Source organism: Amycolatopsis rifamycinica, assembly GCF_000695625.1.
Taxonomy (GTDB): Bacteria; Actinomycetota; Actinomycetes; order Mycobacteriales; family Pseudonocardiaceae; genus Amycolatopsis; species Amycolatopsis rifamycinica.
Genome location: NZ_JMQI01000043.1, coordinates 56644 through 114110, shown reverse-complemented (window position 1 = coordinate 114110; position 57467 = coordinate 56644). Strand labels below are relative to the sequence as shown.

55 protein-coding genes, 1 tRNA gene and 1 pseudogene (2 of these 57 only partly in view) are annotated in these 57467 nt (G+C 71.2%); 36 read left to right on the top strand and 21 right to left on the bottom strand.

The annotated features are described in order from the left end of the window. Nucleotides 1–886 carry the 5' portion of a right-handed parallel beta-helix repeat-containing protein gene (locus tag DV20_RS20210; RefSeq protein ID WP_043782499.1) on the bottom strand. It extends 674 nt beyond the left edge of the window, so only the first 886 of its 1560 coding nucleotides appear in the window; the start codon lies at nt 884–886; its stop codon lies off the left edge, out of view. Between the two features lie 167 nt (nt 887–1053). Between DV20_RS20210 and DV20_RS20205 the strand changes: the two genes are divergently transcribed. After that, nucleotides 1054–2097 carry an aminotransferase class I/II-fold pyridoxal phosphate-dependent enzyme gene (locus DV20_RS20205; RefSeq protein WP_043782498.1) on the top strand — a complete coding sequence of 348 codons (1044 nt, stop codon included), beginning with the start codon at nt 1054–1056 and terminating at the stop codon, nt 2095–2097. Here DV20_RS20205 and DV20_RS20200 read toward each other — a convergent pair. From DV20_RS20200 to DV20_RS20165, 8 genes are all read right to left on the bottom strand, one after another. Beyond that, nucleotides 2094–2840 carry a FadR/GntR family transcriptional regulator gene (locus DV20_RS20200; RefSeq protein WP_152603739.1) on the bottom strand — a complete coding sequence of 249 codons (747 nt, stop codon included), beginning with the start codon at nt 2838–2840 and terminating at the stop codon, nt 2094–2096. The genes DV20_RS20205 and DV20_RS20200 overlap by 4 nt on opposite strands. Then, a complete protein-coding gene (locus DV20_RS20195; RefSeq protein WP_043782497.1) occupies nt 2837–3607 on the bottom strand; it encodes a hypothetical protein in 771 nt (256 codons plus the stop codon). The genes DV20_RS20200 and DV20_RS20195 overlap by 4 nt, the downstream gene beginning before the upstream one ends. After that, nucleotides 3604–5241: an FAD-dependent oxidoreductase gene (locus tag DV20_RS20190; protein WP_043782495.1), complete on the bottom strand. Its 1638-nt coding sequence runs from the start codon at nt 5239–5241 to the stop codon at nt 3604–3606. Before DV20_RS20190 ends, DV20_RS20195 begins: the two co-directional genes overlap by 4 nt. After that, nucleotides 5238–6671 (bottom strand): MFS transporter, encoded by a 1434-nt coding sequence (locus tag DV20_RS20185; RefSeq protein WP_051736057.1) that lies wholly within the window; start codon nt 6669–6671, stop codon nt 5238–5240. Before DV20_RS20185 ends, DV20_RS20190 begins: the two co-directional genes overlap by 4 nt. 202 nt (nt 6672–6873) lie before the next feature. After that, complete coding sequence (locus tag DV20_RS20180; RefSeq protein ID WP_043782493.1) at nt 6874–8085, bottom strand: cytochrome P450; 1212 nt, start codon at nt 8083–8085, stop codon at nt 6874–6876. Between the two features lie 28 nt (nt 8086–8113). Beyond that, nucleotides 8114–10018 carry an asparagine synthase (glutamine-hydrolyzing) gene (gene asnB, locus DV20_RS20175; RefSeq protein ID WP_235190892.1) on the bottom strand — a complete coding sequence of 635 codons (1905 nt, stop codon included), beginning with the start codon at nt 10016–10018 and terminating at the stop codon, nt 8114–8116. A 51-nt stretch (nt 10019–10069) separates the two neighbouring features. After that, nucleotides 10070–11941 carry an AfsR/SARP family transcriptional regulator gene (locus DV20_RS20170; RefSeq protein WP_160169742.1) on the bottom strand — a complete coding sequence of 624 codons (1872 nt, stop codon included), beginning with the start codon at nt 11939–11941 and terminating at the stop codon, nt 10070–10072. Nucleotides 11942–12600: 659 nt separating this feature from the next. After that, nucleotides 12601–12673, bottom strand: a tRNA-Thr gene (locus DV20_RS20165). A gap of 179 nt (nt 12674–12852) precedes the next feature. Between DV20_RS20165 and DV20_RS20160 the strand changes: the two genes are divergently transcribed. The 8 genes from DV20_RS20160 (at nt 12853) to DV20_RS20125 (ending at nt 22839) form a co-directional block, all read left to right on the top strand. Then, nucleotides 12853–14352, top strand: a complete 1500-nt coding sequence (locus DV20_RS20160) for a threonine/serine exporter family protein (protein ID WP_043782491.1) — start codon at nt 12853–12855, stop codon at nt 14350–14352. Between the two features lie 79 nt (nt 14353–14431). Then, on the top strand, nt 14432–15874 hold the full coding sequence (locus tag DV20_RS20155; protein ID WP_043782490.1) for an alpha,alpha-trehalose-phosphate synthase (UDP-forming): 1443 nt from the start codon (nt 14432–14434) through the stop codon (nt 15872–15874). 37 nt (nt 15875–15911) lie between these two features. Continuing rightward, nucleotides 15912–18443 (top strand): trehalose-phosphatase, encoded by a 2532-nt coding sequence (gene otsB / locus DV20_RS20150; protein ID WP_043782489.1) that lies wholly within the window; start codon nt 15912–15914, stop codon nt 18441–18443. Nucleotides 18444–18532: 89 nt separating this feature from the next. Continuing rightward, entirely contained in the window at nt 18533–19060 is a 528-nt protein-coding gene (locus DV20_RS20145; RefSeq protein ID WP_043782488.1) for a hypothetical protein, read from the top strand. 93 nt (nt 19061–19153) lie between these two features. Beyond that, nucleotides 19154–19720, top strand: coding sequence for an ArsR/SmtB family transcription factor (locus DV20_RS20140; protein ID WP_043782487.1), 567 nt, complete (start codon nt 19154–19156; stop codon nt 19718–19720). A gap of 47 nt (nt 19721–19767) precedes the next feature. Continuing rightward, a complete protein-coding gene (locus DV20_RS20135) occupies nt 19768–21051 on the top strand; it encodes an alpha/beta hydrolase family protein (protein WP_043782757.1) in 1284 nt (427 codons plus the stop codon). Between the two features lie 89 nt (nt 21052–21140). Continuing rightward, nucleotides 21141–21734, top strand: coding sequence for an RNA polymerase sigma factor (locus tag DV20_RS20130; RefSeq protein WP_043782485.1), 594 nt, complete (start codon nt 21141–21143; stop codon nt 21732–21734). Next, entirely contained in the window at nt 21727–22839 is a 1113-nt protein-coding gene (locus DV20_RS20125; RefSeq protein WP_043782484.1) for a hypothetical protein, read from the top strand. The genes DV20_RS20130 and DV20_RS20125 overlap by 8 nt, the downstream gene beginning before the upstream one ends. A gap of 164 nt (nt 22840–23003) precedes the next feature. On the opposite strand, the gene radA is transcribed toward DV20_RS20125, so the two are convergent. Both radA and DV20_RS20115 read right to left on the bottom strand, forming a co-directional pair. Next, nucleotides 23004–24362, bottom strand: a complete 1359-nt coding sequence (gene radA / locus DV20_RS20120; RefSeq protein WP_043782483.1) for a DNA repair protein RadA — start codon at nt 24360–24362, stop codon at nt 23004–23006. Nucleotides 24363–24401: 39 nt separating this feature from the next. Further along, nucleotides 24402–25094 carry a copper chaperone PCu(A)C gene (locus tag DV20_RS20115; RefSeq protein ID WP_043782481.1) on the bottom strand — a complete coding sequence of 231 codons (693 nt, stop codon included), beginning with the start codon at nt 25092–25094 and terminating at the stop codon, nt 24402–24404. A 286-nt stretch (nt 25095–25380) separates the two neighbouring features. Here DV20_RS20115 and DV20_RS20110 point away from each other — a divergent pair, with 286 nt between their 5' ends. The 15 genes from DV20_RS20110 to DV20_RS20040 all read left to right on the top strand — a co-directional run bounded on the left by DV20_RS20110 (nt 25381) and on the right by DV20_RS20040 (nt 36706). Continuing rightward, nucleotides 25381–25872, top strand: coding sequence for a CarD family transcriptional regulator (locus tag DV20_RS20110; protein ID WP_004559016.1), 492 nt, complete (start codon nt 25381–25383; stop codon nt 25870–25872). A gap of 53 nt (nt 25873–25925) precedes the next feature. Then, a complete protein-coding gene (locus DV20_RS20105) occupies nt 25926–26540 on the top strand; it encodes an IspD/TarI family cytidylyltransferase (protein ID WP_043782480.1) in 615 nt (204 codons plus the stop codon). After that, complete coding sequence (gene ispF, locus DV20_RS20100) at nt 26537–27022, top strand: 2-C-methyl-D-erythritol 2,4-cyclodiphosphate synthase (RefSeq protein ID WP_043782478.1); 486 nt, start codon at nt 26537–26539, stop codon at nt 27020–27022. The genes DV20_RS20105 and ispF overlap by 4 nt, the downstream gene beginning before the upstream one ends. Before the next feature lie 28 nt (nt 27023–27050). Then, nucleotides 27051–27446, top strand: a complete 396-nt coding sequence (locus tag DV20_RS20095) for a PPOX class F420-dependent oxidoreductase (RefSeq protein ID WP_043782477.1) — start codon at nt 27051–27053, stop codon at nt 27444–27446. An 11-nt stretch (nt 27447–27457) separates the two neighbouring features. Next, nucleotides 27458–27844 (top strand): PPOX class F420-dependent oxidoreductase, encoded by a 387-nt coding sequence (locus DV20_RS20090; protein ID WP_043782475.1) that lies wholly within the window; start codon nt 27458–27460, stop codon nt 27842–27844. Nucleotides 27845–27865: 21 nt separating this feature from the next. After that, nucleotides 27866–28552 (top strand): HAD family hydrolase, encoded by a 687-nt coding sequence (locus DV20_RS20085; RefSeq protein ID WP_043782474.1) that lies wholly within the window; start codon nt 27866–27868, stop codon nt 28550–28552. A 43-nt stretch (nt 28553–28595) separates the two neighbouring features. Then, a complete protein-coding gene (gene cysS, locus DV20_RS20080; RefSeq protein WP_043782473.1) occupies nt 28596–29984 on the top strand; it encodes a cysteine--tRNA ligase in 1389 nt (462 codons plus the stop codon). Nucleotides 29985–30013: 29 nt separating this feature from the next. Beyond that, the gene (gene rlmB / locus DV20_RS20075; protein ID WP_043782471.1) at nt 30014–30970 is read left to right on the top strand and encodes a 23S rRNA (guanosine(2251)-2'-O)-methyltransferase RlmB; all 957 of its coding nucleotides are present in this window, start codon (nt 30014–30016) and stop codon (nt 30968–30970) included. Nucleotides 30971–31023: 53 nt separating this feature from the next. Next, the gene (locus DV20_RS20070; protein WP_043782470.1) at nt 31024–32457 is read left to right on the top strand and encodes an MBOAT family O-acyltransferase; all 1434 of its coding nucleotides are present in this window, start codon (nt 31024–31026) and stop codon (nt 32455–32457) included. 13 nt (nt 32458–32470) lie between these two features. Further along, entirely contained in the window at nt 32471–32824 is a 354-nt protein-coding gene (locus DV20_RS20065; RefSeq protein ID WP_043782468.1) for a hypothetical protein, read from the top strand. 55 nt (nt 32825–32879) lie between these two features. Continuing rightward, nucleotides 32880–33485 carry a histidine phosphatase family protein gene (locus tag DV20_RS20060; protein ID WP_043782467.1) on the top strand — a complete coding sequence of 202 codons (606 nt, stop codon included), beginning with the start codon at nt 32880–32882 and terminating at the stop codon, nt 33483–33485. A 73-nt stretch (nt 33486–33558) separates the two neighbouring features. Then, a complete protein-coding gene (locus DV20_RS20055) occupies nt 33559–34140 on the top strand; it encodes a transglutaminase-like domain-containing protein (protein WP_043782465.1) in 582 nt (193 codons plus the stop codon). Between the two features lie 183 nt (nt 34141–34323). Further along, nucleotides 34324–35337 (top strand): hypothetical protein, encoded by a 1014-nt coding sequence (locus tag DV20_RS20050; protein ID WP_043782463.1) that lies wholly within the window; start codon nt 34324–34326, stop codon nt 35335–35337. Between the two features lie 2 nt (nt 35338–35339). Then, nucleotides 35340–35978, top strand: coding sequence for a hypothetical protein (locus tag DV20_RS20045; RefSeq protein ID WP_043782461.1), 639 nt, complete (start codon nt 35340–35342; stop codon nt 35976–35978). A 74-nt stretch (nt 35979–36052) separates the two neighbouring features. After that, nucleotides 36053–36706, top strand: a complete 654-nt coding sequence (locus DV20_RS20040) for a hypothetical protein (RefSeq protein ID WP_043782460.1) — start codon at nt 36053–36055, stop codon at nt 36704–36706. Here DV20_RS20040 and DV20_RS20035 read toward each other — a convergent pair. The 3 genes and pseudogenes from DV20_RS20035 to DV20_RS20030 form a co-directional block, all read right to left on the bottom strand. Next, nucleotides 36703–37353, bottom strand: a complete 651-nt coding sequence (locus tag DV20_RS20035) for a class II aldolase/adducin family protein (RefSeq protein WP_043782458.1) — start codon at nt 37351–37353, stop codon at nt 36703–36705. The two genes, DV20_RS20040 and DV20_RS20035, sit on opposite strands and share 4 nt — an antisense overlap. Nucleotides 37354–37435: 82 nt before the next feature. Next, nucleotides 37436–37525 (bottom strand): annotated as a pseudogene (locus DV20_RS47395) (transposase); the annotation flags it as partial. A gap of 184 nt (nt 37526–37709) precedes the next feature. After that, nucleotides 37710–38627, bottom strand: coding sequence for a coiled-coil domain-containing protein (locus DV20_RS20030; RefSeq protein ID WP_043782457.1), 918 nt, complete (start codon nt 38625–38627; stop codon nt 37710–37712). Nucleotides 38628–38790: 163 nt separating this feature from the next. Here DV20_RS20030 and DV20_RS20025 point away from each other — a divergent pair, with 163 nt between their 5' ends. Both DV20_RS20025 and DV20_RS20020 read left to right on the top strand, forming a co-directional pair. Beyond that, nucleotides 38791–39963: a DUF445 domain-containing protein gene (locus DV20_RS20025; protein WP_051736069.1), complete on the top strand. Its 1173-nt coding sequence runs from the start codon at nt 38791–38793 to the stop codon at nt 39961–39963. Between the two features lie 40 nt (nt 39964–40003). Beyond that, nucleotides 40004–41212 carry a DUF445 domain-containing protein gene (locus DV20_RS20020; protein ID WP_043782452.1) on the top strand — a complete coding sequence of 403 codons (1209 nt, stop codon included), beginning with the start codon at nt 40004–40006 and terminating at the stop codon, nt 41210–41212. On the opposite strand, the gene DV20_RS20015 is transcribed toward DV20_RS20020, so the two are convergent. From DV20_RS20015 to DV20_RS20005, 3 genes are read right to left on the bottom strand one after another with little or no spacing between them, the layout of a single operon-like run. Continuing rightward, nucleotides 41209–42090 (bottom strand): metal ABC transporter permease, encoded by an 882-nt coding sequence (locus DV20_RS20015; protein WP_043782449.1) that lies wholly within the window; start codon nt 42088–42090, stop codon nt 41209–41211. The two genes, DV20_RS20020 and DV20_RS20015, sit on opposite strands and share 4 nt — an antisense overlap. A gap of 3 nt (nt 42091–42093) precedes the next feature. After that, complete coding sequence (locus DV20_RS20010; RefSeq protein WP_043782447.1) at nt 42094–42939, bottom strand: metal ABC transporter ATP-binding protein; 846 nt, start codon at nt 42937–42939, stop codon at nt 42094–42096. A 2-nt stretch (nt 42940–42941) separates the two neighbouring features. Further along, a complete protein-coding gene (locus tag DV20_RS20005; protein ID WP_043782445.1) occupies nt 42942–43853 on the bottom strand; it encodes a metal ABC transporter solute-binding protein, Zn/Mn family in 912 nt (303 codons plus the stop codon). A 177-nt stretch (nt 43854–44030) separates the two neighbouring features. On the opposite strand from DV20_RS20005, the gene DV20_RS20000 reads away from it, so the two are divergent. The 5 genes from DV20_RS20000 (at nt 44031) to DV20_RS19980 (ending at nt 48619) form a co-directional block, all read left to right on the top strand. After that, nucleotides 44031–45131, top strand: coding sequence for a LacI family DNA-binding transcriptional regulator (locus DV20_RS20000; protein WP_043782444.1), 1101 nt, complete (start codon nt 44031–44033; stop codon nt 45129–45131). Between the two features lie 99 nt (nt 45132–45230). Continuing rightward, nucleotides 45231–45722: a beta-class carbonic anhydrase gene (locus DV20_RS19995; protein ID WP_043782442.1), complete on the top strand. Its 492-nt coding sequence runs from the start codon at nt 45231–45233 to the stop codon at nt 45720–45722. 41 nt (nt 45723–45763) lie between these two features. Further along, a complete protein-coding gene (locus DV20_RS19990; RefSeq protein WP_043782441.1) occupies nt 45764–46714 on the top strand; it encodes a glycosyltransferase in 951 nt (316 codons plus the stop codon). Between the two features lie 9 nt (nt 46715–46723). Then, a complete protein-coding gene (locus DV20_RS19985; RefSeq protein ID WP_043782439.1) occupies nt 46724–47599 on the top strand; it encodes an HhH-GPD family protein in 876 nt (291 codons plus the stop codon). Nucleotides 47600–47662: 63 nt separating this feature from the next. Next, a complete protein-coding gene (locus DV20_RS19980) occupies nt 47663–48619 on the top strand; it encodes a peptidoglycan recognition protein family protein (protein WP_043782437.1) in 957 nt (318 codons plus the stop codon). 130 nt (nt 48620–48749) lie between these two features. Here DV20_RS19980 and DV20_RS19975 read toward each other — a convergent pair whose 3' ends face one another. Beyond that, a complete protein-coding gene (locus DV20_RS19975) occupies nt 48750–49496 on the bottom strand; it encodes an alpha/beta fold hydrolase (RefSeq protein WP_043782435.1) in 747 nt (248 codons plus the stop codon). 74 nt (nt 49497–49570) lie between these two features. Here DV20_RS19975 and DV20_RS19970 point away from each other — a divergent pair, with 74 nt between their 5' ends. After that, nucleotides 49571–50977 (top strand): M1 family metallopeptidase, encoded by a 1407-nt coding sequence (locus tag DV20_RS19970; RefSeq protein ID WP_043782434.1) that lies wholly within the window; start codon nt 49571–49573, stop codon nt 50975–50977. On the opposite strand, the gene DV20_RS19965 is transcribed toward DV20_RS19970, so the two are convergent. After that, complete coding sequence (locus tag DV20_RS19965; RefSeq protein ID WP_043782432.1) at nt 50963–52351, bottom strand: AAA family ATPase; 1389 nt, start codon at nt 52349–52351, stop codon at nt 50963–50965. The two genes, DV20_RS19970 and DV20_RS19965, sit on opposite strands and share 15 nt — an antisense overlap. A 239-nt stretch (nt 52352–52590) precedes the next feature. Here DV20_RS19965 and DV20_RS19960 point away from each other — a divergent pair, with 239 nt between their 5' ends. Both DV20_RS19960 and DV20_RS19955 read left to right on the top strand, forming a co-directional pair. Further along, entirely contained in the window at nt 52591–52902 is a 312-nt protein-coding gene (locus DV20_RS19960) for an antibiotic biosynthesis monooxygenase family protein (RefSeq protein ID WP_043782430.1), read from the top strand. 5 nt (nt 52903–52907) lie between these two features. Then, on the top strand, nt 52908–53711 hold the full coding sequence (locus DV20_RS19955) for an SIR2 family NAD-dependent protein deacylase (RefSeq protein WP_043782755.1): 804 nt from the start codon (nt 52908–52910) through the stop codon (nt 53709–53711). On the opposite strand, the gene DV20_RS19950 is transcribed toward DV20_RS19955, so the two are convergent. Further along, a complete protein-coding gene (locus DV20_RS19950) occupies nt 53712–54728 on the bottom strand; it encodes an endonuclease/exonuclease/phosphatase family protein (protein ID WP_043782427.1) in 1017 nt (338 codons plus the stop codon). It lies immediately after the preceding gene. A 104-nt stretch (nt 54729–54832) separates the two neighbouring features. Between DV20_RS19950 and DV20_RS19945 the strand changes: the two genes are divergently transcribed. Next, nucleotides 54833–55810: a daunorubicin resistance protein DrrA family ABC transporter ATP-binding protein gene (locus DV20_RS19945; RefSeq protein ID WP_043782426.1), complete on the top strand. Its 978-nt coding sequence runs from the start codon at nt 54833–54835 to the stop codon at nt 55808–55810. Next, nucleotides 55807–56613, top strand: coding sequence for an ABC transporter permease (locus DV20_RS19940; RefSeq protein WP_043782424.1), 807 nt, complete (start codon nt 55807–55809; stop codon nt 56611–56613). The genes DV20_RS19945 and DV20_RS19940 overlap by 4 nt, the downstream gene beginning before the upstream one ends. Before the next feature lie 82 nt (nt 56614–56695). Here DV20_RS19940 and DV20_RS19935 read toward each other — a convergent pair whose 3' ends face one another. Beyond that, on the bottom strand, nt 56696–57467 hold the end of the coding sequence (locus tag DV20_RS19935; RefSeq protein ID WP_043782423.1) for a BTAD domain-containing putative transcriptional regulator. It continues 2390 nt past the right edge of the window; 772 of the gene's 3162 nt are visible here — the last part of the coding sequence; its start codon lies beyond the right edge, outside the window — the gene reads right to left on this strand; it ends in the stop codon at nt 56696–56698.

The following is a 57467-nucleotide window of genomic DNA, read 5'->3' as shown; positions in this document are numbered from 1 at the left end:
ACGCGCTCAGCGCGGCGGTGTACGACGGCGCCCGCTCGGCCCAGCCGCGGAAGACGTTGCCCTCGACGACCGCGTCGGTCGCGTTGTAGACGCCGACCGCGTCGCCGCCGATGTCCTCGCCGAGGTTGCCGGCGATGCGCACCCGGGTCAGCGCGACGTAGGTGGTGCCGCGGCCGCCGGGGTACTGCGCCCGCCGTTCCCAGTCGGACGACGTCGCGATGCCCTGCCGGTCGACGTGCCGGAGCGTGTTGCGCTCGACGACGACGTCGTCGAAGCCGCTCGGCGTCGTCGTGCCGCCCGCCTTGAACACGATGCCGCCGCTGACGGTCGGCGTGTGCGGGTTGCGGCAGTCGCAGCCGTTGACGTCGTGGACGTCGACGCCCGAGACGGCGATGTGGTGCGCGATGCCGAAGTCCTCCAGCAGCACGTAGACGCCGATGCGCAGCTCGGACTCGCCGGGCGGCGGGCCCTGGTCGGTCAGGTCGAGGTCGCGCAGCTCCCAGCCTTCGACGTTGTGCAGCAGCACCGCCGCGAGCGCGCCGTGGGCGTCGATGCCCGGCTTGGCGCCCGGCCCGTAGCCACCGGTGGTGATCGGCCGCGTGGGCGTGCCGGAGCCCTTCGGCGCGAACGTCCCGTCGCAGCGGGTCCCGCGTTTGAAGGTGATCCGGCTGCCGGGCGCGAAGGTCACGGAGTTCACCTTGGCCAGGGTCTTCCACGCCTGTGCGGCGCTGAGCCCGGACGCGGCGTCGCTGCCGCCGGCGCAGTCGACGTAGTACTGGGCCCCCCACCGGTTCGCGGTGTCGGCCAGCGCGGCCGGGGTACTGGCACCGGCGGCGGTCAGCACCGCGACGGCGAGGGTGAGCCTGCGAATCCACGCAGCGGTCATCGTGAATCCCTTCCTGGTTGCGGCGGGGTCACCCGGATGGTCACCACGCGTGCTCGGGCGGAACTCGGAACGGCCTGGATTCGCGGGACGCGCCAGCCGCGTTCGAGCCGGGTTGGATCGGCCGCTGCCACGGTGGGGAACCCTGACCCAGCAGAAGGCGGAAACTGATGAAAAGTCTTTCCGAGGACGCCATCCACCGGCAGGGCGGAGACCTCCGGGGCCTCGCCGGTGACACCTACCTCGACCTCGGCACCTGCGTCAACCGGTACGGGCCGCCGTCGGCGGTGCGGGTCGCGCTGCGGGAGCTCGACGTCCAGCGGCTGCGCGCTCACCCGTACGAGGCCGACTCGCTGTTCCGGGCCACCTACGCGAACTACCTTTCGGTGGACCCCGAGCTGCTGGTGTCCGGGCGCGGCATCACCGAGTTCATCCGGGTGCTGGCGCGGCTGCTGCCACCGTCCGAAGTGGCCGTGGTGACGCCGGACTACACCGACAGCATCCGCTGGTTCCGCAACCACCTGCCGCCGTCGGACGGCGGGATCGACACCGTCGCGACGCGGCTGGCGCGGATCGCCGAGGGCATGGCGCGCTACTCCTACGTCGTGGTGTCCAATCCGAACAACCCGCTCGGCCTGCACATCCCGCCGGCGGACCTGGCGGAGGTGTGCCGCGCGAACCCGTCGTCGACGCTGATCGTCGACGAGGCGTACGTGGACTTCCTCGGCGGCGGGCGGCGGCAGTCGATGGCGTGGGCCGGGCTGTCCAATGTGGTCGTGCTGTCGTCGCCGAACAAGCTGTTCGGTATCGCGGGCGCCCGGACCGGAGCGATGTGGACAGCGAACGCGCAGCTGCGCACGGCGGTCGCGGCCCAGCGGCTCAACTGGCCCTTGTCCTATGTGGACTCGGTGGTGGCGATCGCGGCCCTGCGCGAGACCGGCTGGGCCGAGCGCACCCTGACGCGGCTGCTGGCCAACGCGGAGGCGATGGAGGGCCTGCTGGCCCGCCGCTACGAGGGTGTGGTGCGCGGGGCGCCGGTGCACTACCGGTTCGTCGCCTCGGCGGACCCCCAGCGCGACTACGACGAGCTGGTCCGCGCGGGCGTGGTGGTCCGCGTCTTCGGCGAGGACCAGGCGGGCCGCGTTCCCGGCCTGCGCATCACGGCGCCGACCGACGACGAGTTCCCGCTGCTGGCCGCGGCGCTGGCCGGTTAGGAGCCCGGGTGCCGGGGCGTGCCCGGATCCGCCCCGGCACCCGTCCCACTCGTCCGCAGCAGCGAGGCTGTTTCCTCGACGTGCTCGGCCATCGCCGCCCGCGCCGCGACCGGGTCGCCCGCCAGGATCGCCTCCACGATGCGAGCGTGCTGGGCGTCCGACCGGTCCCGGCGCCCCCGGCTCACCGGGTTCTCGTCGAGCACGCCGGCGATCCGCATCCGGACGTCCGCGACGGCCGTGGTCAGCGAGCCGGACGCGGTCACCTCCGCGATGGCCAGGTGCAGCCGGGAATCGCGGCGCCGGTAGTCCAACGGGTCCGCCGCGGCCGCTTCGGCGGAGGTGGCGGCCAGGTGCTGCCGGGCCGCCGAACTCAGCCGCCGCGCCGCGGCCAGCTCCGCCGCGCCCGGCTCCAGGATCCGCCGCAGGCACAGGACATCCTCCAGCTCGGCCGCCCCGGGCCGCTCGATCCGCCGCGGCGCGGGCAGTGTCTCCACGACGAACGTCCCGCCGTACCGGCCACGCCGCGATTCGACGTAGCCGGCGGCCGCCAGCTCCCGGAGCGCCTCCCGCAACGTCACGCGGCTGACCGACAGCCGCTCGGCCAGCTCGCGTTCCGACGGCAGCCGCGCGCCCGCTCCGACGATCCCCAGCCGCACCAGCTGCAGCAGCCGGTCCAGGGTCTCCTCGACCGCCCGGCCCGACCGCACCGGCCGGAACACCGCGTCGAACTCCGGGGTGTTCACGGCCGCGGCCGGCAGCGCAGCAGCAACGGCTTTCCCCCGGCCACCGCGAACTCCGCGGTCACCGGAACCGCGAGCCGCCGGGCGATCGAGACGGCGAGCGCCCCGATCTCCTGCAGCACCTTCACCCGCAGCACCGGCGCGCGCCGCCGCAGCTGCCCGATCTGCTCGGTGCGGCTGCCGCCGTCCGCGGCGACCGTGGCCGTCGGCTTGTCCGCCACCCGGTACTCGTGGACGGCCAGCTGCGGGCCCACCAGCACGACCAGGTCCGGGTACAGGGGCTCGGCGAGCTGCTCGGCCAGGCCGAGGAACGCCTGCGCCCGCACGCGTTCGCCGTCCGGTGCCGCCTGCGCGAGCACCGTCGCCTCCGCCGCCGTGAACCGCTGCAGCGAGAACGCCAGCCGCGGGAACTCCGGCGGGCCGTCCTCCGCGAGCGCGAGCAGCTCCAGCATTCCTTCGGTGACCGTGCCCGGGCCGAGGTTGACGAAGACCGGCCCCACCGGCACGTCGTCCGCTCCCGGGCGGACCCGCCACGCTCGCAGGGATACCGGTTCCTCGACCAGGCTCGCGTATTCCGCCAGCGGGTCGGGCCGCCGCCGGGCCAGGTCCCGCCAGTGCGGGAGCGGTGCGGTCAGCACCACCGTTTCGGGCACCGCGGCCAGGTCGGCGGCCCGGTGGAGCGCGCTGATGCCCGGGCCGGCGAACCGGTCGTCACCGCAGCGCTCGTCCGTGACCGGCAGCCACCGCACCGCGTCCTCGTCGCGCGTCATCGGCCGGCGGAACGGACGCGTTCCCCGTTCAGCGCGAGCACGCGGCACAGCGCGTCACGCAGGTCGTGCTCCGGGTTTTCGGGCAGCTCACGGGCCCGCCACGCGACGAACCCGTCCGGCCGGACGAGGACCGCGCCCCGGGAGGTGACCCCGTACGCCGTGGCCCACCGGTCTTCCGGATCGTCGAACTCGAAGCCGATGCGGTGCACGTCCAGCGCCAGGCCGAGCCCGGCCGCGGCCGCCTTCGCGGCGGCGACCCAGCCGACTCCGTCCGGGCCGGCCAGCACGGTGAACGCGCCGGTGAACAAGTCCAGTGTGGACAGGGCCGTGCCGCCCTGCTCCAGCCGCACGTGCGGGGCCCGCAGCCCCGGCTCGCCGCGGGGGACGCGCGGGTCTTCGACCGGACGGCCGGTCCCGGCGAGCACCGCCGCCGACGTGTAGCGGTAGCCGAAGATCATCGCCAGGTCGTCGGTCTTCGGGTGGTCGCCCGCGCCTTCGTGGCGGTCGTGGAGCAGCTGCATCGCGGCTTCCAGCGTCACCCGGGCGACCGGGCGCCGCTCGTCCTCGTAGGTGTCCAGGAGCGCGTCGCCCGCTGCGCGCGTCAGCACGGCGGCGAGCTTCCACGCGAGGTTGTGCGCGTCGGCGATGCCGGTGTTCGCGCCGTACGAACCGGACGGCGGCACGACGTGCGCCGCGTCGCCGGCGAAGAACACCCGCCCGGCCCGGAACCGGCGGGCCACCCAGCCGCCGATCGTCGTGGTCGACACGATCCGGTCCGCCCCCGGCATCGACGGGACGAGCCGGACGTCGGCGTCCGGGATCCCGATGGCCTGCCTGGCCAGCTCGGCGCAGCGCCGCTCGGTGAAGTCCGCCGGGCTTTCGCCCCGCTCGGGGCGGTAGGGCACGGACAGCGCCCACCGGCCGAACTCCCGCAGCGGGATCAGCGTCGAGCCCTTCACCGGCCGGTCCAGGTAGGCCAGCAGGAACCGGCGGCCCCGCAGCGCGGCCCCGAGGTCGGCGTCGAAGACGAAGTTCGCGACCCGCAGCAGCACGCCGGGCCCGTCGGCGCCGATGCCGAGCCGCTCGCGGACGCCGGCGCGGTGACCGTCGGCGGCGACGACGTACGCGGCGCGGATCCGGTTGTGCGCCCCGGTTTCCAGGTCGCGCACCACCGCCGTGACCCCGTCGCCGCGGTCGGTCAGCGCGACCAGTTCGGTGCCGAACCGCACGTCCGCGCCGCTGTCCTCGGCGTGCGCGCGCACGATCCGCTCCAGCTCGTCCTGGTCGATCATCTCCCAGTCCGCCGGGCTGAGGGACGCCGGCGGCCGGGCCTTGGCGAGCACGTCGAACCGGAAGTGCTCCCGCCCGGCCAGCGTCTCCGCACCGATCATGTCGGGCATGTCGGTGAGGATCGACGTCCGCTCCCGGATGGCCGCCGCGAGCCCCAGCGCGCGGTAGATCTCCATGGAACGCGGGTTGAACGCCCGCGCCTGGGGCAGCACGGCGGTGGAGGGATGCCGTTCGACCAGGATCGGGCGAACCCCGAGCCGGGCCAGGAAGAGCGCCGTGGACAGGCCGGTGATGCCGCCTCCGACGATCAGCACCGGAGTCTCGTGGTTGCCCGATCCGGTCATCGTGCCGACGCCTCGGCGTGCTCGCCGGTCTTCTCGGCGGCCTGGGCCGCCTGCTTCTTGCCCGGCAACGCGGTCGTGAACAGCAGCGCCAGCACCAGCACCCCGGCGCTGACGGCGATCGCGCTGACCGTCGCGTACTCGAACCCGGTGCCCAGCCGCGAGAAGAACACCGTGCCGAACAACGCGATGCCGGTGGCGGTGCCGAGCTGGACCGTGGTGTTCACGAGCCCGGACGCGGCGCCGGCCTGCTGCATCTGGATCTCCGACATCGACACGCCGAACAGCGAGTTCAGCACCGCGCCCATCCCCAGCCCAAAGCCGATCACCGGGGCCAGCAGCGCCCAGATGTTCAGGTCCTTGCCCAGCACCTGGACGACGATCGCGATCGCGACCAGGCTGGCCAGCAGCACCACGATCGAGACGGCGGTGAACGCGCGGCCGAGCTTGGGGGCCAGCTGCATGCCCATGACGTTGCCGGCCACGATGCCGATCGTCGACGGCGCGAACGTCAGTGCCGCCTCCAGCGGGGAGAACCCGAGGCCCAGCTGCAGGTGCAGGGTCAGGATGAAGAACACGCCGACCGCGGTGTTGATGCAGAGCATGACGGCCTGGCCCCCGGAGAGGCTGCGGTACTTCAGCAGGGCCGGCGGGACCAGCGGCTCGCCGCCGCGCTTGGCCAGCATCCGCTGGTGCAGCGCGAAGATCGCGAACAGCGGGATGGCGGCGACCATCAGCACGATCGACCAGGTCGGCCAGCCCAGCTCGCGGCCCTGGACCAGCGGGTAGAACACCGCGAACAGCCCGGCGGTCAGCAGCAGCAGGCCACCGAAGTCGAGGCGGTGCCGGAAGAACCCGGGACGGCTCGGCATCGTGACCAGCGCGCCGATCAGGGCGAGCACCCCGATGGGCAGGTTGACCAGGAAGATCGCGCGCCAGCCGGTGTCGAACAGGTTGGCCTGGGTCAGCACGCCACCCAGCAGCGGGCCGGCGAGGCCGCCGATCGGGAACGCACCCGCGTAGAAGGTCATCGCCTTCGGGCGTTCCTTCTCGTCGAACTCCGAGTGGATGAACGACAGGACCTGCGGCACCATCAGCCCGGATCCGACGCCCTGGATCACGCGCGCGGCGATCAGCACGCCGACGTGCCCGGCGAGCCCGGCCGCGAGCGAAGCGCCGGTGAACACGACCATGCCGGCCAGGAACAGCTTCTTGGTGCCGTGCCGGTCACCGAGCCTGCCGCCGGTGATCAGGGTGAGCGCGAACCCCAGTGCGTAGCCGGCGGAAATCCACTGCAGCGCCGAATCCCCCGTGCCGAGCTCCCGCTGGATGGTGGGCAGCGCCACCGCCACGATCTGGTTGTCGATCATGTCCACCAGGACGGCCAGGACGGCGACGGCGAGCGCCCACCACCTGAGCGGATGCTTCTCCACGACGTACTCCTTTTCCGACAGTGCAACTCGTCTCTCCATAATCAACGAGCCGTGCCACTGTGTCAACTAGATGTTTGATTAAGTCGATCAGAGAACTGACCAGCTCATCCTCGGTTACAGCCGGCGCCCGGCGACCGGCACGAAAAAGCTCGCACCGGCCGGTGGCCGGTGCGAGCGAAGGGTCCTTCACCGCGGGCGGCGGCTACCAGGCGACCGGCACCTCGTGGGCGCCGTAGATCTGCATGTCCGTGCGCATCGGCACCTGCTCCAGCGGCACCGCCAAGCGCAGCTGCGGCAGCCGCCGCGCCAGCTTCGAGAACGCGATCCGCATCTCGATCCGGGCCAGCTCCTGCCCCAGGCACTGGTGCGCGCCGTAGGCGAACCCGACGTGCCGCTTGGGCTTGCGGGTGATGTCGAAGACCTCGGGGCGCTCGAACTGCGCGGGGTCCCAGTTCGCCGACTCGGTCGACAGCAGGATCGGGTCCCCGGCGCGGATGTGCCGCCCACCCAGCTCGATGTCCGTCTTCGCCGTGCGCGGCAGGCAGAACGGCCCGACCGTCAGGTAGCGCAGGATCTCCTCGACCGCGCGCTCGGCCAGTTCCGGCTGCCGGCACAGGGTTTCCCACTGGTCGCGGAAGTGCAGCAGCGTGAGCGCGCCGAGGCCGATCATGTTCGCGGTCGTCTCGTAACCCGCGATCATCATCAGGTTCCCGATCGCCACCAGCTCGTCGTCGGTGAGCGGGACGCCGTCGTCGGGCACGGCCTCGATCAGGCTGCTGATCAGCTTGCCGTCCGGGTGCGCGCGCTTCTCGCGGACGAGCTCGCGCATGTCGTCCGACATCCCGGTCATCGCGTCGAGCAGGGCTTCCTTCGTCCGCTCGAGGCTCATGATGACGTGCGTGCGTTCCTGGTAGAGCTTGCTGTCCTCGTACGGCATCCCGAGCAGCTCGCAGATCACCAGCGACGGCACCGGCTGCGCGAACTCGGGGATGAGGTCGGCGGGCGAGCCGCCGTCGACCAGGACGTCCAGCTGGTCGTCGACGATCTTCTCGATCCGCGGTACCAGCGCCCGCAGCCGCTTGACGGTGAACATGCCGGTCATCAGCTTGCGGTAGTGCGTGTGCTCCGGCGGGTCCATCCCGATGAACGACACCCCGAACCCGGACGCCAGGTACTCCTCGGGGCTGAGCGTGACCGACGTGACCGAGGTCTGGAACTTCCGCTGCGCACTCACGTCCGGGTGCACCAGCACGGTGGTGACGTCGTCGAAGCGGGTGACCAGCCAGCCGGTGTTGCCGTCCGGCAGGGCCACCTCGCTGACCGGGGCTTCTTCGCGCAGCTGCGCGTATTCGTCGGGCGGGGCCAGCGGGCACCGCCGGGTCATCGGCACGGGCTTCGGCTCGGTCTGCGTCATCGGCTTGCTCCCTTCTGCGGTCGGCGGGTCAGATGTCGAGCGTGATGCCGTAGTGCTTGAGCCAGGTGTTCATCTGCAGCACCATTTCGACGTTCATCCGGCTCGGCCAGTCCTGCGAAACGCCCTTCGGGTGCCGGTAGACCTCGTTGACGGCCTGCTGGTCGAGCAGCGGCAGGATGGGCGCGTCCGGGTCGGCGAGCGTCTCGGCGAGCAGGGCGTGCAGCGCCTCCGTGTAGGCCGGGTCCTGGGTGACGGGGTAGGGCGCCTTGCGCCGCTCGAGCACCGACGTGGGCAGCAGGTCCTTCACGGCGGCGCGCAGGATGCTCTTCTCGCGGCCGTCGAACGACTGGAACTCCCACGGCGTGTTGTACATGTACTCGACGAGCCGGTGGTCGAGGAACGGCAGCCGCGCCTCCAGCCCGCACGCCGCGGCCAGCCGGTCACCGCGTTCGAGCAGCATCGGCAGCCAGCGCATCAGCTTGACGTAGCGGACCGTCCGCATCAGGCTCTCGTACTCGCTTTCCCCTTCCTGGTGCGGGGTTTCGCGCAGCGCCTGTGCGTAGGTTTCGCGGTAGTAGGTGTCCATGTCGAGCTTCTTGAGGAAGCCGTCGTGGAAGAGCCCGCGCCCCTGGCCCTTGACACAGCCCGGCACCCGCTTCTCGTTGGCGATCCAGGGAAAGGTGCCCGAGCGGACGAGTTCTTCGTCGTGCATCCAGCGGAATCCGCCGAAGACCTCGTCGCCGACCTCGCCGGTCAGCGCGACGATCGAGTGCTCGCGGGTGGCGCGCATCATCAGCAGGTGCGAGGCGTCCATGTCGCCGGCGGTGGTCGGCATGTCCTGCGCGGTGAGCGCGGCCAGCCGCACCTCCGGGTCCATCAGGTCCCGCGTGTCGAGCACGAGGTGGATGTGCTCGGCGCCGACGTGCTGGGCCAGCTCGTCGGCGAACGGGCCGTCGGCGGTGTCGCGGGTGTCGTCCGGCTGGAAGTTCTCGCTGTAGCCGACGTAGGTGGTGGTGACGCTGCGGACGCGTTCGCCGTTCTTGCGCAGCCAGTTCGCCGCGACGGCGGTGACGGCGCTGGAGTCGAGACCGCCGGAGAGCAGCGTGCAGAGCGGGACGTCGGCGGTCAGCTGCCCGAGGACGATGTCTTCGAGCAGCTGCCGGGTGTGCGAAATGGTGTTGGGCAGGTCATCGGTGTGCGGCGTGGCTTCGAGCTCCCAGTACGTCCGGTCGACGACGCCCTTGCGGCTGATCGACAGGGTGTGGCCGGGGCGCAGCTGGTCCTGGTCGCGGAAGACGGCCTCGCCGGGCCGCTTGGCGGTGGAGAAGACCTCCCGCAGGCCGTCGAGGTCGACGGTCGCCTTGGTCAGCGGGTGCGTCAGCAGCGCCTTCGGCTCGGACGCGAAGACGACGCCTTCCGGCTGCAGGCTGTAGAACAGCGGCTTGATGCCGAACCGGTCCCGGACGAGCAGCATGGTTTCGGTGCGCAGGTCCCAGACGCCGAAGGCGTACATGCCTTCGAGGTGCTTGCCGCAGTCGGCGCCCCACTCGAGGTAGGAGCGCAGCACGACCTCGGTGTCGCTGCGGGTGCGGAAGCGGTGCCCACGCCGTTCCAGCTCGTTGCGCAGCTCCTTGAAGTTGAAGACCTCCCCGGAGTAGGTCAGCACGGCGATGGTCCGCCCGTCCTCCTCCGCGAACATCGGCTGAACACCGCCGGCCAGGTCGATCACCGAGGTCCTGGTGTGTCCGATCGCGACGTCGGCGGCGCACCAGACCCCGCGGGCGTCGGTGCCCCGGTGCTTCTGGGCCTCGTTCATCGCGTCGATCGTGGCGCGTTCCCCGGACAGATCACGTCCGAAGTCCACCCACCCGGCGATACCGCACATGCTGGCCTCCATCTGGTCGTTCGGGCTGGGGCCGAGCCTGTCGACCACGGCTCGAACCCACCTCGACGGCACCTCGGAGGCGACCGGGACTCCCGGCGCTCAGGCGTGGTTGCGGAAGCCGAGCACCGTGCGCATGTACGTCGGCCACAGGTAGGGCATCGCGTCGTTCTCCGAACCCAGCAGCTCTTCGGCGTAGCACCGGGTGATCGGGTGGAACTCGAAGCGCACCGGGCCGTCCTCGACCACGTCCTTCTGGATGCGCAGCAACCCGTGCCCCACCAGCCGGGCCAGCAGCGCTTCGGCGCGTTTCGGCGGGCAGTCGAGCCGGGCCGCCGCCTCCACCGCCGTGAACGAGCCCGTCCCCAGTCTCGGCAGCAGCCGGAACGCCGTCTGGGCGGCCGGCGGCACCGTCCGGTAGCTGCCCGCCAGCCGCGACCGGACGTCGAGCTGGTTGAACTGCAGCAGATCCAGCGGCCGGGTGCTGGTCTCCAGGTGGTGGCGCATGTTCCGCACCGGCCAGCCGGGCACCGACCGCAGCCGCGCGCCGAGGCACCGCACCGCCAGCGGCAGGTATCCGCACAGCGCGACCAGGCTGCGTGCCTCGTCGCGCTCCGCGGCGATCCGGTCGCGTCCGACGATGACCGACAGCATTTCGAGGCTTTCCTCGCCGGTCAGCGGCTCGAGGTCGATCGTGTGCGTGCCGGCCAGGCCCTGCAGGCCGGAACACGCCGTCGCGACGACGGCGCACCGCGGCCCGGCCGGCAGCAGCGGCTGGACGTCGGCGTCCGACAGGACGTCGTCCAGCACCACCAGGACGTTGCGGTCGACGCTCCAGCTCCGGAACATCGTCGCGCGCTCCTCGACGGTGTCCGGCAGCCGGTCGGCGGGAAACCCGATCGCCCGCAGGAACTGGCCGAGCACCTCCTTCGGCCCGGTGCCGGGCGTGCCGAACCGGGCGTAGAACTGGCCGTCGCCGAACGCCGGCCGCAGCCGGTGCGCGACGCGGACCGCGAACGCCGACTTGCCGACGCCCGGCATCCCCATCACCGACACGATCCGCAGGCCGTCGTCGGCGCGTTCGGCGGGCGAGAGCCACTGCACGGCCGAGCCGATCAGCTCGGCGCGGCCGGTGAAGTCGGCGATGTCGTTGGGCAGCTGCGCGGGCGCGTCGACCTGCACCCGCTCGGCGGGCACCTCCGGCGCCGGCCGGGCCTCGGCCTCCGCCGTCAGCAGCGAGCGGTGGAGGCGCTGCAGGTCGGGCGACGGTTCCAGGCCGAGGTCCTCGACGAGCCGGGCGCGGAACCGCCGGTAGACGTCGAGGGCTTCGTCGCGGCGCTGGCAGCGGTGCAGGGCGAGCATCAGCTGGCTGTGGAACCCCTCGTGGAGGGGCTGGGTCATGGTCAGTTCCTTGAGCTCGCTGACCAGGCCGCGGTGCCGTCCCAGCTGCAGGTCGGCCTCGATCCGCCCTTCCAGCGCGCGCAGCCGGCTCTCCTCCAGCCGCACGGCGTACGCGCTGAGCAGTTCGCCGGTCTCCACGTCGCTCATCGCGGGACCACGCCACAGCCTCAGCGCGTGCCGCAGCAGCTCGGTGGCCTCCCCCAGTTCGCCTTTCTCCAGCGCGGCACTGCCCTGCTGCGCCATGTGCTCGAACTGGATCTTGTCGACGGCCTCGGCGGCGATCTCCAGCCGGTAGCCGTGCCACCCGGTGTGCAGCCCGGCGGGCTCGTGGCCGGATTCCTTGGGGAACAGGGACTTCCGCAGCCGGTGGATGTACGTCTGCACGGTCACCTGCGCGCTGCGCGGCGGGTCCGCGCCCCAGACCTCGTCGACCAGGTCGGTCGTCGGCACGAACTGGTTGGCCCGCACGATCAGCAGCGCCAGGATTTCCCGCAGTTTGGGCGCGCTCGGCGTGATGTCCCGGTCATCGGACAGCACGCACAACGGACCCAGCAGTTTGAATTGCAGCAACACCGACCATCCCCCAGATGACGATTCCGTCCGCCGAATCATCGGCTTTCGGAAATGTGTTGCGATCACCCACGAAAGTCAGCGCCGAATCGACATCTCCCCAGGCCAGTACGCCGAGCATCGTCGTTTATCGCAGGCAGTTTTTCCGCATCCAGTGCAGTGCCCGGACGCCCCAGTTCCCCATCGACCACCATCCCCAGGCGACACATTCGTAGATCGACCTGTGCCGGAAGCAGGCTACCCGGCGTCGTCACCCGAGGTCAACCCGCCTACAGCGAGCAACCACCGGATCGGCCGAGGCGCACGTGACCGGGCCGCCGGGCGAATCGCCGGATATGTCGGTTTCCCGATCCGTCCCGCCCGTGCTCACGTGAAGGAGACACCCAGGTTTACGCCGTTCGGAGCACTAGGTGCCACTCAATTCATGATCGTTCCAGGTCATCGAATCGCCGTCGAATAGGTAAACGCGGAGCCAACTACCGATTCACCCGCGGAAACAGTTCGGCCATCACTCCAATGGCTCAATGTTTCGGCCAGATGAATGGCGGAATTCCACTGTGCACAACCCGAGCACCTCCCGCGGCTTCTTCACGAAGCCTGCGGCGTCCTCCCCGCCGGGACCGCCACACGCCACCGAGGCACCGCGGACCGAACCCGAACCGAGCCGCCAAGGGGGCTCGAACCCCTGACCTTCTGTTTACAAGACAGATGCTCTACCAGCTGAGCTATAGCGGCCTGGCGCCGAGGCGCCGCAGACAGTGTACCGAGCCGTCTTCCATGATCCGTTCGGGAGGCAGGATCCGCAGGTCCAGGCCACCATGGAGCAACGTGGTGGACGACACTCCATGATCCGTGCAACGGTCGGCGCGTGGCCGTCGATGGTCCGAGGGAACGAGCGAGGAGGTGGATGGATCATGAAGATCAACGAGCGCACCAACGGGGGCCGGGCGACCAGATGGCCGCTTCTCGAACCTCCCGCGCAACGGCCGGTGGTCCACCGCCCGAACCTCCTCAAGAGAAGGCCGTGGCAGGTCCTCGAGGCGCCCACCGGTGAGTTCCCCGCCGTCGACGCCGAAGAGGCCATGGGGCCGCAGCTGCCCGACGAAGCCACCGTCAACTTCGTGCTCGACCTCTCCCTGCGCATCGGGGAGGTCCAGATGGCCAGCGGCGCCGGCGCGTCCGACGTCACCGCGACCATCATCGCCATCGCCGGGGCGCTCGGGCTGCCGCACTGCGAGGTCGACGTCATCTTCACGTCGATCACCGTCACCTGCCACCGCGGCACCGACCTCACGCCGATCACCGCGCTGCGGGTCGTGCGGAGCCGGAGCCTCGACTACACGCGGCTGACCGAGACCGAGAAGCTCGTCCGGAAGATCGTGCGCGGGCACATGGGCGCCGAGCAGGCGCAGACCGAGCTGGAACGGATCACCTCGGCGCCGCACCCCTACCCGCGGTGGGTCGCGACGCTGTCCTGGGGCGGGGTCGCCGCCTTCGTCACCATCCTGCTCGGCGGCGGGTTCGACATCGCGCTCGTCGCCTTCGTCATCAGCGGCGTCATCGACCGGGTCGGGCGGGTGGTGAACCGCTACGGGCTGCCGTTCTTCTTCCAGCAGGTGGTCGGCGGCCTGATCGCCACGCTCTCGGCCATGGTCATCGTCAGCAGCAACGTCCTGACCACCGACAAGCCGACGCTGGTCGTCGCGGCCGCGGTCACCGTGCTGCTGTCCGGGCTGTCCACCGTCTCGGCCGTCCAGGACGCCATCACCGGCTACAACGTCACCGCCGCCGGGCGCACCATGGAGACCGCGCTGATGTCGGCGGGGCTGATCGCCGGGGTCGTGCTCGCCCTGCGGATCGCCGTCATGCTCGGCCTGCCGCGCACGCCGCTGCCCGAGGTGACCGGGTCGACACCGCAGCAGCTGCCGCTCGTCGTGCTCGGCGGGGCCGGCGCCGCCGCCTGCTTCGCGCTCGCGAGCTACTCCAAGATGCGCGCGATGCTGGTCGCGGCGGCCGCGGGCGGCATCGGCGCCGCCGTCTACGGCGCGCTCACGCTGGCCAAGCTGGACGGCGTCAGCTCGTCCGCGGTGGCCGCGACGCTGGTCGGGTTCTGCGGTGGCGTGCTCGCCCGGCGACTCGGCGTTACTCCACTGGTCGTAGCCGTGTCCGGGATCACTCCGCTGCTTCCGGGCCTGTCGACCTACCGTGGTCTGTACCAGATCGGGGTCGAGCCGAGCGGCGACATCTCGACCCTCATGACGGCCGTCGCAATCGGGCTTGCGCTGGCAGCGGGCGTGGTACTCGGGGAATGGCTGGCCCAGCCGGTGCGCACCGGCCTGGGCCGGCTCGAGCGGCGGTTCGCCGGACCACGCATGGCTGGTCCGCTCGAACCGACCGAACGAAGCTTGGAGTAACGCTGCGGTCACCGGTTGTTCATCGCACACGCGATAGGGTTTCACTCTGGGGCCGCGACCCAGGACGCGAGGAGCAGCTGTGAGTGACCAGAAGGAGAACGGTAACCAGGCCGATTTCGTCGTGGTGGCGAACCGGCTACCGGTGGACCTCGAACGCACGGCGGAGGGCGAGCGCCGCTGGACGGCCAGCCCGGGCGGGCTGGTGTCGGCGCTCGAGCCGTTCCTGCGGTCGCGAAAGGGCGCCTGGGTCGGCTGGCCGGGCGTGCCCGACGTCGACGTCGAGGAGTTCGACGACGACGGCCTCGTGCTGCACCCGGTGTCGTTGAGCGCCGACGAAGTCCGCGACTACTACGAAGGTTTTTCCAACGCGACGCTCTGGCCGCTCTACCACGACGTCGTCGAGCGCCCGGTGTTCGACCGCGCGTGGTGGAACAGCTACGTCAAGGTGAACCGCCGGTTCGCGCAGGCCAGCGCCGAGGTCGCCGCCCCCGGCGCGACCGTCTGGATCCAGGACTACCAGCTGCAGCTGGTGCCGGCGATGCTGCGCGAGCTGAGACCCGACCTGCGCATCGGCTTCTTCCTGCACATCCCGTTCCCGCCGGTCGAGCTGTTCATGCAGATGCCGTGGCGGGCCGCGATCATCCGCGGCCTCACCGGCGCCGACCTGGTCGGCTTCCACCGCCCGGGCGGGGCGCAGAACTTCCTCTGGCTGTGCCGCCAGCTGATCGGCCTCGAGTCGACGCGCGGTGCGGTCGGCGTCCGGTCGCGGCCGGGCACCATGCAGGTCGGCGACCGGACCGTGCGGGTCGGCGCCTTCCCCATCTCCATCGACGCGGCCGGCCTCGACAGCCTCGCCCGCACCAAGGGCGTCCAGGAGCGGGCCGCCCAGCTGCGGCGCGACCTGGGCAACCCCAAGACGGTGCTGCTCGGGGTCGACCGGCTGGACTACACCAAGGGCATCGACCTGCGGCTGCAGGCGCTGCACGAGCTGCTCCACGAGGGCAGGCTGCAGCCCGACGACGTCACGTTCGTGCAGCTGGCCACCCCGAGCCGCGAGCGCGTCGAGCACTACCAGCGGATGCGCGGCGAGATCGAGCAGATGGTCGGCCGGATCAACGGCGAGTTCTCCCGCGTCGGCCACCCGGTCGTGCACTATTTGCACCAGTCCGTGGACCGCACGGAGCTGGCCGGCTTCTTCTCCGCTGCCGATGTCATGGTGGTGACCCCGCTGCGCGACGGCATGAACCTGGTGTGCAAGGAGTACGTCGCCGCCCGGCACGATCTGGGCGGAGCGCTGGTGCTTTCCGAGTTCGCGGGTGCGGCCGCGGAGCTCTCTAGCGCATTCCTCGTCAACCCCCACGACCTGGACGGGGTGAAGGACGCACTAGTGGCTGCCATTACCCTCGACCCGGCAGAGGGCCGTCGCCGGATGCGCGCCATGCGTCGCCAGGTCCTCACGCACGATGTCGATCGTTGGGCGCGCTCGTTCTTGCAAGCGTTGGGTGCCGAAGGGGTCGACTGAACCAGTCCACCGATGCACGAGCTCCTGAGGAGGAGTGTTGACTGCCGAGGCCCTGCCCGCCGAGCTACGGCGCGCGATCGTGCAGATCGCCCGTACTCCGCGTCTGCTGGTCGCCTGCGACTACGACGGCACGCTGGCACCCATCACGCTCAACCCGGACGAGGCACGGCCGCTGCCGGAGTCCGTCGGGGCCCTCAGATCGCTCGCCGGTCTGCACGAGACCACCACGGCGGTCATCTCCGGCCGCGCGCTGCGTGACCTGGCGACGCTGTCGCGGCTGCCGGCCGAGGTCAACCTGGTCGGCAGCCACGGCTCGGAGTTCGACATCGGCTTCATCCACGCCCTCGACGAGAAGGCGCGGGAGCTGCACCGGCGGCTGGAGTCCGAGCTCGAACAACTCGTGCTGGACGTCCCGGGCGTGTCGCTGGAGGTCAAGCCGGCGAGCATCGCGGTGCACGTCCGCCGCGCCGAGCACGAGGCGGGCCGCCGCGTGCTCGCGGCCGTCCACTCCGGACCCTCCACGTGGGAAGGCGTCTCGACCACCGACGGTAAGGAGGTGGTCGAGCTGGCGGTGGTCCAAACGGACAAAGGCCGCGCACTGGACATCCTGCGCCACCAGGTCGGTGCCACCGCGGCGATCTTCCTCGGCGACGACGTCACCGACGAGAAGGCCTTCGCCCGGCTGTCCGGCCCGGACTTGGGCATCAAGGTCGGCGACGGCGAGACGCTCGCCGCGTTCCGCGTGCCCGACACCGTCGACGTCGCGCTCGTGCTCGGCTTCCTCCTCGAGGAACGCCGCAACTGGCTGTACGGCGAGTCCGCCCCGCCGATCGAGCGGCTGTCGATGCTGGCCAACGAGCGCTCGGTCGCGCTGCTGACGCCGGACGCCAAGCTCACCTGGCTGTGCCACCCCGGCCCGGACGCGCCCGCGGTGTTCGCCGACCTGCTCGGCGGCGAAGGGGCAGGCCACTTCTCCATCAAGCCGCACCGCAACGGCCTCCCGCTCGGCCAGCGCTACCTGCCGAACACGATGACGGTCGAGACGCGCTGGTCGCGCCTGCTCGTCACCGACTACCTCGAGCCGGAGAGCGCGCCGCACCGGACGGACCTGGTCCGGGTGATCTCGGGCGAGGCGGCGGCGAGCGTCAAGTTCGCGCCGCGGCCCGAGTTCGGCGGCGTGCCGGTGAAGCTGGAGGTCGTCGAAGGCGGCGTGCGGGTGCTCGGCACGTCGGAGCCGTTCGTGCTGTACTCGCCGGGCGTCGAGTGGACCATCACCTCCGACGGCCTGCACGACACCGCGTCCGCGCTGGTGCAGCCGACGCCGACCCAGCCGGTCGTGCTGGAGCTGCGCTGCGGCACCACCGACCTCGGCCCGCACGAACTGTCCGAAGTGGAACGCCGCGACCGCGCGGGCCGCTACTGGAGCGAGTGGACGTCGAAGCTGCAGCTGCCCAAGGTGCAGACCGACCTGGTGCTGCGCTCGGCGCTGACGCTGCGCGGGCTGGTCAACACCGACACCGGCGGCGTGCTGGCGGCGGCGACGTCGTCGCTGCCGGAGGAGATCGGCGGCGTCCGCAACTGGGACTACCGCTACTGCTGGATCCGCGACGCCGCGATGACCGTGCGGGAGCTCGTGCACCTGGGCTCGCTCGAGGAGGCCGAGGGCTACCTGCGCTGGCTGCACGGCGTGCTCGCCACGCTGGCCGGCCCGGAGCGCCTGCACCCGCTGTACACCCTCGCCGGCAGCGTCATCGGCGCCGAAGCGGTCATCGAGTCCCTGCCCGGTTACGCGGGTTCGCGCCCGGTTCGCGTCGGCAACCTGGCGAACCACCAGGTGCAGCTGGACGTCTTCGGCCCGGTCGTCGAGCTCGTGCAGACGCTCGCGGCGGCGCGCCACGAGCTGCGCGACGAGGACTGGCAGATGGTCCGCGCGATGGCGGAGGCCGTGACGCGGCGCTGGAACGAGCCGGACCACGGGATCTGGGAGGAGCGGCACGTGCCGCGGCACCGGGTCTACTCGCGGGTCATGTGCTGGGTGACCATCGACCGCGCGATCAAGCTGGGCGAGCAGTACGGCCGCGAGATCCCGGGCAACTGGCACGGCCTGCGCGAGGAGATCAAGCACGACGTCCTCACGCACGGCTGGAACGACGAGGTCCAGGCCTTCACCACGGCCTACGACGGCACGGATCTCGACGCGGCCTCGCTGTTCGTCGGGCTCACCGGGCTGATCGATCCGGCCGACGAGCGGTTCCAGCAGACGGTGACCGCGATCGAGGCGGAGCTGCGCAGTGGGTCCACTGTGTACCGTTACCGCCGCGACGACGGCCTGCCGGGCGGCGAGGGCGGCTTCCACATCTGCGCGGCGTGGCTGATCGAGGCGTACCTGCTCACCGGGCGGCGCACCGAGGCGCAGGAGCTGTTCGACCAGATCGTCGCGGCGGCCGGCCCGACCGGCCTGCTGCCGGAGCAGTACGACCCGATCGCGGAACGGTCGCTGGGCAACCACCCGCAGGCCTATTCCCACATCGGGCTCATCCGGTGCGCCAACTTGCTGGCGGCGAGTTAGCCCTTTCGGTCCGAAAGCCCCCTGAAGGCCACCATGACGGCACCCAGTGCCCTTATGGTGGCCTTCAGCGCGTTCTGGAGGTGAGCCGGGTGCAGGGGACCTTCGGACAGGTCGAGTTCGTGCCGCTGCCGCCCCGCTTCGCCGACCGGGTGCGCTGGGGCTCGGTGGTGGTCGGCTGCTCGATGATCGCCGGAATGGTGCTGCTGTTCGGGCTCACGACGTACCTGCAGGGCATCGTGCACGGCCACGCGTTCCCGGACACGCTGCTCGGCAAGGCCGCCGCGGCGCTCCCCCCGCTGGGCGTGCTGGCGATCGCGGTGCTGGTGCTGACCTGCCGCCGCTGCCTCCGCGGCGACTACCTCGTGGTGGCCAGCGCCGAGGCGGCCCGCGGCGCGCTGCTGTTCACCTACGTCCTGACGCTGGTGCTGATCCTCGGCTCGTTCGCGGTGCCGATCGTGTTCCGGGTCTGGCACGACACGCCCGAGCTGCGGGCGCCCGATCTGCTGACGACGTTCTCGACGCTCGCCTTCGCCACCACGGGCTTCCTGGCCGGGACGTGCTACCTGCGGCCGTCCGTGCAGACGCTCAGGAAGTACAGCGACCACCCGATCTGGTAAGTCCACAGAGGACCCGCTCGGCCCAGGCACCCCTCTGGGCCGAGTTACAAAGATTTCTTTGCACAATCTTCTTTGCATGGCTACAGTGGGCTCATGACCAGCGCTCCACCACCGGAAGAGCTCGACCCGGACGCCCTCAAAGCCGTCACCCACCCGCTGCGCCGCCGCATCCTCGGCGTGTTGTCGGCCGGCCCGGCGACGGCCACGAAGCTCGCCCAGACCCTGGGCGAGAACACCGGCGCCACCAGCTACCACCTGCGGGAACTGGCCCGGTTCGGCTTCGTCGAGGACGTCCCGGAGCTCGCGCGGGGCAAGGAACGGTGGTGGCGGACACGGCGGCGGGACATCCGCTGGCCGCGCCGCAGTGAGCAGAGCGCCGAATCCCGGATGCTGTTCGACGACATGCAGCGGCAGGGGTTCGAGGACGACCTCGAGAAACTCAACCGGTTCGCGGAAAAGCGCGAAGAGCTGCCCGGCGGCTGGCCGGACGCGCTGCTCTTCGCGCGCGGCGCCACGTGGCTCACCGAGGAGGAGCTGCAGCAGCTCTGGCAGGACTACATGGAGCTGTTCCGCCGGTACTGGCGGACCGAGGACGACCGGTCACCGGAAGCGCGGCGCGTGCTCGTGCGCTGGCTCGCGTTCCCGGATCCAGGGGAATGACATGACACCAGGGGGTTTTCGTGCGAAAAGGGATGCTACTGGCCGGGGTGGTCCTGGCGGTCACGGCGTTGGCGCCACCGGCGTCGGCGGCTTCGGCGGCTTCGGTGACCAACGACGAAGTGACGTTCCAGAACGGCGGCGTGACCTTGCACGGCACCGTCGTCGCGCCACCGGGCGGGACGAAGCTGCCGGGCCTGGTGATGGTCCACGGCTCGGGGGAACACGGCCGTGACGACTACCGCGAACAAGCGGAAGCCTTTGCGCGTCAAGGCATCGCGACGCTGATCTACGACAAGCGCACCGAGGGCTACTCGCAATTCGAACGATCGTACTCGACTCTCGCGGACGACGCGCTGGCCGCGGTTTCCGTGCTGCGCAAGCGGTCCGACGTCGATCCGGCGCGGGTCGGGATCTGGGGGCTCAGCGAAGGAGGCTGGGTGGCGCCATTGGCGGCTTCGCGTTCTGCGGACGTCGCGTTCGTCGTGACGCTCGGGGCGAACGGCGTCGAGCCGTCGCGCCAGCAGGCGTGGGCGATCGAGAACCAGTTGCGGCGCCTGGGAATGGACGGCTCGATCGTGCGGATGGCGTCGTCGACCATGCTGCGCCAGCTCATCGGGGGCGGCGTGTTCCCGGAGGCGTACTACGACCCGGTGCCGGTGCTGAAGAGCCTGCGTCAGCCGGTGCTCGGGATCTGGGGCGCGAAGGACATCCTGACGCCGCCGGGTGAAGCGGTCGGGATCTTCCGGGAAACGGTGGCCCACCACACGTTGCGCGTCTTCCCGGACGCGCAGCACCAGCTGCGGCGGACCACGGACGGCTTCGACAAGCTGCCCGGGTACGCACCCGGCTACCTCGAACTGGTGGGCGCCTGGGTGAACAACCCACCCGGCGCTTCGACCGCCGACGCACCGCCGGCGCAGGACCGGCCGAGCACCGCCGTGGCGCCGGCCGCCTGGTACGAGCCGACGTGGCTGCACCTGGCGGTGCCGGCGTTCCTGCTGATCGCGTTCGCCTGGTACCCGCTGGTCCGGCGCGGTCCCGCGGCCCGGGCGGGCCGCTGGCTGTCGGCGACCGGGCTGCTCGCCGTGCTCGGATTCCTGGTCGTCGACGTGCTGATCCAGCTGACGATGGGCAAGGGGCTGGGCCCGGTGGTCGCCGGCCGTCCGCTGCCGTGGTCGGCATTGCAGCTGCTGTCGCTGGGCGCGGTGGCCGCCACCATCGGCACGGCGGTGGCGTGGTGGCGGCACCGCGGCCTCCGGCTCGGCGTCCCGCTGGCCGGCGGCGTGGTGTTCGTCCCGTGGGCGGTCTACTGGGGGCTGCTGGGCATCTAGGAGCCGGGCCCGCGCGGACGGGCCGTCCGGAGCACGACGAAAGCAGGTTCGCCCGTGAACGCCGGCGGACGCTGCGGGCAACTGGGGGCATGCAGGTGATCCACGAGGGTTCGGGCCTCGGCGGGCACGACCGTCCCGACCTGGGCGGACCCGAGCCCGGGCCGGTGTTCGGGCGGCTCTTCGACGCCCACGCCGCGCAGCTGCGGCGGTACCTGGCCCGCCGCGTCGGGCCCGAGCCGGCGAACGACCTCGTCGCCGAGACCTTCCTGGTCGCCCTGCGGCGGCGGGAGACCTACCGGCCCGAGCTCGGCACGGCGCGGTCGTGGCTCTACGGCATCGCCACCAACCTGCTGCGCCACCACGTGCGGTCCGAACTGCGCGGGCTGCAGGCCACGGCGCGGCTCGCGCGGACCGGCGAAGCCAGCCACGCGGGCCACGACGGCCGCGTCGCCGAGCAGGTCGACGCCCAGGTGCGGGCCGCGCAGCTGGCCGGCGCGCTGGCCCGGCTCAGCCCGGCCGACCGCGACACGCTGCTGCTCGTGTCGTGGGCCGGCCTCGAACCGGCCGAGGTCGCCGAGGCGCTCGGGATCCCGCCGGGTACCGTCCGGTCCCGGCTGCACCGGATCAGACGCTGGCTCAGGACGAACGCCCCGGCCCCCGAGGAGGTGCAGGACCTTGCGTGAAGACAACGTCCGGAAGATCTGGTCCGAAGCCGAACTCGACGCGGCGCTCACGGACCTGAACAGCGACGTCGGCGAAGACGACGGGCTCACCTTCGCCCGCGCGTCCCTGCTCGCGGCGGCCGGCGTCGAAGAGGCGCCGCCCGCCGGACCGCGCCGGAGCGGGGCGTGGCGGTGGCTCGCCGTGGCCGCGGCCGTCGTCACCCTGGTCGGCGGGCTCGGCGTCGCCGCCACCCTCTGGACGCCGGATCCGCCGCCGGAGACGTCCCGGCCCGCCGCGCTCCCCGACCTCGACCGGCCGCTCGCACCCGGCGAGTTCCACTACACGGAGATGCGCGACTGGACGACGAAGGTCGGCCCCGGGTACGCGGGCAAGGCCCAGCGGCGCACCGAGCTGTGGATCCCGGCCGACCCGACCGGCGTGTGGCACCGGCGTACGACGCTGACCGGCGTGGGGGACCGGGTGCACGGCCGGACCGCCGAACCGCTCCTCGGGCCCGTTGACGAATACGGGCCCGGCGGGGTGTTCCCCGGCCATCCCAGCCCCGCCGGGGTGAACAAGCCGGGCTGGACCACGCCGTTCGTGAACTGGCTGAGCCCGGACGCGGCGTTCGTCGCCTCGCTCGTGCCCGACCGGGAGACACTGCGCAAACGGCTGCGGTTCGACACGGTCGACATCACCGATCCCGGCGGGGGCCGCGCCCACCAGCCCGGCCAGTCGCTCGCCATGGTCCGGAGCGCGCTGGAAATCGGCCTGCTCCGGTCGGACGTCCGGTTCGCGCTGCTCGACGCGCTCGCCGCCGTTCCGAGCATCGTCGTCATCCCGCACTCGGCAACCCCGGACGGCCGGCCCGCCACCGTCTACTTCGCCCCGGACATCGGACAGCGGCTGTACACGGACCCGGCGACCGCGCGGCTGCTGGCCGCCGACAGCTCACCGACCCCGGCCACCACCTCCAGGAACCCGGTGCCGCCCACCACAACGCCGCTGCCGCCGAGCTCGGCGGCCGTGCCCAACGCCACGCTGACGACGGTCCCCCGCGCTCCGGGGCAGGCCCAAACCGCGGACGCGGAGTACTCCTACGCCATCACGCGGACGTCGGGGTGATCAGCGTGCGTGGCCGGCCGCGTTCAGCCCGTCCGCGACCTTCGCCACCACACAGTCCCCGAGGTGATCAGCGCGCATGACCCGCCGCATCCAGCGCCCCCGCGACATCCGCAACCACACAGTCCCCGAGGTGACCCGCGTGGCCGGCACCCCCGCCGGGGTGATCAGCGTGCGTGACCGGCCGCATTAAGCGCATCCGCGACATTCGCCACCTCCAGCACCCGGATCCCGGCGGGCGGCTTGCCCGAGTCCGGCGGGACCAGCGCGTGCGTGAAGCCGAGCCGGGCCGCCTCCGCCAGGCGGCGGCCCACGCTCGGCACCCGCCGGATCTCGCCCGCCAGGCCGACCTCGCCCACCGACACCAGGCGGGGCGACAACGCCACGTCTTCGAACGAGGACGTCAGCGCCAGCACCAGGGCCAGGTCGATGCCCGGCTCGGTGATCTTCATGCCGCCGACCGTGGCCGCGTAGACGTCCTTGTCGCCGAGCTTGAGCCCGCCGCGCTTCTCCAGCACTGCCAGGACCATCGCCACCCGCGCGGAGTCGAGGCCGCTGACCGCGCGCCGCGGCTGGGGGGCCGCCGTCGCCGACACCAGCGCCTGGACCTCGCCCAGCAGTGGCCGCTTGCCCTCCAGCGAGACCGTGATCGCCGTGCCCGACACCGGTTCGGCCGTGCGGCTCATGAACAGCCCCGACGGGTCCGGCACCCCGACGATGCCTTCTTCCTGCAGCTCGAAGCAGCCGATCTCGTCGGCCGCGCCGAACCGGTTCTTGATGCCGCGGACCATCCGCAGCGTCGAGTGCTTGTCGCCCTCGAACTGCAGCACGACGTCCACCAGGTGCTCCAGCACGCGCGGGCCGGCCACCGAGCCGTCCTTGGTGACGTGCCCCACCAGCACCACCGGCAGCCCGCGCTCCTTGGCCAGCGCGACCAGCCCCGACGTCACCGCGCGGACCTGCGTCACGCCGCCGGGTGAGCCGTCGACCTGCGGGGACGCCATGGTCTGCACCGAGTCGACGATCAGCACCCCCGGCTTGACGTCGTCGACGTGCCCGAGGATGGCGGACAGGTCGCTCTCGGCGGCCAGGTACATCCGTTCGTGGACGTTGCCCGTTCGCTCGGCGCGCAACCGGACCTGGCCCGCGGACTCCTCGCCGGTGACGTAGAGGGACCGGTCGACCGTCTTCGCCCACTGGTAGGCGACCTCGAGCAGCAACGTCGACTTGCCGACCCCCGGCTCACCCGCGAGCAGCACCACCGCGCCCGGCACCAGGCCGCCGCCGAGCACCCGGTCGAGCTCCGGGACGCCGGTGCGGCGAGCGCGCGCCGCTTCGACGTCGACCTCGCCGATCGGCCGCGCCGGTGCGCTCGGCGCCCCGGCCGCGACGCGCTGGATGGCCGGCTTGACCGGTGCTCCGCGTTCCTCGAACGAGCCCCATTCCTGGCACTCCGGACACCGGCCCAGCCACTTGGCCGCTTCGTACCCGCAGCTCGCGCAGCGGTAGGTGGTCCCCTTCTTCACCCCGCGAGGCTATCGGCGACCACCGACAAAACCGCGGACCTACTCCTTGACGTGCGCCGGCGCCGCGACCGGGAGGTCGACGGTGACCGGTCCGGCGTTCTGGAAGACGAAGGTGACCTTGATGACCTGACCCGGCCAGAGCGGCTGCTTCAGCGCGGGCAGCGTCACGGTGGCCTGGCCGACCTGCTCCGGCGCGGTCGGCGTCGCGGCCGGGCCGGACGACGGGACCTCGGAGGTGGCCGTCGCGGTGAGGTTGCCCGGGCTGTTGGTGGCCGAGCTGCTGCCGGCCGGCGCCGAAGACGTCGGAGCGCTGCTCGACGACGAAGACGGCGCGCCGGAGGACGTGGGCTGCACCTCGTTCGTGGACTCCACGGCTTCGCCGGGGCCGATCACCAGTGAGTGCGCCGCGACGACGGTCTTCGAGCCGCCGATGGTCGCGTGGCCGCCGTCTTCGGTGGTCACCGAAACGAGGGAGTCGTCCTGCGCGCCGCGGTTCACGATCGTCAGGGTCAGCGCCGGGGTCGCGCCGGCGGCGTAGCCCGGGCCCGAGGTCGGGTACTGGACCGCGGCGTTGCGCAGGTCGATGTTCTTGACCTGGGCGTGCGTCCCGTTGACCGCGGCCTGCTGCGTCGAGGTCTGGGTGATCTGGCCGGCCCCGCACCCGGCGAGCGCGAGCGCGGCACCGAGCGCCAGCACGCCCGCACCGAGCACGCGACGATTCTGCAGCCTCACGTCGCAGTCCTTCCCTTTTCACGGCCTCGTCGCCCCGAAGACTAGCCGGGGTCGATCTCCGCCGCGGAACGGGTGTGCGTTGCCAGGGCCCGGCGACCAAGATCAACCGTCCACAAAGGATCTCCCGGCCTGTGACGAAACGCTTCCCCGCTACCAGCGTGAGCACGGGGGTCCGACGTTTGTCAACCCCCGGCCAGGCCGCTGACCTGCGAGGACGAGTCCGGCCCGCTAGGTGGGCACTGGCGGCCCGTGCTAGGATGGGGTCAGCGAAAGGGGCAGAGGACACATGGTTTTCAAGGTCGGAGAGACCGTCGTCTACCCGCACCACGGTGCCGCACTCATCGAAGCCATCGAGACCCGCGTGATCAAGGGCGAGGAAAAGAAGTACCTCGTCCTCAAGGTCGCGCAAGGGGATCTCACGGTTCGCGTGCCCGCAGACAACGCCGAAATCGTCGGCGTCCGCGATGTCGTCGGGCAAGAAGGACTGGACAAGGTCTTCGACGTTCTGCGTGCTCCGCACACCGAAGAGCCCACCAACTGGTCTCGTCGGTACAAGGCCAACCTCGAGAAGCTCGCCTCCGGCGATGTGAACAAGGTGGCCGAAGTGGTGCGCGACCTCTGGCGGCGAGAGAAGGACCGCGGACTTTCAGCCGGTGAGAAGCGCATGCTGGCGAAGGCGCGGCAAATTCTGGTCAGCGAGCTCGCGCTCGCGGAGGGCACCGACGAGGACAAGGCTGAGGTCCTCCTCGACGAAGTTCTGGAAACCGCGACGGTCTGAGCCCACGGCATCCCGTCCGACGGGCGGGTGGGGTGCCTCTACGATCGCGTCCGATGAACGTCGTCGCGATCGTGACCGTCGCACATCATGCCTCCGACGGAGAGTCAGCTCTCACGCCGGTCCATGGTGAGGCGCTACTCACGCACACCGTGCGGGGGCTGCTCGACGTACCGGAGATCGATCTGGTGCTCGTGGCGGCCCCCAAGCGGTGTGCGTCGTCGTTTTCCGAGGTCGTCGGCGGCCTCGGCTGCCGGGTCGTGCCCGGCTCGCTCCGACAGGCCTTCGCCGCCGTCGAGCCCGATCTCGCCCGTGACTCAGTTGTACTCCTCCACGACGCCCTGCGGGCCTTCATCCCTGCGCAAACGGTGCGTGACGTGATCAGCGCGGTCCGCGACGGCGCGCCGGTCGTGGTGCCGGTGCTGCCGATGGCCGACACGGTGAAGGTGACCGACGCGGCCTCGCTGATCGTCGGTACGCAAGACCGGACGCGGCTGCGCACGGTCCAGACGCCGGTGGGCTACGCGCGCGCGGCCTTCCGGCCCGACCTCGCCCCCGCCGGCGCGGCGACCGTCCCGGGTCACCCGGACGCGATGCGCGTCACCACCGAGTTCGAACTGTCACTGGCCGAGGCGATCGCGGCGGCACCGAGGAACGAGGAGACGCTGTGAGGGTCGGCAACGGGGTGGACGTCCACCCGATCGAACCGGGCCGCGAGTGCTGGATGGCGGGCCTGCGCTGGCCCGGCGTGGACGGCTGCGCGGGCCACTCCGACGGCGACGTCGCCGCGCACGCCCTGTGCGACGCCCTGCTGTCGGCGGCGGGCCTCGGCGACCTGGGCGCGGTGTTCGGCACGGGCGATCCCCGGATGGACGGCGCGCACGGCACCGACATGCTCGCCGAGGTCCGGGGCCTGGTCGAAGCGGCGGGCTGGCGGGTGGCGAACGCCACGGTCCAGATCGTGGGCAACGCCCCGCGGGTGGGCAAGCGGCGGGACGAAGCGCAGAAGGTCCTGTCGGAGGCGGTCGGCGGCCCGGTGAGCGTGTCCGGGACGACGTCCGACGGCCTGGGGCTGACGGGCCGCGGCGAGGGCATCGCGGCCTTCGCGACCGCCCTGCTGCTCTCGGCGGACCAGGGGCGCGCGGCGGAATAGGCCCGGCCCGGCGCCGGTTCGGCGTGATATGTCCCTCACTCTTCCGGACGCCGTCCGTGCCCTGATCGACGGGAAGAACTTCGCGACGGTCGCCACCCTCGACCCCGACGGCGGACCCCAGACCTCCGTCGTCTGGGTCGGCCTCGACGACGGCGACCTGGTCTTCAGCGCCACCGAAGACCGCCGGAAGGTCCGCAACCTGCGCCGCGATCCCCGCATCAGCGTCTCGATCACCGACGCGCACAACCCGTACCGGCACACGCAGCTGCGCGGCACGGTGACGATCACCCCCGACCCGGGCAAGGCGCTGCCCAAGACGCTCAGCCACAAGTACCTCGCCCAGGACCCGCCGCCCGAGGGCCCCGAGACCGAACGGGTGGTCGTCCGGCTCAAGGTCGGCAAGATCGCGGGCAACGTGAAATAGGGTCTCCGACCATGTTCAACGAAGCCACCAAGGCCCTGCTCGACGGCACCAACTACCCCGTCGTCGCGACCACGAACGCCGACGGCTCGCCGCAGAGCTCCGTCGTCTGGGCGAAGCGTGACGGGGACACCGTGGTCTTCGTGACCGTCCAGGGCCGGCGCAAGGAACGCAACATCCGCCGCGACCCCCGCGTCTCGCTCTCCGTCTTCGACCTGGCCGACCCGGAGAACTACGTCGAGATCCGCGGCCGCGCCGAGGTCACCGCCGAGGGCGGCCGCGAGCTGAACGACGAGCTGGCCCGCAAGTACACCGGCACGGTCTTCCCGCCCGAGCCGGCCGACGTCGTGCGCGTGCTCGTCCGCGTTGTCCCCGAACACATCACAGGGCATTCGGCCTGATGATCCCGTTAGGCTGAAGCCATGACGATCAGGGCGGTGTTGTTCGACTACTCCGGCACGCTCTTCCGGCTCGAGCAGGACGAGTCCTGGCTCACCGAACTGACGAACCACGACGGCGAGCCGCTGGACATCGAGGCGCAGGCCGAGCTGATGCGCCGGATGACCGCGCCGGTCGGGCAGGTCGTCGAGCTCGACGCCGAGCACGTGCACGCCTGGCAGCACCGCGACCGCGATCCGGAACTGCACCGGAAGGTCTACCTCGAGGTGCTCAAGAAGTCGGGCGTCCCGCACGCCGGCCAGGCGAAGGCGCTGTACGAGCGGCTGATCGATCCCAGCCAGTGGACGCCGTACCCGGACACGGAGGCGGCGCTCAAGGCCGCCGCCGAGCGCGGGCTGAAGGTCGGCGTGCTGAGCAACATCGCCTTCGACATCCGGCCCGCCTTCACCGCCCGCGGGTGGGACGCCTACGTCGACGAGTTCGTGCTGTCCTTCGAGGTCGGCGCGGTCAAGCCCGAGCTGGAGATCTTCCGCAAGGCCGTCGAGGCCCTCGGTGTCCCGGCCACCGAGACGCTGATGGTCGGCGACAGCGAGGAGGCCGACGGCGGCGCCCGCGCCCTGGGCTGCGAGTTCGCGCTGGTCGACCCCCTGCCCACGGCCGACCGGCCGGACGCCCTGCTCACGGCGTTGCGCCGCTTCGGCGTCGCCTGAGGGCCAGAGACGTCCCTCACGCCGGACCCCGTACCCTTCGAGGGTGGCCCTACACCTTTTCGACACAGCGACCCGGAGCGTGCGGGAGTTCCACCCCGTCCGTAGCGGAACGGCGTCGATCTACGTGTGTGGTGCCACCGTGCAGGGCGTTCCGCACATCGGGCACGTCCGCGGCGTCCTGAACTACGACGTCCTGCGCCGCTGGCTCGTCCACAGTGGACTCGACGTGCTGCTGGTCCGCAACGTCACGGACATCGACGACAAGATCCTGACCAAGGCCGCCGAGCACGAGCGGCCGTGGTGGGAGTGGGGCGCGACGCACGAGCGCGCCTTCGAGACCGCGTACGAGCAGCTGGGCTGCCTGCCGCCGTCGATCAACCCGCGCGCGACCGGGCACGTCACCCAGATGGTCGAGCTCATGGAGCGCCTCATCGAGAACGGCCACGGCTACGTGGCGGACGGCGACGTCTACTTCTCGGTGAAGTCGTTCGACGACTACGGCAAGCTCTCCGGCCAGGTCCTCGAGGACGTCCAGCAGGGCGAGACGCCGACCCGCGGCAAGCGCGACCCGCGCGACTTCACCATGTGGAAGAGCGCGAAGCCGGGCGAACCGTCGTGGCCGACGCCGTGGGGGCCGGGCCGGCCGGGCTGGCACCTGGAGTGCTCGGCGATGGCGACGGCGTACCTCGGCGCGGAGTTCGACATCCACGGCGGCGGCATCGACCTGGTCTTCCCGCACCACGAGAACGAGCGCGCCCAGTCCAACGCGGCGGGCGACGCGTTCGCGCGGTTCTGGCTGCACAACGCGTGGGTGACCATGTCGGGCGAGAAGATGTCGAAGTCGCTCGGCAACACCGTGTCGATCCCCGCGATGCTGGAGCGCTACCGGGCCCCCGAGCTGCGGTACTACCTGGTCCAGCCGCACTACCGGTCGACGATCGAGTACTCCGACGCCGCGGTCTCCGAGGCCGCGCAGGGCTACCGGCGGATCGAGACGTTCCTGCGTCGCGCCGCGCAGTCGGGCTCGGTCGGCGTCGGCACGATCCCGGAGGCGTTCGCGAACGCGCTCGACGACGACCTCGCCACCCCGCAGGCGTTCGCCGTGGTCCACACCACGGTCCGGGACGGTAACGCCGCCCTCGACGCGGGCGACACCTCAAAGGCACTCGAATTCGCCGCGGCCGTCCGCGCGATGACCGACGTGCTCGGCCTCGACCCGCTGTCCGCGCGCTGGTCCGAGGCGGGCGGTTCCGACACGCCCACCAAAGAAGCGCTGTCCCGGATCGTCGAAGGGCTGCTGGCCGAGCGTCAGCAGGCCCGCGCCGAGAAGGACTTCGCCCGCGCGGACGCCGCCCGTGACCGCCTCCAGCAGGCGGGCATCGTGGTGGAGGACACCCCCAACGGTCCTCAGTGGACTGTGAAGTCCGACTGAACTCGTTATAAAGCAAGGAAACTTTCACCATGGCAGGCAACTCGCGGCGCCAGGGCGCGATCCGCAAGGCGGGCACCAAGAAGGGTGCCGTCGTCGGCTCGGGCGGTCAGCGCCGCAAGGCCCTCGAAGGCAAGGGCCCGACCCCGAAGGCGGAGGACCGCCCCGGGCACAAGGCCTACCGCTCGGCGAACGCGGCGACCAAGCGTGACCAGGCCCGGCAGAAGAAGGCCGACAAGCCGGAGCTGATCGCCGGGCGCAACCCGGTGGTCGAGGCGCTGCGCGCCGGCGTCCCGGCGACGGCGCTGTACGTCGCGCTGAACATCGAGATCGACGACCGCGTGAACGACGCCGTCCGGCTGGCCGGCGACAAGGGCATCTCGATCCTGGAGATCCCGCGCGAGGAGCTGGACCGCAAGACCAACCGGGCCGTGCACCAGGGCCTGGGCCTGCAGGTCCCGCCGTTCGAGTACGCCCACCCGGACGACCTGATGGCGGTGGCCCGCAACTCGGGCGAGGTGCCGCTGTTCGTCGCGCTCGACGGCGTCACCGACCCCCGCAACCTGGGCGCGGTGATCCGCTCGGCGGCCGCGTTCGGCGCCCACGGCGTGCTGCTGCCGGAGCGGCGCAGCGCGGGCATGACGGCGGTGGCGTGGCGGACGAGCGCGGGCACGGCGGCGAAGCTGCCGATCGCGGTGGCGACGAACCTGACGCGTCAGCTCAAGGCGTGGGCGAACGACGGCCTGATGCTGGTGGGCCTGGACGCCGACGGCTCGGTGGACATCGACGAGCTGGAGCTGGCGGCGGACCCGCTGGTCATCGTGCTGGGCTCGGAGGGCCGCGGCCTGTCCCGCCTGGTGCGCGAGACGTGCGACGCGACGGTGTCGATCCCGATGGCGGCGGGCGTGGAGAGCTTGAACGCCTCGGTGGCGGCGGGCGTGCTGCTCGCGGAGGTGGCACGCCGCCGCCGTGCCGCCGGGCGGGTCTGACGAAGACCACCCGGTCGGGTTAAGGTCACCGTCGGATAAACCGAGGGGACCCGATGTCGTTCGTTTCGCCGCTCTTCCTGTGGTACTTCATGCCGGCGGTGCTCATCGCCGTGCTGGTGTGTCCCCGGAGCTGGCGGAACGGCATCATCGCGGTCGCCAGCCTGCTGTTCTACACGATCGGCGCGGGCGGGTTCGTCCTCCTGCTGCTCGGCTGCATGGTGGTCAACTTCCTGGCCGGGCCGCTCCTGGCCCCGAACCCGTGGGACGTCGACGGCGTCCGCCGGCGCAGGATCCTCATCGCGGTCGTCTCGCTGGACGTCGCGGTGCTGCTGATCTGGAAGTACGCGGGGTTCGCGACGCAGCAGATCGCGGCGGTGGCCCACTGGTTCGGCGGCAGCGTGCCGGTGGCGAGCCTGGTGGTCCCGATCGGCATCTCGTTCTACACGTTCCACCACATCTCGTACGTGGTGGACATCTACCGCGGCGAGCGGCAGGCCCTGCGCAACCCGGTGGCGTTCACGGCGTACATCGCGATGTTCCCGCAGCTGGTGGCCGGGCCCATCGTCCGGTACCGCGAGATAGCCGACCAGCTCCCCCAGCAGCGTTCCCACCGCCTCGACGACATCGCGGCGGGTTTCCCCCGGTTCGCACTCGGCCTGTGCAAGAAGGCGATCATCGCGGACTCGCTGGGCCCCCTGGTCGACGCGTGTTTCAAGGTCCCCCCCGACCAGATGACGTTCGCGACGGCCTGGCTGGGAGCGATCGGCTACACCCTCCAGCTGTTCTTCGACTTCTCGGGCTATTCGGACATGGCGATCGGCCTCGGCCGCATGCTGGGTTTCCGGCTGCCGGAGAACTTCGCCAGGCCGTATTCCTCGGTGACGATCACGGAGTTCTGGCGCCGCTGGCACATGAGCTTGAGCCGCTGGTTCCGCGACTACGTGTACATCCCCCTTGGCGGCAACCGCCAGGGAGCGGCCAGAACGTATCGCAACCTGTGCATCGTGTTCGTGTTGACGGGCTTCTGGCACGGAGCCCAGTGGACGTTCCTGGTGTGGGGCTGCTACCACGGAGCCCTGCTGGTGATCGAGCGCCGCTTCGGCCTGGACCTGGACCCGGCAACGCCGTGGAAGCGTTACCTGCGCCGAGCCCTGACGATGTTGCTGGTGGTGTTCGGCTGGGTGTTCTTCCGCTCCCCGGACCTGGGCCACGCCCTGTCGATGATCGGCCACATGCTGATCCCCGACCTCGAGGGCCTGGGAACGAGCGTGGAGCAGGCCTTCACCAACCAGCGCCTGGTCCTCCTCCTGGCCGCACTGGCGGTGTTCCTCCTCCCGGCCCACCCGGTGACCGGACCACTCCTGGAGTCATCGAGAAGCCGCCCGGCGACGGCACTGCGCATCGGGGTGATGACGGTCGGGCTCCTGTACGCGGCGATCCTGATCGCGACCGGAACGTTCAGCCCCTTCCTGTACTACCAGTTCTGACGGAAGACGACCGATGACCGACCTCTCCACCACCCCCGGCGTGATCCCGTACGTGGACCACCACGACGGCCCGCGCCGTCTCCTCACGGTCGAGATCCCTCACCTGGGCCACACCGTCCGCGCCTACGCACCGATCGCGAGCATCGACGGCCGCCAGTACATCGTCTCCTGGGGCTCGATCTCCTTCGAAATCCCCGCCGACCGCAACGTCCACGTGAGCGTCCACCTCCACACGAACAGCGGCCAGGACCTCACGATCACGCCGTTCGCCTCGATCGTCCTCGCCCCTCACCCCGCCCCGATGCGCCTGATGGCCCAGTTCGTGCCGAGCCAGCGTCCCGAAGGCGCCCTCGTCCCGATCGGCTGATGCGAGTATCCCCAACCCGCTCACCCGAACGGCCCAATCGTGCCACCCTGGACCGGTGCTGACCACGCGGTACCTCTTCCTCACGCGCCACGCGGAAGCGGCGCGGAACGGAAGACTCACCGAAGCCGGTCAACGGCAAGCCATCCTCCTCGGCCGGCGCCTCCGCGACGTCCCGGTCACCTCGATCCACCACGGTCCTCTTCCGCGCGCCACGGAAACCGCCCACCTCGTCGCGGCCCAGCTCCCCGGTGTGCCCGTCCACGTCGACAAAGCGGCAGACGACTTCGTCCCGTACACGCCGAGGCGCGAGGAACTCCCCGAGACCTCCGGCGACCTCCTGCTGGCCTTCACCCGCCAGTTCCCCCCAGCCGACGAAGATCTCGCCGCCGAGGCCGAGCGGCGCTTCACCGGCCCCGTGCCGGGCAGTGAGCCGCGCTACGAAGTCGTCGTCACGCACAACTTCGTCGTCGGCTGGCTCATCCGCGCCTCCCAGGACGCGCCGCCGTGGCGCTGGCTCACCCTGACCCACGCCCACGCCGGCCTGACCGTCATCCGCTACTCCCCGGGCCGCCCCGCCGCGCTGCTGACGTACAACGACCTGAGCCACCTCCCCGCGGAACTGCGCTGGACCGGCTTCCCACCCGATTTCTACGTTCCGTAATCGCCGACCACAAAGCGTGGCCACCCGCGAAAACGGGTCTCGCCCGAATGGCCGCACCTGTCAGGATGCGCGGATGAACCCCGCGCCAACGCCCACGTCCGATCGGCTGAGCGACTACCTCGCCGCCGACACCGTCGTCGATCACGGGCACCCGGCGATCCGCGCGCTGGCCGACGCGCTGCGCCCCGGCGACGGCGATCCGGTCGAAGCCGCGAAAACCGCCTTCCTCTTCGTCCGGGACGAGGTCGAACACGTCATGGACGCCGCCGACCCGCGGGTCACCTGGCGGGCGTCGGACGTCCTGCGCGAACGCGTCGGCATCTGCCACGCGAAGGCGCACCTGCTGGCTGCTTTGCTGCGCGCACAAGGGATCCCGGCCGGCTTCTGCTACCAGGAGCTCTCCGCGCTGCACGGGCTGAATGCCGTGTACCTGCACGGCAACTGGTCCAGGCTCGACGCCCGCGGCAACCGCACGGGCGCCGGCGGGGAGTTTTCGCTCGACGTGGAGAAACTGGCCTGGCCGGTCGACCCGGCCCGCGGCGAGCGCGATCACCCGGAGATCCACCCGGCGCCCGCACCGGTCGTCGTGGATTTCCTGATGACCGCCCAACCCGGCCCCGGCTGGTACGAAAAGGGGCTGCCGCGCACGCTTTGATCATGGTTTTCCCGCGTTTTCGGAAAACCGGTCCACTCGGTGAATTATTGCCGAGAGTGACGTCTGTCCGTCAGTCTTGTCCCCCGAACTTCTTATTTCGCACACCCCGCGAGGCGCGTAAAGTGACTCCCCGCGCTCGAACAGACACTTTACGCATACGTCCGTTCGGGTGGCTCGAGGGAGGTGAAGCACGTGGCCGCGGCTGGCGGACGCCTCCGCCGTACCCCACTGCAAGAGATCTTCTGGACCAGGACGACCCTGCTCCTCACGGTGCTCGTCGTGGTCGCCGGCCTGAGCCTGTGGATCGCCGGCCTGATGGACAACGGCACCGGGAAGAACCTGGTGACGTCGCTGGGCACCGGCACCCTGATCTCCGCGATCGTCGGGTTCGGCCAGACACTGATCACCGCCAGCGCGTCGCAGAAGGCGCTCGTGACACCGGTGATCGAGGAGAGCCGGCGCGCGCTGGAGGACCTGAGCGCCGAATACCGCGCGCTGAACAAGGAGTTCTTCCCCACCGACGTGTTCGAGGCGACGACCGATCCCGACCCCGCGTTCAACCGCGCGCTGATGGCCGACCTCGACGCGACCCGGCAGTACTTCTTCCGCGGCTTCTCCGGCCGGCACGCGGCGGCCCGCCTGCTGCTTTCCCGCACCGAACGGGAACTGCGCGCGGTCATCGCCGATCCGCGCGACGCCAGTTCCATCAGCGGGCGCGCGCGGTACCTGCTGCGCCGCGAGGCGGCCGACGTCGACTACGAACAGATCCAGACCCGGCTCGACGAAGAGATCCGGATCGGCCTCGTCGGCCTCTTCCTGGCGCGCAGCCGCTGCGCGTCGGTCGACATCACCGTGGTCGCCGACCCGCCGCTGGACCGGCTCGAGATGTTCGACGACAGCGTGTGGGTGTCGCTCTACAGCGACGTCCGCGGCGCGACGAAGCTGTACCCGCGGTCCCTGCGGTTCACCGAAGGTTCCTTCCTCTACAACATGGAACGCGCCGAGTTCGTGCGCGTCTCGCAGTCCCGGACCGGCCGCCACTTCCGCATCACGTCCGCGACGACGCGGACGGATTTCCTGGCGCTGTTCGAGAAGATCACCGGATCCCCGTTGTCCGAGGAGCAGTTCCGCGAACTGGAGGCCAAGTTCCACACCTTCCGCGCGGAGTTCTCCGCAGTCGCCGAGCTAGGGAGCTGACCTTGCTCACCCGCCTGTCCCCCCTTTCCGAACTGGCCACGCGCCTGCGCACGGCCGGGTTCCCGCTCGCCGCGGACTGGCGCGCGGTCGACGGCTGGTTCCGGCCGTGGGCCGCCCAGCCCGGGCTGCGGGAGGAGCTGCGCACGCAGCTCCGCGCGCTGTCCGCCGCGCAGGCCGCCAAGGTCCTGCGCTCGTCGCGGGAAACGACCACGCACTTCGCCTGGTGCCTGCTCGATTCGCCGTCCGACCCGTTTTCCTTCTGGCTGCACGAATACAAGGCGCAGCAGGACTGGCGGGAGGGGTACGCGGATTCCGTGCACAACCACAGGTACCACTTCTGCACCACCATCCTCCGTGGTGACTACCTGCACGAAAGATACGAAACGACGATCGACGCCGGCACCGGGCTGATCGCGTCCGCGCGGTTGCGCCGCCGGACGCGGTGCGAAGCGGGAGCCTGCGCCACCATGCTGGCCGACGAATTCCACCGGATCCCCGAAGCGGCCGACGGAACGATGACTTTCCTCGTGAAATCACGCCCGGTGAGCAGTTTCAGCCTGTCTTTCGACCCGGCCAGCGGAATCGGTCATCGTCACGTTCCGGTAGAGGTCCGATTGGGGGAATTGGCCGACCGCATCTAGCTACACACCGGCGTCAGCGGCGCTTACCATTACTCCACCCGTCTGAAATACCACGGCCGGGATGGGAGAGGTGTATGCGCACGCAGGAAAGCACGATCGACCACGTAATCGTCGACGCCGTCGAAGAAAGGGTCCACCGGCTCTGCCGGCAGTACGCCGATCGGCTGCAGTTCCACGGCTGGCACCACGTGAGTTTCGTCCGCGCGAAGGCGGCCGCATTCGCCCGCCACAACGGGGCCGACGTCGCGGTGGTGGAGGTGGCCGCGCTGGTGCACGACGTCAACTACCTGGTGCTCCGGAACTCAGCCGCCGCGGCGGGCCGGAGCCTGCGGCTGGAAATCCTCGCCGGATGCGGCGTCCCACCGCGGATCGCGCGGTGGATCGACGAGATCGTCGACGAAGCGGAAATGGCCACCCGCGGCCGGGACATTTCCCTGGAGGCGCAGGCACTGAGCGACGCGGACACGTTGTTCAAGGCGTTGCCGGTGACGCCGGTGGTGCTGGCGCACCGGTACCTGCGCGAGAACGGCCTGAGCCTGCGCGAGCTGGCCCACAAGATCGTCGGCGAGCAGTGCGACGTCCACGACGAGGGCTACTACTTCTACAACCCGGAGGCGGCGGCCACGTATTCGCGCTGGGCGACGGCGAACCTCCAGCTGTGGCAGTGCATCAAGGAGGCGGTCGACGACCCGACGGTGGTCGAACTGCTGGAGGCGGTCGCTTCCTAACCCTGCCCGTAGCCGCGAAGCCGTTCGACGACGTTGGCCACTTCGGGCGGCGGCAGCAGGCTGGGCCGGCCGGCGCTCTGCGCGAGCAGCCACACGCGGCAGGCCCATTCGAGCTGCTGGGCGCGGTGGTAGGCGGCCTCGAGGCCGTCGCCGTAGGTGAGGGTGCCGTGGTTGGCCATCAGGCAGCCACGGCGCCCCTCGAGGGCCTCCAGCACGGCGGCCGCGAGCTCCGGCGTGCCGTAGGTGGCGTAGCGCGCGACGCGCACCGAGGGCCCGATGGTGGCGACGATGTAGTGGATCGGCGGCACTTCCCGCACGAGCGTCGAGACGGCGGTGGCGTGCGGCGAGTGCGTGTGCACGACGGCGGTCACGGGCTCCCCGTCCCGGTCACTAGCGTCCCAGTACACGGACAGGTGCACCGGTAGTTCGCTGGTCGGCTTGAGCGAGCCGTCGACGACCTGCCCCCCGAGATCGACGATCGGGATGTCGGCGGGGGTGAGGCTCGAGTAGGCCACCCCGGTGGGCGTGACGGCGACGAGGTCACCGGCCCGCATGGAGACGTTGCCGGAGGTGCCGACGACCAGGCCGTCACCGACCATCCGGCGCGCATAGGCACACACGGCGGCCCGCTCGGTCTCGAGGATCATGCCCACCACTCTGGCCCAGACACGCCCCCACCCGTCCCCGGGGGTGTCCCTTGTGGTTGTCAAGCCGCGGCGGGGGCCGGTGGCGGTTGCCGGTCCTTGCGGAGTGTTCGCCTTCGATGCTGGTGCCGGAGCTGCGGGGGACGGGGGCGATGCCGACGTAGGCGGCCACGTGCCGGAGGAGGCGCAGTTGGCGACCCGGATCATGCACTCGACTGGGGGCGCCAGTCATGCCCACCACCCTGGCCCAGACACGCCCCCACCCGTCCCGGGGGGCGTCCCAAGTCCAGTCTACCGGCCCTGGCCTGCAAAAACGCCCACAACCCAAATCTGTGGACAACCCAAGCCGATGTGGATAACTACGCCTTCGCCGGAGCAGGAGCCGCCGGAGCAGCAGAAGCCGCGGCAGACTTCGGAGCAGAGACAGGAGCAGGAGAAGGCTTCCGGTCCCCATTCGCCGGAGCGGCCTCATCCACCGGCGCCAGCAGCCGCATGGCTTCCTTCACCGCCACGTCCGTCGCGGCGATCCGCTCCGCCACCTTCGCGCGCAGGTCCAGTGCCAGCTTCCGGTTCTGGTCCGCCGTCGCCTGCTGGGCCTGCGCCGCGGCCAGGGCCGCCTCCGTCTCCTGCTTCTTGCGGGCGAACTCCTCCTCGAAGGCCTTCTTGCGCGCGGCCAGCTCGTCCGCCACCTTGCGGTCCGCCTCTTCGCGCAGGGCCGCCGCCGCTGCCTCGGCCGCCGCGTCCGCTTCCTTGCGGGCCCGCTCGGCCGCCGCCGCCTGCTCGACCCTCTTCGCGCCCGCCGCCGCGTTCAGCTTCTCGATCTCCGCCTTCGCCGCCGACAGCAGGCGGGCGCGCTCCTCCTCCGCGTCCTTCGCCAGCTTGTCGGCCGTGCGGCGGGTCTCGTGCGCGTACTTGTCGGCCTGGTCGCGGGTCGACGCCGCGTCGGCTTCGGCGGCCGATCGCAGGTCCGCGATCTCCTCCTCGGCGAGCTGCATCATCATCCGGACGCGCTCGGCCATCGCGCCGGCGCCGGACGGGCTCGAACTCATCCGCGCGAGCGCGGCCTTCGTCTCGGCCAGCTCCTTCTGCGCGTACGCGAGGGCCTTCGAGAGGTCCGAGGACGTCGCGACGGCTTCGTCGCGGCTGCGGGACGCCTCCCGGATCTCCTTGGTCAGCTCGGCGAGACGCTCGTCGACCTGACGCTGGTTGTAGCCGCGGACACCCACGGCGAACTGGGCGGTCTTCGGGGCGGACTGGGGCTTCTCAGGCGCGGCCATCGGGCCACCTTAATGAGCAAGGGTCCGTGGAGACGTACCGCCAAACGGATGCATCACTATTTCGGTAACCGGCCGTGACGCATGGCATTCCCGGCTGGTCGGATCGCGAGCGGCTAACGTGCCCGGCGTGGACTTCGGCACGCATTGGCAGGTGTACGTCACCATGCCGGTCATCGCGGCCCTGATCGGGTACGTCACCAAGCGGGTCGCCATCGAGATGATGTTCCGGCCGCTGGAGTTCGTCGGTGTGAAACCCTTCGGCTGGCAGGGCGTGCTGCCGGCGAACGCCGAGCGGATGGCGGCCACCGCCACCGAGATGCTGACGGCCAACCTCGTCGACCCGAAGGAGATCTTCGCCCGGCTCGACCCGGCGGAGGTGGCGAAGGAGATCGAGCAGCCGCTGCTGCGGGTCGTCGAAGACGTCACCCGCGAGGTGATGGAGACCTACCAGCCGCGGCTGTGGGAAGTGCTGCCCAGCAGCGCGCAGCAGCTGCTGCTCAAGCGCGTCCAGGCCGAGGCGCCGAAGGCGATCACCAAGATCATGCGGGAGATCGCCGGCAACATCGAGGACGTCCTCGACCTCAAGCACATGGTCGTGACGAACCTGGTCCGCGACAAGGCGCTGCTGAACCGGCTGATCCGGGACATCTCGCGGCCCGAGATGCGGTTCATCGCCCGCTCGGGCATCGCGTTCGGGTTCGGCCTCGGCTGCGTCCAGCTCGTCGTGTGGGCCCTGACGAAGTCGCCGGTCGTGCTGCCGCTGTTCGGCCTCGGCATCGGCTGGCTCACCGACTGGCTGGCGCTCAAGATGATCTTCCTGCCGCGCGAGCCGAACCGGTTCTTCGGCGGCTACACCTGGCAGGGCGTCTTCCAGAAGCGCCGCGACCAGGTGGCCGCCGACTACGGCGACATGATCGCGCGCGAGATCATCACCATCCCGAACCTGCTGGAAGCGGTGCTGCGCGGCCCGAAGTCCGACCGGCTGTTCGCGATGATCACCCGCGAGGTGCAGAAGACGATCGACGCGCAGGCCAGCGTCGTCAAGCCGTTCGTCGCGATGGCCGTCGGCACGAAGCGGTTCCAGGAGATGAAGCAGACGGCGGCGGCGAAGGCCGCGGAACGCGTCCCGGAGACGATCCGGCACGCCGAGGACTACGCGACCAACGCGCTCGACGTGCGCAACACGATCGTCGACCGGATGAAGAAGCTGAGCGCGCTCGAGTTCGAGCAGCTGCTGCGGCCGGCGTTCCGGCAGGACGAGTGGAAGCTCATCGCCGTCGGCGCGGTGATCGGCGGGCTCGTCGGCGAGTTGCAGGTGCTGGCTCTGCTCGGGTAGCCGGTACGGTTTCGATCTCGGCACGGTGAGGGAGGTCGGCATGGGCGCTGTCCCGCACGACCTCGCCCTGCACTGGCCGCTCTACGCGGCGATGCCGTTCATCGCCGCGCTGATCGGGTACGTCACCAAGCGCGTCGCCATCGAGATGATGTTCCGGCCGCTGGACTTCGTCGGGATCCCGCCGCTGCTCGGCTGGCAGGGCGTCGTCCCGAAGCACGGCGGGCGGATGGCCGCGGTCGCGACCGAGCTGCTGACGGCGAACCTGCTCGACCTGCGCGAGGTGCTCGGGCGGATCGACCCGGTGATCATCACCAGCGAGCTGGAGCAGCCGCTGCTGCGCGCGGTGGACCACATCGCGCGCGAGGTACTGGCCGAGCACCACCCGCGGCTGTGGGAGGTGCTGCCGACGCTGGCGCAGGAAATGCTGATCAAGCAGGTCCAGGCGTCGGCACCGCGGCTGGTGCGGGAGTTCCTCGACGACGTCCGGGAGAACCTCGACGAGGTGCTCGACGTCCAGCACATGACGGTCCAGCGGCTGACCCGGGATCGCGCGCTCCTCGTCCGGCTGATCCGCGAGACGTCCCGGCCCGAGATGGCGTTCATCGCGCGGATGGGCATCTACTTCGGGTTCGGGCTGGGGCTCGTCCAGACGATCGTGTGGGCGGTCACCCGCGAGCCGTGGGTGCTGCCGATCTTCGGCGGCGTGATCGGGCTGTTCACCGACTGGCTGGCGATCAAGCTCATCTTCGTCCCGCGCGAGCCGGTGCGCGTGGGCCGGGTGATCCTCCAGGGCAAGTTCCAGCGCCGCCGGGCGGAGGTGGCGCGCCAGTACGGCGAGCTGATCGCGAACGAGGTCCTGACGGTCCAGAACCTCCTCGACGCGGTCCTGCGCGGCCCTCGCGCGGACCGGCTGGCGGCCCTGGTCGAGCACCTCGTTTCGGAAGCGGTCGACCAGCAGATGCCCCTGGCTTGGACGGTCGGCGGCACACGTCTGCGCGAGATGAAGCACGCGGCGGCCCGCAAGGCCCTCGAACAGCTGCCGGACACGGCCCGGTACGCCGAGGGCTACCTCACCGAGGCGATGGACGTCGCGAAGGTGATCGAGCAGCGGATGCTGGCGCTGACCCCGCTGGAGTTCGAGGGACTGCTGCGGCCGGCGTTCCGGCAGGACGAGTGGAAGCTCATCGCCGTCGGCGGGGTGATCGGGTTCGTCGTGGGTGAGCTGCAGGTCCTGCTGATGCTGGGTTAGGCCGCGGCGACCAGGTCGGGGGCCGGGTCCACCGAGCGGACCCGGGTCCGGCGGTCGCGCCGCCACGCGAGCACCCGGCACACCACGTAGATCAGGAACGAAATCGCCGTCACGAACGCGCTCACCGGCAATCCCGGCGCCAGCGACAGCACGATCCCGCCGATCGCCGCCACCTCGGCGAAGACCACCGACAGCACCGTCGCCTTCCACGGCGACGCCGTCACGCGGGCGGCGGCCGCGGCGGGCGTCACCATCAAGGCGACCACGAGCAGGGAACCGACCACCTTCACGCTCAGCGCGGTCGAAACACCCACCAAAAGGGCGAAAACCACGGTCAGGGTCTTGACCGGGACCCCGCGCGCCACGGCCACGTTCCGGTCCACCGAAGCGAACAGCAACGGCCGGTACACCAGCCCGAGCACCGCCAGCACCACCACCGACGACACCACGAACAACGTCAGGTTCGTCGAGTCGATCGTGATGATCTGGCCGGTCAGGATCCCGAACTTGTTCCCGGACCGTCCTTTGTAGAACGACAGGAACAGCACGCCCATCCCCAGCCCGAAGGACAGGATCACGCCGATCACCGAGTCGCGGTCGGCGTCGCGGGCACCCAGGATGCCCAGCAGCAGCGCCGCCACCACCGCGCCGATCAGGGCGCCGTACTCGACGCCGATGCCCAGCAGCAGGGCCGCCGCGCCGCCGGTGAACGCCAGCTCGGACGTCCCGTGCACCGCGAACGACATCCGCCGCATCACGATCAGCGGGCCCAGCACGCCGGCCACCAGCCCGAGGATCGCCGCCGCCAGCAGCGCCGTCCGGACGCCGTCGAGCTCGGTGATCAGCTCCCAGGTCTTGCCGAAGTCGAACAGATCCAAGACTCAGCCCACTTGCTCTTCGACGTCGTGTTCGTGGTGGTGCGGCTCTGCCTCGCACAACGCGCTCTGCGCGCCCGCGATGTGGATCTGGCCGCCGACCTTGAGCACCTCGACGCGGGTGCCGTACAGCTCCGACAGCGTCGACGTGGTCATCACCTCGTCCGGTTTGCCGATCCGGAACTGGCCGTTGACCAGGTACAGCACGCGGTCGACGAACGGCAGCACCGGGTTGATCTCGTGCGTCACGAACAGCACCGCCGTGCCGGCCGCGCGCCGCCGGGAGTCGATCAGCTCGCTGATCGCGCGCTGGTGCGCCAGGTCGAGCGACAGCAGCGGCTCGTCGCAGAGCAGCACCTCGGGGTCGCCGACCAGGGCCTGCGCCACCCGCAGCCGCTGCTGCTCGCCGCCGGACAGGCGGCCGACCGGCTGCTTCGCGTACCGGGTCGCCCCGACGGCGGACACGGCCGCGGCGACCTGACGACGTCGTGCCGCCATGCCGAACAGACCCGGACCCCAGCGGTGCCCGTCGAGGCCCAGCCCGACCAGGTCGACGCCGCGCAGCGTCAGCGACTCGTCGATCGCGCGCTGCTGCGGGATGTAGCCGACCTTGCGGTTCGCGCCGCCGGGGCGGCCGCCCGCGATCTCGACCGTGCCCGCCGACAGGTCCTGCATGCCGAGCAGCGCCTTCAGGAAGCTGCTCTTGCCGGAGCCGTTCGGGCCGAGCACGGCGAGGAACTCACCCGGCTCGACGACGAGGTCCAGCCCGGACCAGAGGGTGCGGGGACCGAACGCGAGCCCCGCCCCGCGGACCCGGACCGCGGGGCGTACGTCGTCGGATACGGGTGACATGGCTACTTCAACGCCCCAGCCAGCTCGTCGACTTCCCCGGTCATCCAGCCAATGTAGTCCGTCACACCCGCCGGGAGCGTTTCGGTCACGCCGACCACGCCGATGCCGGCGTCCTTCGCCTGCTTGACGACGTCCTGGGTCAGCGGCGTCACGGTCTGCTCGTTGTTGATCAGGGCCTTGACCTGCTTGGCCGCGAGGAGCTGCTTGTAGGCACTGACCGCGTCGGCCGGGACGTCGGTGTCGTTCTCCACCGCGTCCGAGAACGCCTTGGGCGTCGCGTCGGTGAGCTTCGCGCTCGCCAACAGGTAGTGCGCGACCGGCTCGGTCACGACGACCTTCGTACCCGGGTGGGTGGCGCCCAGCTCTTCGAGGCGCTTCTCGAGGGCGTCGACCTTCGCCTTGAACGCCGTCGCGTTGTCGGCGAACTGCTGCTTCGACGCCGGCTGGAGCTCGCCGAGCTGGGTCGCGAGCTGGTCGGCCACCTTGTCGACGCCGGGCAGGTCGTACCAGACGTGCTCGTTCTCGTCGCCGGTCGCGGCGATGTCGTAGGCGACGAGCTTCTTCGCGCTGCCCGCCTGCTCGGTGAGCTTGCCGAAGAACTCGTCGTACCCGCCGCCGTTCGACAGCAGCAGCTGGGCATCCTTCGCCGCGAGCGCTTCGTCCGCCGTCGTCTCGTACGAGTGCGGATCGGCGGACGGGTCGTGGATGATCGACCTGACCTCGACCTTGTCGCCGCCGACGGCACTGACCACGCTGCCCCAGACGTCGGTCGACGCGACGACCTTGATCTTGGCGTCGCTGCCCGCCTGCGCCCCGCCGCCGTCGGAGGACGTCCCGCCGGAGCACGCGGCCAACGCGAAGACGGACAGGGCCGAAGCGGCGGCGAGCACGCTTCTGGTGCGGCGGGAACTCATCTGGAGACTCCTGGAGACGCTAATGGAAACCGTTGTCAGATTCACCTTACCCCATCCGGATGACTTTCTGGCCGCCAGATCCCGCTTTGGTGTATGCGACTTCGCGCATGCGGATCGAGACATCGACCACGCGGGGTGTCTCTTCAGGAAACCGATCTGAACCGTTACGGTTTGCGGATGGGCCGTCCTATTCGCACCCGGAGGCAGGCGACACTGGCGTCGCTCGCGGCGGAGCTCGGTGTGTCCAGGACCACGGTGTCCAACGCCTACAACCGGCCGGACCAGCTGAGTCCGGAGTTGCGCCGCCGCGTCCTCGAGACCGCGCGGCGCCTCGGCTACCCCGGCCCCGACCCGGTCGCCCGCTCCCTGCGCACGCGCAAGGCGGGCGCGGTCGGGCTGCTGCTCACCGAGAACCTCTCCTACGCCTTCCGCGACCCCGCCGCCGTCGGTGTCCTCGAAGGACTGGCGCTGGCCTGCGAAGACGCCGGCGTCGGCCTGCACCTGGTGCCGGCCAGCCCGGGCCGCGAGGACGTCGCCGCGGTGCACCGCGCGGGCGTCGACGGCTTCGTCGTCTACTCCGTCCCGGACGACGACCCGCACCTGGCCGCCGTGCTGGAGCGCCCGGTGCCGACGGTGATCATCGACCAGCCGAGCCTCGAGGGCGTCGACCGCGTCGGCCCGGACGACGCGGCGGCCGTCGGCAAGATCGCCGAGCACCTGGTGTCGCTGGGGCACCGGCAGGTCGGCGTCATCTGCATGCGGCTGGCCCGCGAGCGCAACGACGACTTCGTCTCCGCGACGCGGCAGAGCGGCGCGCACTTCCACGTCCAGCGCACCCGGCTGGAGGCACTGGCCGTCGCGTTCTCGGCGGCGGGCGTCGACTGGGCGGGCGTGCCGGTGGTCGAGCGCTTCGACCACACGGTGGACGACGGCGCGTCCGCGGCCCGCCAGCTGCTGGACGCCTACCCGCAGATCACCGCGGTGATCTGCACCTCGGACATCCTCGCGCTCGGCGCCATGGCCGAGGCCGAGCGGCGCGGGCTGCGGGTGCCGCAGGACCTCACCGTCACCGGCTTCGACGGCATCGCCGAAGCCGAGCGGATCGGGCTCACCACGGTCCACCAGCCGGTACTGGAGAAGGGCAAGACAGCCGGACGGCTGCTGCTCAGCTCGGGCGAGCGCAGTGCGCCGAAGACGATCACCCTGCCGACCGAGCTGCGCATCGGGCGGACGTCGGCGCCGCCGCGGACCGTCGAGGAGCCGTGGTTCGGGGGCTGACCTCGTGACATTGCCCGTAACGCATTGCTCATCGGGGCGCTGACCGGGTCAAATGAGTGGTACGCCCGCGCCGCGGGGCCACTGGCCGGAAGGTGACCGATGACCTCGATCGACGTACTGCTCAAGCGCAACCAGGAACTCGGCGAGGTGACGCCCGGCGACCGGTCGTCCCCGAAGCCGTCGCTCCAGGTGGCCGTCCTGACCTGCATGGACGCCCGCATCCGGGTGTTCGAGCTGTTCGGCCTGCTGCAGGGCGAGTCGCACGTCCTCCGCAACGCGGGCGGTGTGGTGACCGACGACATGATCCGCTCGCTGGCGCTTTCGCAGCGCAAGCTGGGCACGCGCGAGGTGCTGATCGTCCAGCACACCGAGTGCGGCCTCTCGATGGTGACCGAAGACGACTTCAAGGACGAACTCGAAAACGACACCGGCCTGCGGCCGACGTGGTCGGTCGAGGCGTTCCGCAGCGTCGAGAACAGCGTCCGCACGTCGGTCGAGCGGGTGCGGCGCAGCGCCTACCTGCCGCACACGGAGAACGTGCGCGGGTTCGTCTACGACGTGAAGACCGGGAAGCTCACCGAGGTCCAGTAGCATTCTCTTCCAGATGATGGTGACATCTGGATGGGGACGACATGCGCATTCTGTTCGCCGGGCTGGCGTCCGCCGGCCACACGTACCCGATGGTCCCGCTCGCGGTCGCGGCGCGGGACATCGGGCACGAGGTGCACTTCGCCGCCGGTGAGCACGTCCACGCGCCGCTGCGCCGGCTCGGGCTCAACCCGTTCCGGCCCGCGGACTCGTTCTACGAGATCTACGCCGAAGACCTCGAACCGGAACTGACGCGGTTGCGGCCGGACCTGGTCGTGCACGGGTGGGGCGTCCCGGAGGCGGCTGTCGCCGCGGAACGCGCCGGCGTCCCGGCGCTCTGGCACGGGTTCGGCCGGATGTTCCCGCGCGGCATCGGGTTCGAGCGCCCCGCCGGCGGCGTGCACCTGGACATCTGTCCGCCGTCCCTGCAGGAGGCGGACTTCCTCGCGACCGCCCAGCGCATCGCCCTGCGTCCGGTGCCCTTCTCCGAGCCCGGCGACTTCCGGCCGCCGCTGGTCTACCTGACCCTCGGCACCGCGTTCGGCACCCCCGAGGTGCTCACGACGGCGATCCGCGGGCTGGCGACGCTCGGCGTGCCGGTCGTGGTGGCCACCGGCCGGGTGCGTCCCGAAGACCTCGGCCCCGTGCCGGACCACGTCACCCTGCGCGCCTGGGTGCCGCAGGCGGCGGTGGTGCCGCACGCCGAGCTGGTCGTGCACCACGGAGGCAGCGGCACCACACTGGGCGCGCTCGCCGCGGGCGTGCCGCAGCTGGTCCTGCCGCAGGGCGCCGACCAGTTCGCCAACGCCGAGGCGCTCGTGGCCGCCGGGGCCGCAGTGCGGCTCGCGCCCGGCGAGCTGACCGCCGACGCCGTCGCCGAACAGGCCCGGAAGGCGTCCGCGTGCCGCGAGGCGGCCCGCGCGATCGCCGCCGAGATCGCCGCGATGCCCTCCCCGGCCGAGGTCGCCCGAGAGCTGCCGAAGCGGGCGAAGTAGCCTCCCGGCGTGGCTGTGGACGCTGACGTACTGCTCGACTGGTTCTCCGCGCACGGCCGGGATCTCCCGTGGCGCGAGCCCACCTGCTCGGCCTGGGGTGTCCTGGTCAGCGAGATCATGCTCCAGCAGACCCCCGTCGTCCGGGTGCAGCCGATCTGGCTCGAGTGGATGGCGCGCTGGCCGGTGCCGTCGGCGCTGGCCGCGTCGTCGCCGGGCGAGGTCGTACGGGCCTGGGGCAAGCTCGGCTACCCGCGCCGGGCGCTGCGGCTGCACGAGGCCGCCGGGGTCATCGCCAAGGAGCACGGGGACGTCGTTCCGTCCGATGTGGACACTCTGCTGGCGCTGCCCGGAATCGGCGCCTACACCGCGCGGGCGGTCGCCGCGTTCGCCTACGGGCGCCGCGCGCCGGTCGTCGACACGAACGTGCGGCGGGTCGTCGCGCGGGCGGTGCACGGGGCCGGCGACGCCGGGCCGGCGTCCAACACCCGCGACATGGCCGACGTCGAGGCCCTGCTGCCCGCCGAAGACGCGCCCGCGGCCCGGTTTTCGGCGGCGATCATGGAGCTGGGCGCGCTGATCTGCACCGCGCGCGCCCCGAAGTGCGCGGACTGCCCGATCCACGACGAGTGCGCGTGGCAGCTCGCCGGACGGCCGGAGTACGCCGGCCCGGCCAAGCCGGTGCAGCGGTACGCGGGCACCGACCGGTACGTCCGCGGGCGGCTGCTCGACGTGCTGCGCGGCAGCGAAGGCCCGGTCGACAAGGCTCGCCTCGACCTCGTCTGGCACGACGGCGGCCAGCGCGACCGCTGCCTGGACTCCCTGCTGGTCGACGGCCTGCTGGAGCAGACCCGCGACGGCCTCTTCGCCCTGCCGGGTGAACACTGACGCGCTACTACCAAAGTTGGTCAATAGTTGTCATCGGCGCGGTGCGGAGTTACCGTTTCACGCATGGTCACTGTTGACCGCCGGACCCTGCTGAAGGCGGGGGTGACCGCGACCGCGGCCGGCGCACTGGGGATGACGACCACGGGGACGGCCACGGCGGCCGTTCCGGTTTCGGCGATCCACCCGACGTCCGACTGGGGCGCGCGGCCCGCCACGGGCACCATCGTGGTGGAGAACCACAAGCCCACCTACATCGTCGTGCACCACGCGGTCGACCCGCCGATGAACGACGACTTCTCGCTGGCGCGCGCGTACTACGTCTCGCGATTCATCCAGAACCTGCACATGGACAAGAACGGCTGGATCGACAGCGGCCAGCAGTTCACGAACAGCCGCGGCGGGTTCATCACCGAAGGACGGCACCGCAGCCTGGAAATCCTGCGCGGCGGCACCCAGCACGTGCTGGGCGCGAACGTCGGCAACCACAACAGCGAGGTCATCGGCATCGAGAACGAGGGCCTCTACAGCACGGTGGACGTGCCGCCGGCCCTGTGGAACTCGCTGGTCTCGCTCGTCGCCTACATCGCGAGCCAGTACGGCATCGCGCCGGAGTTCATCAAGGGCCACCGCGACTTCAACTCGACCGAGTGCCCCGGCCAGGTGCTCTACAACCGGCTGCCGGAGCTGCGGACTGCCGTCGGCCGCGTCCTCGGCGTCGCGGTGACGCGTGCCGAGGCCGAGTGGCCACTGCTGAAGCCGGGCGACGCGGGCCGGAAGGTCCAGCTGGCGCAGCAGTTCCTGCGCGCGTCCGGCTTCGACGTCCCCACCGACGGCGTCTTCGGAAAGTCCACAAAGGACGCAGTAGCCGTGTTGTCCGCCCAGGCCGGCCTGGCCCGCCACACGTGCACCGCGACGAAGGTGACCGACGAAACGGGCTTCCTCGGCGCGGACGTCTGGCCCCTGATCGTCCCGTCCGACCGTTCGACAGCAGCCTGGCGAGCCGACCTCGCCCGTGCTTGAAGGGTCGACACGCGTGACTGGAAGGTCGACACGCGTGATTTGAGGGTCGACACGGCGGCTCAACGGCGCGTTCGGCGTGTCGTCCCTCTGATCACGCGTGTCGACCCGGCAATCACGCGTGTCGTCCGGTTCAGCGGGCCAGTACCCGGCTGAGGAAGGCCTCCACCGCGCCTCGGTAGGTCTCCGGGGCTTCGTCGTGGGGCAGGTGGGCCGAGCCCGGGATCACGAGGTGGCGCGCGCCCGGGACGCGGTCGGCGACCAGCGCCTGCTGGCCGGGCGGCATGGCGGTGTGCTCGCCTTCGACCAGCAGCAGCGGGCAGCGGATCGCCTCGACGACGTCCCAGTAGTCCCGGCGGCCCCATTCGGCGGCGATGACGTACAGGTCCTCGAGGTCCGCGACCAGGTGGAAGCCGTCGTCACGCTCCTCGACGCAGTCCGTGAAGTACTCGCCCGCGTCGCCGAAGAACTCCCGGACGTGGTCGAGCGAGCCGAACGGGACCGGCCAGCTCTCGAAGTACCCGCGCCACGTCTCGACGGTCCGGCCGCGCTGGTCCGGCGCGAAGTCCTCGGAGACGACCGCGCGCACCAGCTCCGGGTACCGCGCGGCGGTCGCCCAGGCGTGCAGGCCGCCCATCGAATGCCCGATCAGCACGGCCGGGCCGGCCTCGAGGCTCCGCAGCGCTTCGGCGACGTCGTCGGCGAAGCGCTCGGTCGTCCACGGGCCGACGCGTGGGGCGTTGCCGTGGCCGCGCGCGTCGAGGCCGTACACCGCGCCGTAGGGCCGGAGCCACTCCGCGACCCGCCACCACGTCCGCGCGCGGCCCATCAGGCCGTGGAGCAGAACGATCGGCACACCGCTGCCGCCGAAACAGAGCACGCGGTCACCTAACCACAAAACCCCTGGTGCGGAACGTGATCAACCGATCGCTTTCGATAACCTATGGTGGTCGTATGCGCCGCCGACTGACCGCACTGGCCGTCTGCGCCGCGGCGGTCCTCGCCGTGGTGTGCGGCGGCGACGCCGTCACCGCGGCACCCCCGTCGCCGCCGATGCACCCGGTGCCGGGCGCGTCCGGCGCGGGTGACCCGTACTACCCGGACGACGGCAACGGCGGCTACGACGCCCTCGGTTACCAGGTCGACGTGAAGTACGACCCGCCGAGCGGGCACCTCGACGGCGACACCACGGTGACCGCCAGGGCCACCCATGACCTCGGCCGGTTCGACCTCGACCTGCGCGGGCTGGACGTGCACGGCGTCGAAGTCGACGGCAAGCCGGCGAAGTTCCGCCGCGAGAAGGCGTTCGAACTGGTCGTCACCCCGCCGGAGCCGATCCGGGCGGGGACGACCTTCCGCACGCGGGTGCGCTACGGCGGCGACCCGGCCAAGACACCACACGACGGCGGCAGCGAAAACGGCTGGCGGCACTCGGCCGACGGCGGCGCGTACATGGTCGGCGAGCCGCACTCGGCGGCGTTCTGGTACCCGGTCAACGAAACCCCGCGCGACAAGGCCACCTTCACGCTGACCGCGCACGTCCCGGCGGGCTGGACGGTCGTCTCGAACGGCCGTGAGGGCCCGCCGGGCACCTGGACCGAGCCCAACCCGGTGGCGAGCTACCTGACGACGATCACGATCGGCAAGTTCGGTGTCGACAGGTCGACATTGCCCGACGGCACCCCGGTGGTCTCGGCGTACGCACCGGGCGCCGAGGCCCGCCGCGCGATCGGCGACCGCCTGCCGGAGGTACTCGGCTTCCTGACCGGCAAGTTCGGCCCGTACCCGCAATCGGCGGCGGGCGGGATCTACCTGAACGAGAACGTCCCGTTCTCGCTCGAGTCGCAGACCCGGCCGACGTACGCGAAGTGGGCCGACCTGCCGACCCTGGTGCACGAGAACGCCCACCAGTGGTTCGGCGACTCGGTGTCGCTCACGAACTGGTCCGACATCTGCCTGAACGAGTGCTTCGCGTCGTACTCGCAGTGGCTGTGGGCGGAGCGCGAGGGCCAGAACCTGGACGACCGCTACCGCGCGGCCATCGAGATCACCCACGCCAGCACGGACTTCTGGGGCCAGAAGCTGGTCGGCATGGGCCAGGGCCACGAGTTCGAAGGCGTCTACAACAAGGGCATCCTGGCCATGCACGCCCTGCGCCGCGAGATCGGCGACCCGGCGTTCGCGAAGCTGCTGCACGACTGGCCGGCCCGCTACCGCCACGGCAACGCGACCTGGCCCGCGTTCGAGGCGATGGTGACGCGGATCAGCGGCAAGAATCTGCGAGCGTTCTTCGACACCTGGTTCCGCGGCACGAAGCTCCCCGCGGACGCGGACCTGTTCCCCGGCTCACTGCGTAGCTGAGCTGCCCAACAACGACCGCGTCAGCGCACTCCGGGCGTCCTGCATCTCCCGCAACGCCGTCGTCAGCTCAGCGTCCCCGACCACGACGTCCTCGTCCGGGCGAGCGGCCAGGGCCCGCAGCGACGCTCGCCGCAGCAGTTCCTTGGCGAACGACGCCGTCATGCCCTCCGTCGCCTCGACCACCGGGCCGAGGTCCGCCGTCAGCTTCAGGCCGCGCCCGTACAGCCGCAGCAGCGCTTCGCGGCCGGGAGCGTCCGGGAGCGGGATCTCGACGGCGAGGTCGACGCGGCCCGGCCGGTCCGCGAGCGCCTTCTCCAGCTCGCTCGCCCGGTTGGTGGTGAGCAGGAACGTCACGTCGGCGTCGCCGCCCACGCCGTCCATCGCGTCGAGCAGGGTGAACAGCAGCGGCTGGACCACCGGCCCGTAGCTGCGGTCCTGCGCGATCAGGTCGACGTCTTCGAGCACGACCATGCTCGGCTGCAGCCGCCGCGCCAGCTCGGCCGCCTTGCCCACGAGCTTCATCGCCGTGCCGGTGAGGATGATCACCGTGGTGCCCGGCAGGCGGCTCATCAGGTAGCGGACCGTGTGCGTCTTGCCGGTGCCGGGCGGGCCGTGCAGCAGCAGCCCGCGCTTGAGGTGCTGGCCCGCGGCCAGCAGCCGCTCGCCGTGCTCGGCGACGCCGGCCGTGTGCCGCTCGATCGCCTCGAGCACGCCGTCCGGCAGCACGACGTCGTCGCCGGTCAGCGTGGGCCGCGGGAGGAACGTGAGCAGCTCGTTGCCGCGGTGCTCACTGGTGCCGAAGGCCACCACCTGGCCCCGCAGGAAGTCGTGCTCGGCCATCAGCCGCTCGACGCGGTCGCGCACTTCCGTGGCGGTCACGCGAGACGTCGCGAGGACCTCCAGCCGGCACTGCTCGAGCCCCCACTGCGGGTTCGCGCCGCGGATGGCGAGCAGCACCGGCTGCCCGCCCGGCCCGGTGGTGCCGGCCAGCCCGAGCTGGACGGCTTCGATGGCGTCCTCCGGCCCGGTCGCCGTGGTCGTGTAGTCCACCGAGCCGAGCTCGTACATGCCCTGCCTGCGCGCGACCGCGAGCATCCCGATCAGGTCTTCGTGCGTGCGCTGGCCACCGGCGATGCCGAACCAGTCCACGGCCGTGCCGTGCTCGGCCAGGTAGGCGTCGACCCCGCGCTGGAGGTTGGCGTGCTCCCACATCGGCCAGTTGCGGGTCACGACCACCACCTCCGGCAGCGGCGCCCCCAGGTGGCCGGTCACCCGCTCGATCAGCTCGCCGCTCTGGCCGCTCGCGACCTCGTCCGCGGTGGCGCGAACGATCCGGGCGAGGTCGGCGGCGAGGGCGCGCTCGGTACTCCCCATCCCTCAACAGTGGCACGGGTCACACCTCGTGGCCACCCCCGTGCCGCGCTCGTCAGGGCAGGCGGGCGTGTTCGGCTCGGCACCCCACGAGCCTCGCCGGCCCGGCGGGGCCGTTGGTCGTCGTGCGGCACCGGCCCGCCGACGAGGCGAGCTCGGTCTCGAGTGCGCTGCCGGAGACGTCTGCCGCACGCCCGCGCCATCAGGCGGACGCCGGCCGCCGCGGCACTAGGGTGGCAGCCATGAGTGTCGTGAAGATCAACGCGATCGAGGTTCCCGAGGGCGCCGGCCCCGAGCTGGAGAAGCGGTTCGCCGCGCGCATGCACGCCGTCGACGAGCAGCCGGGCTTCCTCGGCTTCGAGCTGCTGCGGCCGGTTTCCGGCGAGACGCGCTACTTCGTGTACACGAAGTGGGAGTCCGAGGAGCACTACCAGTCGTGGGCCAAGGGCGGCCCGGCCGCGGCGGCGCACTCGGGCGAGCGCGCCAAGCCCGTGTCGACCGGCGCGAACCTGCTGGAGTTCGAGGTCGTCCTCGGTTCGCAGCCGGGTGAGTGAGCCGGGTGAGTGACCTGGTCCGAGCCGCCGAGCTGCTGGACGGCGCCGGCGCGCTGCTGATCTGCGCCGGCGCCGGCATGGGCGTCGACTCGGGCCTGCCGGACTTCCGCGGCGGCGCGGGGTTCTGGCGCGCGTATCCGCCGTACGCCCGGCTCGGGCTGCGGTTCGAGGAGCTCGCCGACCCGCGGCACTTCGCCGAGGACCCCGAGCTGGCCTGGGGTTTCTACGGGCACCGGCTGGAGCTCTACCGCCGGACCGTGCCGCACGACGGGTTCCGCCTGCTGCGCGAGTTCGGCACCCGGCCGCCCCACGGCACCCGCGTGTTCACGTCCAATGTGGACGGCCAGTTCCAGGCGGCGGGCTTCGGGTTCGTGGCCGAGGCCCACGGCTCGATCCACCACCTGCAGTGCCTGGCCGGGTGCACGGACGCCATCTGGCCGGCGGACATGGACGTCGTCGTCGACGAGGAGACCATGCGGGCCGTGCCGCCGCTGCCGTCGTGCCCCCGCTGCGGCGGCCTCGCCCGGCCCAACATCCTCATGTTCGGCGACTCCTCCTGGGTCCCGGACCGCAGCCAGGCCCAGCTGGACGAGCTGACGGCGTGGCGCCGCACGGCCAGGGACCTCGTGGTGGTGGAACTGGGCGCGGGCCAGGCGGTCCCGACGGTCCGCCGCTACGCCGAACTGGCCAGCGCGGCGAGCGGCGCGTTGATCCGCATCAACCCGCGGGAACCCGAGATCCGCCACGGCCGGGGCGTGTCGATCGCGGCCGGCGCGCTGGACACGCTGAAGCAGCTCCTGCCGCGCTGATCACGGCAGGCGGACTTCGGCGAACACCGCCCGGTGATCACTGCCGGCGACGTCGAACACGCGGTAGTCCAGCACGGCCGCCCGGTTGTCGACCGCCAGGTGGTCGATGGTCACCACCGGCATCGACGACGGCCACGTCGGGGCCAGCCCCTCGCCGCGCTCCTCCGCCGCGTCGCGGTAGCCGCGGGCCAGGATTGTCCGGTACGCCGCGTGGTCCAGCGTCGCGTTGAAGTCGCCGGCCAGGATGCGCAGGCCGTGTTCGCCCGCCGGCTGCGAGAGGTCCTTGATCTCGCGTTCCCACTGCGGGGCGTCGACGTCCGGGGAGATCGGGTGGACGGCGACGATCTCGGCCACCACGCCGTCGCCGAGGTCGGCCTCCGCGCCCGGCTGCTTGGCCGCCGAATCCCCGGTCAGGTTGACCTCCTTCAGCGGGAAGCGCGAGGCGATCCCCGAGCCGAACGCGCCGGGCGCCGGGTGCAGCACCCGGTGCGGCAGCAGGTCGAACAGCCCGGCCGCGGTCAGCCGGTCGACCGCGGACGGCGTCATCTCGACCAGGTTCAGCACGTCGATCCGCTGCTCGCGCACGAGGTCGACGACGGCCTTCGCGTCCGCTTGGCCGTACAGCAGGTTCGAGGAGAGGACACGCAGGGTCTTGCCGTGGAGGTCGCGCTGCTCGCCGACCGACATCCGCGGGAGGACGAGGAGGGCCAGCGCGAGCGCCAGCACCAGCGCGACCCCGCCGATCCACCACCGCCGCAACGCCAAGGAGAGGCCGCCGACGAGCAGCCCCGCGGCCGCCGCGTACGGCGTCAGCGACAGCGCGACGAGCGTGTACCAGCCGCCGTCGAAGCCGAGCAGGCGCAGCGCCGCCAGCACGGCCAGCGGCACCACCAGGACCCCCAGCAAGCCCGTGACCAGCCGGTTCTTCCGCCGCGACCGCGCCTCTTCCGCAACCACCATGCTGCCGAGTATGCCGAGACCGGCGCCGCGCGGCCCGGCCACCGACAACTCCTCCACAAGATCTCCACCAGCGCCTGCCAGCCGCTGACAGCGCGCTGTGCGTGGCCTGCCAGCGCCGCCGTCCACTGTTCACAGCAACGCGACAGCGAAGGAGGACGCCCATGTCGCACGCGATCCAGGCCGAGGGCCTGGTCAAACACTTCGGGGACACCAAGGCGCTGGACGGGGTGGACCTCGAGGTCCCGTTCGGGCAGGTCGTCGGCGTGCTCGGGCCGAACGGCGCCGGCAAGACGACCGCGGTCCGGATCCTGGCGACGCTGATGAAACCGGACGCCGGCAGAGCCACGGTCGGGGGTTACGACGTGGTCGCCGACCCGGTCCGGGTCCGCAGCCTGATCGGGCTGACCGGGCAGTACGCGTCGGTCGACGAGGACCTCAACGGCATCGAGAACCTCGTCCTGATCGGACGGTTGTACGGCTACTCGCGGGCCCACGCCAAGACCCGCGCCACCGAGCTGATCGACCGCTTCGAGCTGACCAAGGCGGCCAAGCGCCCGATCCGGACGTACTCGGGCGGCATGCGGCGGCGGCTCGACCTGGCCGCCAGCCTCGTCGGCCGGCCCGAGGTGCTCTACCTCGACGAGCCGACCACCGGCCTCGACCCGCACGCCCGCAACGAGGTCTGGGACGTCGTCCGCGGCCTCGTCGCCGAGGGCGCCACGGTGCTGCTGACCACGCAGTATCTGGAGGAAGCCGACCAGCTGGCCGACAAGATCACCGTGTTCGACCACGGCCGGGTCGTCGCCGACGGCCGGGCCGACGAGCTGAAGCGCCGCGTCGGCGGCCAGACGCTGCAGGTCCGGCCGACCCGGCTGTCCGACATGGACGCCGTCAACCGGATCCTCGGCGACCTCTCCGGCGTCCGGCCGGTCCGCGACGACTCATCCGGCCTGCTCACCGCACCGGTCGACGACCCGGTGCTGCTGTCCACCCTGGTCCGCAAGCTGGACGAAGCCGGGATCACCGCGGACGAGCTGGCGCTGCGGCTGCCCAGCCTCGACGAGGTGTTCCTCGCCCTCACCGGGCACACCGCCGAACAGTCCACCGAGGACAAGACCCTCGAAGGGAGCCTGGCATGACGACGCTGGCCCTCGACCGCCCGGCCCCGCCGCGGCACATCAGCCCCGGCAAGGGGCTCCAACACGCGCTTTCGCTGGCCTGGCGCGGCATCCTGAAGATCCGCAAGAACCCCGAACAGCTCGCCGACGTCACGTTGATGCCGATCGTCTTCCTGGTCATCTTCGTCTACCTGTTCGGCGGCGCGCTGTCCGGCTCGACCGACGCCTACCTGCAGATGGTCGTGCCCGGCATCATCGTGATGAACATCCTGCAGGCGTGCCTGACCGTCGGCGTGCAGCTCAACACCGACGTCACCAAGGGCGTGTTCGACCGGTTCCGCAGCATGCCGATCGCCCGCTCGGCCCCGCTGATCGGCGCGGTGCTCGCCGACGTCGTGCGGTACGTCGTGTGCCTGGCGGTGCTGATGGTGGTGGCGACCCTGATGGGCTACCGGATCGCGACCAGCCCCGGCGAGTTCGCCGTGGCGATCCTGCTCGCGCTGGCGTTCGGGCTGAGCTTCTGCTGGGGCTCGGTGTTCGTCGGCATGCTGATGAAGACGCCGGGTTCGGCGCAGGCGCTGATGTTCGTCTTCATCATGCCGCTGACCTTCGGCAGCAACGTGTTCGTGCAGACGTCCACCATGCCGGGCTGGCTGCGGGCGTGGGCGGACATCAGCCCGGTCAGCCTGATGGCGAACGCGCTGCGCGGCCTGATGAACGGCGGGCCGGTGGCCGGTCCGCTGGCCGGGGCGCTGGCCTGGATGGCCGGTGCCGTGGTCGTGTTCTTCCCGCTGGCCACCTGGGCCTACCGCCGGCGGGTCTGAGAGGCGCACACACGGGGGTGAGTCGCGCCAAGGGGAAGCCGGAGGGGACGTTCGCGGGGGCGGACGTCCCCTCCGGCGTGTGCTAGTCCAGCTCCGCCAGCAGCCAGGCGATGACGTCCTTTTTGGACAGCATCCGGACTTCGCCGTGGATCGTTTCGTAGTCCGGCAACGCCGCGCGCAGTTCGTCGGTCAGCGCCCGCACCTCGGGACTGCCGAGGTCCATCCGCCCCCGGACCACGGCCGACGCCGCCAGCATCCGCGCCGCCGTCTCGTGGCGGCCTTGGCGGGCGCGGATCGTCGCCAGCAGTTCCACCGAGCCCGCCATGTCGGGCATGTCGCCGCGCTGGTCGGTGGCGCGGATCGCGATGGCCACGTGCGGTTCCGCCTCGGCGAAGCGGCCCTCGGCCAGCAGGATCCGCGCCTCGAACGCGTGGATCCACTCGTTGCCGATGCCGCCGGGGAACCAGTCCTCGCCGCCGAGGGAGGCGACGCGGTCGAGCAGCGCCCGCGCCTCGGCGAGCTCGCCCGTGCGCAGCAGCAGCTCGAGCCGGCCGAACATGAGGATGGCGCGCTGCTGCGGGTTGGTGATCCCGCGGCCGTAGCGCTCCGCCGCTTCCTGGTCGCGCCAGGCCGCGGCGAAGTCCCCGGCTCGCGCGTGCTCGACGGCCAGCCGCCACCAGTGCTGCACGGCATCCTCGTGCGACCGCAGCTCGATCGAGAGGGCGAGGCCGCGCTGGAAGACCTCGATGGCCTTCGCGCTTTCCCCGTCCTGGGACAACGCGTAGCCCTGGAAGCTGAGCGTCATCGCGATGCCCCAGCGGTCACCGACCGCCTCGAACCCGGCGTGGGCCAGT

Coding starts and splice junctions, on each gene's coding strand:
- DV20_RS20205 (WP_043782498.1), top strand. CDS start 1,054: ATGAAAAGTCTTTCCGAGGACGCCATCCACCGGCAGGGCGGAGACCTC.
- DV20_RS20195 (WP_043782497.1), bottom strand. CDS start 3,607: ATGACGCGCGACGAGGACGCGGTGCGGTGGCTGCCGGTCACGGACGAG.
- DV20_RS20190 (WP_043782495.1), bottom strand. CDS start 5,241: ATGACCGGATCGGGCAACCACGAGACTCCGGTGCTGATCGTCGGAGGC.
- DV20_RS20180 (WP_043782493.1), bottom strand. CDS start 8,085: ATGACGCAGACCGAGCCGAAGCCCGTGCCGATGACCCGGCGGTGCCCG.
- DV20_RS20160 (WP_043782491.1), top strand. CDS start 12,853: ATGAAGATCAACGAGCGCACCAACGGGGGCCGGGCGACCAGATGGCCG.
- DV20_RS20140 (WP_043782487.1), top strand. CDS start 19,154: ATGACCAGCGCTCCACCACCGGAAGAGCTCGACCCGGACGCCCTCAAA.
- DV20_RS20130 (WP_043782485.1), top strand. CDS start 21,141: ATGCAGGTGATCCACGAGGGTTCGGGCCTCGGCGGGCACGACCGTCCC.
- DV20_RS20110 (WP_004559016.1), top strand. CDS start 25,381: ATGGTTTTCAAGGTCGGAGAGACCGTCGTCTACCCGCACCACGGTGCC.
- DV20_RS20105 (WP_043782480.1), top strand. CDS start 25,926: ATGAACGTCGTCGCGATCGTGACCGTCGCACATCATGCCTCCGACGGA.
- DV20_RS20095 (WP_043782477.1), top strand. CDS start 27,051: ATGTCCCTCACTCTTCCGGACGCCGTCCGTGCCCTGATCGACGGGAAG.
- DV20_RS20090 (WP_043782475.1), top strand. CDS start 27,458: ATGTTCAACGAAGCCACCAAGGCCCTGCTCGACGGCACCAACTACCCC.
- DV20_RS20085 (WP_043782474.1), top strand. CDS start 27,866: ATGACGATCAGGGCGGTGTTGTTCGACTACTCCGGCACGCTCTTCCGG.
- rlmB (WP_043782471.1), top strand. CDS start 30,014: ATGGCAGGCAACTCGCGGCGCCAGGGCGCGATCCGCAAGGCGGGCACC.
- DV20_RS20070 (WP_043782470.1), top strand. CDS start 31,024: ATGTCGTTCGTTTCGCCGCTCTTCCTGTGGTACTTCATGCCGGCGGTG.
- DV20_RS20065 (WP_043782468.1), top strand. CDS start 32,471: ATGACCGACCTCTCCACCACCCCCGGCGTGATCCCGTACGTGGACCAC.
- DV20_RS20055 (WP_043782465.1), top strand. CDS start 33,559: ATGAACCCCGCGCCAACGCCCACGTCCGATCGGCTGAGCGACTACCTC.
- DV20_RS20040 (WP_043782460.1), top strand. CDS start 36,053: ATGCGCACGCAGGAAAGCACGATCGACCACGTAATCGTCGACGCCGTC.
- DV20_RS20035 (WP_043782458.1), bottom strand. CDS start 37,353: ATGATCCTCGAGACCGAGCGGGCCGCCGTGTGTGCCTATGCGCGCCGG.
- DV20_RS20030 (WP_043782457.1), bottom strand. CDS start 38,627: ATGGCCGCGCCTGAGAAGCCCCAGTCCGCCCCGAAGACCGCCCAGTTC.
- DV20_RS20025 (WP_051736069.1), top strand. CDS start 38,791: ATGCCGGTCATCGCGGCCCTGATCGGGTACGTCACCAAGCGGGTCGCC.
- DV20_RS20020 (WP_043782452.1), top strand. CDS start 40,004: ATGGGCGCTGTCCCGCACGACCTCGCCCTGCACTGGCCGCTCTACGCG.
- DV20_RS20010 (WP_043782447.1), bottom strand. CDS start 42,939: ATGTCACCCGTATCCGACGACGTACGCCCCGCGGTCCGGGTCCGCGGG.
- DV20_RS20005 (WP_043782445.1), bottom strand. CDS start 43,853: ATGAGTTCCCGCCGCACCAGAAGCGTGCTCGCCGCCGCTTCGGCCCTG.
- DV20_RS20000 (WP_043782444.1), top strand. CDS start 44,031: ATGGGCCGTCCTATTCGCACCCGGAGGCAGGCGACACTGGCGTCGCTC.
- DV20_RS19995 (WP_043782442.1), top strand. CDS start 45,231: ATGACCTCGATCGACGTACTGCTCAAGCGCAACCAGGAACTCGGCGAG.
- DV20_RS19990 (WP_043782441.1), top strand. CDS start 45,764: ATGCGCATTCTGTTCGCCGGGCTGGCGTCCGCCGGCCACACGTACCCG.
- DV20_RS19980 (WP_043782437.1), top strand. CDS start 47,663: ATGGTCACTGTTGACCGCCGGACCCTGCTGAAGGCGGGGGTGACCGCG.
- DV20_RS19970 (WP_043782434.1), top strand. CDS start 49,571: ATGCGCCGCCGACTGACCGCACTGGCCGTCTGCGCCGCGGCGGTCCTC.
- DV20_RS19965 (WP_043782432.1), bottom strand. CDS start 52,351: ATGGGGAGTACCGAGCGCGCCCTCGCCGCCGACCTCGCCCGGATCGTT.
- DV20_RS19960 (WP_043782430.1), top strand. CDS start 52,591: ATGAGTGTCGTGAAGATCAACGCGATCGAGGTTCCCGAGGGCGCCGGC.
- DV20_RS19945 (WP_043782426.1), top strand. CDS start 54,833: ATGTCGCACGCGATCCAGGCCGAGGGCCTGGTCAAACACTTCGGGGAC.
- DV20_RS19940 (WP_043782424.1), top strand. CDS start 55,807: ATGACGACGCTGGCCCTCGACCGCCCGGCCCCGCCGCGGCACATCAGC.